Source organism: Serratia sp. 201, from assembly GCF_037027545.1.
GTDB classification, from domain to species: Bacteria; Pseudomonadota; Gammaproteobacteria; order Enterobacterales; family Enterobacteriaceae; genus Serratia; species Serratia bockelmannii.
The window spans coordinates 1-48758 of record NZ_JAXCHC010000008.1 but is presented as its reverse complement, the minus strand read 5'-3'; the positions used below and the strand labels follow the sequence as shown (position 1 = coordinate 48758).

Genomic DNA, 48758 nt, shown 5'->3' with positions numbered 1-48758 from the left:
CTGGGGTACGGACTCTCCATCGAACTGCGTTCGATTATTCGGTCTAAAGACCTCACCCTGCGGGCCAGCGCTGAAGCGCTGTTCAACGCGGCGCCAGCGCCGGTTGTCCGAGTCCGGTCGCCCTATTTAGAAGAACCCGCCTATGGCGGGTTTTTCGCTTTCTGGGGTACGGACTCTCCATCGAACTACGTTCGATTATTCGGCCAAAGGCCTCACCCTGCGGGCCAGCGCTGAAGCGCTGTTCAACACGGCGCCAGCGCCGGTTGTCCGAGTCCGGTCGCCCTATTCGGAAGAACCCGCCTATGGCGGGTTTTTGCTTTTCAGGGACTGGACTCGTCATCGAACTGCGTTCGATTATTCAGCCAAAGGCCTCCCCCTGCGGGCCAGCGCTGAAGCGCTGTTCAACGCGGCGCCAGCGCCGGTTGTCCGAGTCCGGGCACCCTCTTTCGTTGAGGCGGATACTACTCTCTGGTAAAAAACGCTACGTCATACAATGCGTAGCAGCGTCAATGATGACGTCGCAATGCCAACCAACGGGAAGAATGGCCGAGTTCTTGAATAGATAGCTGCCTTTTCTTCATCCGCTGCGCATGTTTGTAGAATGAATAGATGCTTAAACACAACAAGAATATCGCGAAATAAAACAAATCCACTTAACCTTTCCCTTGGTGTAGATAATACCCCACGTAAATTACGTACAGCTACCATCACTGCCAACGATAATAATTCACCGAACTTATATTTTTAGTCGGAACAACAGGATATTTAATCAACAGTCACAAAAAAAGCAGGGAGGATAACCCTGCTTGTCATTTAAAAATCAATATTACTGGCATAGCGGCGAGTATTTTTTCATAAACGGCGATTCACAGATCGCATTCATGACTTCGCCTTTATCTTTTTCTTTAGGCTTGACGCCTGTGTTGGTGTTGCCCGCACATTGCCCACCATTTTTCCCTTGACCATTGATGCATTGACCAAAATCGCTATTGCCGGCGCCGCTGGCGTTGCCATTATTGCCCTGCACGTTATGATTGCCGTTAAAACCGGCATGTGCATAAGATGCCATCATGATGCAAGCGCCAATAAGTAAAGCCGCTGTCTTTTTCATAACTTTCCCTTTTGCTATCTAACAAATGAATAAAACAAGAATTAACATTCTCCCGGTAAATGTTAATCAAAATAAACTATCCTTTAGCGATATAAAGATAACAGATGGGAATAATTAAAATCATTCCCCATCACGGTTAGGAATACTCTGCCTCTGGTGATAGTAACCAATACATAAAATCATGGCTGCGATTTAACATCAGCTTACCCATTACCGAACGTTTATGGCTGTGCACCGTTTTAACGCTCACCCCCATTATTCTGGCGGTTTGCGATTGATCCAACCCACGCCGCATATAGCCGATAACCTGCCGCTCACGAGGGGTCAGCACTAGACCGGAAAAATGGCATACCGGGCCGGGATTGGCCAGGGCATCGGTCAACAGCGTAAACAGCCGTTGTTGATCGTCGGTTCGGTAAAGCACTCGCTTCGCTCGCCTGGCTGCAACGGTCTGCCTTTCTTTAATGGTGACGACGTGTGCCCTTGAATAGGCAGTCCAACGCCGGGCACGCCGGATCTGTGAGGTCAACACGATGTCAGGCCGCTCATCGCTGCCTGGCAGCAGGAAATGCGCGACTTTATTATACTGCTGCGCATATTTCGCAATACTTAACCGCAAGCCGGTAGCGAAATAGCGATTTTCGTCATCAATCACAATATTGATCGATTTCATTCCCTGAGTCTCCTGTAGGCATAGTATTAATTCGCGCCAGCGATAACCGTTCGATGGATTTTTACTCCAGCTCTCACGATATATGTTTAAACAATAGCGAATCTTTCAGACCCAACCCGTTACATCGCCAGGAAAACATCACATGCGTTCTTCCTAAAAAATAAGCGGTTATGCTGCGATAAACTTACTGATAACGACTTAGTTAATACGCTCGATAGCAGATTATTTTATGCAACCTCCACAATGGCCACTACCGAAGTAGAAAAGGGTCCCGTGTGTGAGGTGTTCGCATTTTTGAGATCGCCGTCGATAAATATCTCTTGCGTACCAGCAACCACCGTAACAAAGCTCTCCAGAGCGTTAACGCCGGGCTTCGCGTTTCGCACTTTCAAGCTGACACTAAGCCTGCCATCTTGACTTAACTTCATATCCGTTACACTGGAGGCAAACTTAACTCGTATATCCGTATCATTCGAGCAATTAACTTTAAATGAACCGCTGGCCTGCCGGCTGGCAACATCGCTTCTGATTGGACCAAAATCGACTACGGCATCGGTGTCAAGAATATCGCAGCTTGCCGTCAGAGGAATAAGCTCGCTGCAGTCAAACAGGCCACCATCGACATTCCCAATAGCTGAAGCTCGCCAACTATAGATACAGGTTTTAAACCCCGGCCTTTTCCCCTCGGCCCCTGGACGGTACAGTGCCGACTTGGTTACTCCGAATCCGCCACGGAGCTTCATCAGCGGCACCAATTCCCCAATGGTTTGGGCAGTCGCTAAACTGGTATTACAGTTACTCGTATTACACTGGTTAGGGGGGGTTCGATCAACCAAAGGTATAGAGATCATGGCTCCACCGGGGTAGACATTACCATCCCAATGAGCAGAGTAGAGCCCAAAGACGTAGCCACATGAATATCCGGTATTAGATGTGGTGTAGTGGCATGCATTCCAACTGGGTATCGGTGCTATATCGTTCAGCGTAGTGGTGATCAGATAAGTTCCCGGTTCCTCTCCTTTTCTGACGCTGGTGGGCGCATCGTGGTATGCCGCATTAGCCCAGCTGGCCCATCCCAGCAATATGCCCAGAAATAATAAAAACCCTTTCATCGTGTGCCCTTGACGTAGAAACATTATCCCTCCTTAGACATCGTAAAAATTTCATACCGATTGCCACAATAAAAAAACAATCTGCATGCCAGCCCCTAGTTAAATAGGTAAAACCGCCCTCAATCTTCTTCTGCCTTATAAAAATGACGCAATCGCATGCACTATAACCCATAGCGTATTAAGCTAGATTCACCCTTCATATCACTTCTAACACGCGATCTTTTACATTAATTCAATAATGGCCACCACAGGAACAGAAAACGGGCCGGTGTGTGAGGTGTTATTATTCCTAAGCTCACCGTCTATAAATATTTCTCTGTTGCCACCAGGTACTTTTACATAATTCTCGCCCACGCCAGCGATCAGATCTCTAAACTTCAGGCTGGCGGTCATTCGCCCGTCCTGGCTTAACGGCATATTGGTGACATTGGAATTAAACTTAACGCGCAAGTAAGCCTCGCTGGCACAATTTATCTTGATGGTTCCCGTGGCCTGCCGGGCCGTGACATCGCTGCTGAATGTGCCAAAGTCAACGATGGCGTTAGTGTCAAGAATATCGCAACTGTTCGTCTTGGGTATTTCGGGGCCACAGCCGAAAGCGCCACTCCATCTACCGTTAATTGCCACACCGAAGCAGAGTCGAAGAGGCCAGCTGCCAACCTGGTTTATATCTCTCGTCGAGTTCGTCCCATTGCGCCCTAAATACCTGACTAACGGCGCGAGCTCCCCCATGGTTTTGGCCGTGCTCGTGCTGGTCTTGCAATCCGCCGTGTTACAGCTGCTGTTGGCCTCAGCCAACGCCACAGAGGCACGTGGGGAGCTCGATAAGGTCATCACCACAGATAACATGCAGTCTCTTTGTCCATAACATGGGTTGGGTTCCTGCGACTCCGGTAAAATACGGAGAAACGTAAAAGAGAGAAAAGCATAGGATCCACTTGTAGGCTCTATACGAGGAATGGCCTCAAAATTAGCGGCGTGGGCCGCATTCATGCCGCCGAAAAATACGATTAGCAATAATAAAAAAATCTTTTTCATCTGGTTACCCTGCCGGAAAAATAGCTTATCCGACCATCGCCAATGGCGAAAATATTCCGCCGGTTAAGTGCCGTCGGTGCGCCTCTTTCCACCGCGTTTATAACGCGGCGGCTTTAATTGCTGCCGCAGCCCGGCACCGGAGCAGTGCAGCTTCGGTGCCGGTCTAACGTTTTACTCATATATGGCGGTCATGGTTGCCGACGCATTGAAACTCGCCGTAGGTAAACCCGAGTTCGGCTTGCCGATCGGCACGGCGTAAAACTTAGGCGGGTTATTCACATCGGTAACCGCCACCTTGCTCTTAGGCACATAGGTTTTATCCCCGTCCCCCTCGATGATACGCAACCCGAGATTATTAAATGCCGGGAGGGGTAGGGCCTGGATCGCGTTGTAATCGCCCCATGGGACGGTCGTATATTCCAACATCACCTTAAGCTGGCCGCTGCCTGGTGAACCGCCCTCACATTTGATGCCGTAGGGGATCGGCATTTTCTTATAGTCTTTACCATTAATCTTGTTGATCACCACTTCCGCAAAATTAACGCTGACATCGTTACCCTCGTTGAGGGTGCAGTCTGGCGCCGCCACCAGCGTACCGGTAAAGTTCACCTTTATCGCCTGCGCCGCGCCGCTGGCCAGCAATCCCATACAGGCCAAGGCGGCCAGCCCTGGAATATATTTCATCTTCATCTCCTTATTGAACCTCGACTAATAATGTGGCGGAACTTGAAAAGTTCCCGCCACTCAACTTGGCGCCGCCGCGCTTGACCGGTACGGCATAGAGCAGTGGATAATTGGGATAAAAAAAGTTATGCCACTCGTTCAGCTTTAGCTGCTGGCCATTTTCGAACAGCAGCTTGATCGCCAAATCGTCCTTCTCGCGGGTGCGCAGCAAACCGACGCCAAAATTCGGGCTATCGCCCTGCAATGACACTTTCATATTTCCGTTCGAGCCGGAGGTATCGCCGCTGCAGCTCACGCTATAGGGGATCTTTTTCTTGCCGTAGTTGACGCCGTCAATGTCTGCGATATTCAGTTCGCTGAAGGGCACATCGATGTCATTGCCGCCGTTGATTTCACACTTTGGTTTCGCGAGCACTTCACCTTTCACCGTGACATTCACCGTGGCGGCCTGCGCCAGCTGGCCAAAACTCAGCACCGCCAGCAGGGTGAGCGCCGAAGCGGCAGCGGTGCTGGCCGCCAGCGCACAGCCCAGAAGGAGATATTCGCCGCCGATGGCCAGCGTGCGTCGCCCTGTATCGCCCATACCGTCCACCTCAGTCATAGTTCAGCCGGAAATCGATCGCCGCGCGGTAGGCGCCCGCCAACAGCGGCGCACGCGTGCGCTCCGCCATCACATAAAACTGCAGCCCGTTATCGCCCAGCGCCAGCAGCTGCGGCCGGCTGCGGCTGCCCAGCCGCACATCGCGGTTATCCGCATCCAACAGCCGCAGCCCCAGGCCTTCGGCGCCCTGCACCTGCACCAGCTGCGGGTTATCCGCATCGGCCGGGGCGGTGAAGCTCACCGTTACTGCCGGCTGGTAGGCATCCCACAGCCGGTAACCCAGGCGAGTGTCTCTGATGGCCGCCCCCATGCGCGTGCAGTCACGCAAGCGCAGTTGGAAGGCCACCGGCTGCGTGCGGTTGCCGGGCACTGCCAGGCTGCTCGTGGTGGTTTCACCCAGCCAGATATCCTGGTAGGCCGAAGACATCTCCAGCCGGCAGGCGCCTTCGGTCAGCGCGCCATGCACAAACAGCATGCCGTGGTTACCTGACTCTGCCCGATTCGTCAGCAAAACCAGCGCCAATAACGCCGCCTGGCCTGCCCGTCGCGTTAAAGCGCCTCTCTCCTGGCTGTTGCAGCCGCTATCGATTATTTGCATTAGTTTCCCTGCCGCTTCAACTGATGGAGCGCCGCTGCCGGCGCCGATTATCCTTGCTTCTCAGGCACCACCTGACAATCACCGGTGCCACACTTGAAGGTCAGATCCGGGCGGCCGCCATAGTCATTGACATAAGTCAGCACCGGTGCATTGCCCAGGCCAGTGGCGCCTAACGCCACGCTGCCTTTCGGCGGCACCATCAGCGGTTCAAAACCGGCGGCGGTTTTACCGCTCTTGCTGCTGCGGGCATCGACCAGCGTGATGTAATACGGGGTCGGGTTATTGGCCCTAAAGCCCGCGCCCTGGCGGGTCAGCGTCAACTGCTCTTGCCACGGGCTGTACGCGGCATTTTTGTTCGGCACGATCGCCGCCGGGCGGTAGAACAGCTTGATGCGGGTCTGCAGCGCGATCTGCAGCGTGTTGGCCTTGTTGCTCTTCGGCGGGATCTCGCGCAGGTTGAAGTAGAACAGGCTCTCGCGATCCTGCGGCAGCGCCTTGGCGGCCGGCAGCGCCTGTACCTTGACCTGGCTTTGCGCGCCCGGCTCCACCCGCTGCACCGGCGGCAACACGATCAGCGGGCTGTTGATTTTTTCACCCTGCTCATTCTCCAGCCAGCCCTGAGCCAGATAAGGCAGTTGGGTGTTTTTATTGGTGATGCTCATGCTGGCCGAGTTATCGCCGCCGTTTAAAATCACGCGGGTGCGATCCAGCGCGATAGCGGCCTGCGCCTGGCCGCTCAGCAAGGTGGTGGTTAGCAGGCCGGCTACCGACAGCGTTTTTACAGTGTTGTTTCGCATAATAAGCTTCCATTTGGTCAAAAATTGCATTTACGGGTTTTCCGGCGCATCTGCCTGGCCTTCACTGCCTGCGGCCACGCGCCGGCACGGCAGCAGCAGATCGCTCAGAGCAACATCCGTGCGCAACGCCGGCAGATCGATTTCGCATTGCGCCTTCCCTTCCCAATGCACCGTCATTTGTTCACCGGCGCGGATACCGCTGAGGTAAACGCTGCCGCCGTCATTCACAATCCCGGTCTGCTGCCTGCGGCGGTTGAACACCTCGGCGCCAAACGGCGGCGTGCTGCCGTCCGCCAGGCGGATCACCGCCATCGCTTTCTGGCCGGAAATCACGTTGAAGCGCCGGTAGCCAATGGCCCCTTCGGTGAGCGTCGCCTGCACCACCGACTGCGTCGCTTCAGCCTCGTCCGATAAGTTGGTCAGATCGATGCTCGCCCGGCTGCGGTAAAAGTTGCCGACGTCCGTCACCACCGCTTTGCCAAACATGTTGGTGCGGCTCGTGGCGCCATAGCCACGTACCGGCACCCCGGCCACGCCATCGGTGTCCAGCATCAGGCGGGTACCACCGAAGCTTCCGCTACGGTGCAGCGCCGCCCCCTGGGCGGTAAGCGTGGCCCCGCCCAGCAGGCTCATGCCGAACGCGGAGTACTGGCCCCCCTGATAACTCGCGTTGGCGTCGATACGCGCCGCGTCGCCGTCGTGGCTGTAAAACGCGCTGGCGGAGCCGCCGTTGCGCGAGCTGCCGGCGGTCAGCTGATAGTTGTTGTGTTCATCCAACCGTTGGTAGTAGCCCACCCGCTGGTTGTTATTGTTACGGTTCCACGAACTGCTGTAGCTGAGGTTGGTATCTTCTCCCCACGGCACCGTCAGGCTCAGATACATGCCGTCGTCGTTGGTCCCTCTGGACTTGTTGCGATAAGCCGAGAGTGAGGCGCTCAGGTTTTTCCACGATCCCAGGTTGAAATAGCGCGACAGCGCCAGGCTGTAGCGTTCGTCGGTCGGCTTATCCCAGTAAGTCTGGTGGTCGTAGTTGAGATAGGTACTGACCCCCAGATCGCGGAACTGCTTGTTAAAGGTGATGGTGTACATTTCTCGGCTTTTGCCGTTCCGCAAGCCGTGATAACGCGCGTCCAGGTATTCGCTCATGGTCATAAAATTTTCTTCCGAGAAGCGATAACCGGCGAAGGTGATCTGACTGTCGTATTCATCAAAGCTTTTCGAATAGCTCAAACGGTACGAGCCGCCTTTTTTGGTGCCGTCGTCAATCGGCAATCTTGCCCGCGAATATGTGGTATCAAACGACAGCGCGCCGAGCACCAGCAGATCGCGCCCCAGCCCCAGCGACAGCGCGTTATAATCGCCACCGGCGATAGCCCCGCCGTACAGCGACCAACCGTTGCTGACCCCCCAGGAGAATTCACCGGTGGCAAAGGTTGGCCCCTGCACCTGGTGCTCCCAGTTCGACGGCCGACCACCGGCGAACTTGAAGCGCACCATGCCAGGGCGCGTCAGATAAGGAATGCTGGCTGTGTCCACCTGAAACTGCTGCACGCTGCCGTCTTGTTCCTCAACCTTGACGTCCAGCTTGCCCATCACCGAATCGCTCAGATCCTGGATGCGGAACGGCCCGGCGGCGACCTGCGCCTCATACAGCACGCGCCCCTGCTGGCTGATGGTGACTTTGGCGTTGGTTTTGGCGATGCCGGTCACCTCCGGCGCATAGCCGCGCAGGTTGGGCGGCAGCATGTTGTCGTCCGACATCAGGCTGAAGCCGGTAAAGCGGAAGCTGTCGAAGAGGTTGCTCTGCAGCGAATCCTCTCCCAACGCCAGGCGCGCGCCCCACTGCGGCAACGCGCGGAAAGCGTAATAGCGGCTCCAGTCAAACGTTCTCTGGCTCGATTCCCCCGAGCCGGTCTGGTGATTGAGACTGGTCTGCCAATCGGCCCGCAGCCGCCAGGCGCCCAGGTTGGCGCCCACCGCACCATTACCGCCCAGGCGCTGCGTCTGGCCGCCGCCGTTGCTATTCTGCTGCACCTGGCCGTTCAGGTTGTAGTCCAGCAGCAGGCCGGGAATGCCGTTATCCCAGCGCGCCGGCGGATCCCAATCCGGCGAGGAGTACTCTAAATAGGCCTGGGGAATGTTCAGATACAGCGCCGACACCGCCAGATCGCCCCTGGCCTCGATGCCCTTGAGGCTGCTCAGATCTAGGCACTGCTCGTTATGCCACCAGCGCAGCAGCTTGAGAAACTCGGTTTTAAGGCCCAGTTTTTCAACCAGCTCCGGCGAGACGCAGGCCGCACTGCCATCGGGATCGTTTTCCGGCGGATAGAAAACCACCGGCTGCTCATCCAATGGCTGCTTGTTCACCACTACCGTCATGCTGTACTTGCCCGGCATAATAAAGGCGCCTTTGGCAAAGCGGCCGAGATCGATATTTTTACGATCGTTGATATCCAGGATGTCAGTGTTGAACTGAATTGCATCATCCGCCCGTCCCGGCAACGCCAGGCCGCAGAGAGCCAGAGAAATACATATCCCTAATAAACTTAACGGGAGCGCCCCCGATTTAAATTTTCTCGCATCCATGATCCCGCCAACCTTTAACTTATTTATAATCAGTAGTAATCCAATTTAAAACGAATGGCGGAGCGGTAATCCCCTGCGCGCAATACCTGGCTGTTAGCCACCAGCTGCATTGAATAATTCAATCGATAATCTTTTGTTAGGGTATTTTCTATTGACATCGGCACCCCAGGGTAAATATCTGTGCCGATGCTATCGACAATGCGTAACGCCACGCCACGGGCATCGCCGATGACGCCGAAGTTTTTTCCTTCCGCATTACCGTCAAATATCATGCGGAAATGCTGGCGCCCGGTATTGGTACTGTTTTCCCCTGCCAGCCCGCAGTTCACCAGCTTCAGCGTAAAGGGGCGGGTCAGCCCGTGCCCATCACGGGTAATTTGTTCCACCGGCAAAATTTTCATATCGATGGTTTGATCACGGCTGGCCGCTTCAAGGGCGCAGGCCGCGTTGACAATAGCGCCTTCCATATTGACTCTTCCCCAGCCAATAACCGAAGCCGTTGCCGGCATCGTCTGGGCCGTAAAAATCGCGACCAATAGGGAAGGCGCCACTACATTTTTGCCAATAAGGGCCATAGAGATTATCCCTTGCAAACAGGAATCCATTCGGGGAAAAAGCATACGGGCTAGTCCCGCATGCTATAATTATTCAACCTGTCGTAAATCGATTAGTTATAATTTACAATGAAGTTAGCAGTACTGAAGAAAGTACCGGCTTGAATTGGTTTATTTTTATCGTCTCCATTACCACGCAGGTGAGAGGTGAAATTCAGAGTATATTCAGTATCTGCGCCCGCTTTCAGTACACCAATGTTAATTGGCGTACCCAGCTTAACAGTGTCCGCGCCATGAGAGATAACGACACCGGCGTTTTTAGCGGTGCTCATTGGACCGAATTGCAGCATATCGTCTTTAACACCTTTAAGACCGTTGAAAGTGATCGTCATCGCCGTCTCAGTAGGAGCGTCAGGCAAAATACAGTCTCTCAGCACAATATCGAACGGAGTCTTAACAGCGGAATCACGGCCATTCAGCAGGCTGGAGTCGCCGATTTGGCCCATTTTTACAGTTTGCTCAACGCTCTTCTGATCCATTGAACATGCAGCTTTCGCAATAGAACCTTCAAAGTGAACCTTACCGGTGTTAGCTGCCTGGGCCATCATAGAAGAAGCGCCGAAGGCCAATACCGCTGCAATCATAATTTTGTTCAGTTTCATAGAGATTCCTTACATTCCTTAGTAAGTAGTGGAGAAGAATTAAATCCTTAAAGTCACGCATGCAATGCAGCAGCTTTATTCCTGAGATTCCTGCGCATTGTCTCCGTGGCTAATACGCTGCGTTTCCGCGCCCCGTATCAGTGGAGACAAATTTACACTTAGCGCCTTCCATTTGAAACGTTATGTCGCAAAAATACAAAAACACAGGATTATTATCGATAAAATAATAATTAAATAGATTAAAATCACGATAAATAGGATTTAATTATCAGTATTTATATTAAAAAACTTGTAAGCAGATAAACATTTCATTTCAATTACACGAATAAAGAGAAAAATCCTATTGCCCTGCAACTCAAGGGATTGAAAAAAGTACACAGAGGTCTCAGAATAATCTCTCGACAGGAAAGTTGACGGGTAAATAAAATGATTTTCATTATAAATGAGAGCATCCTCTATAACGAGGAGGAAGGCACATTGATGCATGTCGATAATGCCAGCAATAAAATAGCTTTACTGAAGCCGACCAGCAGACTGCTTTCGTTGTTCATCAAGAATAATAACAAGCTGTTGTTGCGAGAGAGGTTGCTTAATGATGTTTGGGTCGATTATGGGCTGAAAGCCTCCAACAATAACTTAAACAATTACGTTTCCGGGTTACGTAAATCACTGGCGCAGTTTGGCGCCGAGGAGATTATCGTCACCTATCCACGTCAGGGGTTTAAATTTATTGCTCGAAACATTCATGAAGCGAATGAAAATAAGGTGGAAATATATAGAGAAGAAAAGCACCGTGAAACGGAAATAGCGTCTACGCCGCCCCCCGGGACTTCTCCCCCCGGCATCCGACGAGCATTACAACGCTTAATAATGATTGCCGCTGCCTGTCTGGTGCCTTTTGCCATCATTGTGCTGTATCAAAACAGCACGCGTATCAGCGTTTATCCACTTGGGAATTACCAAAGCTGCCAGGTGTACAGTATGACTTTAGGTGGAGGAAGCCTGGAGAACATCAAGCAGGTGATACAACAGGCGGGCTTCAATTGCCGTACGCGGGCCGACGTCTATTATTACGCTAACATTCTTAATGAGAGCACTAACCAGGATGAACAGCAGGTCACCTACTGCCCGCGTACCGGTAACAGCCCTTGCATCAATAATTATATAGCCGGCAATCAACCTTAATCTTTTCGCTCTTGATACCCAGGGTCAGAGACAACATCGGCCCCCCGGTAATTCTGGGGGGGACCGTTATGCGCCAGTCACGCAGACAAAAAGCGGCGAATGGTTATCAGTAAACAGATAGTGATGCCGATCGATACGCTCGATGCGCAAATGCAGCTGCTGCCCGGCGATAGGTAACCGGCGATTCATATCCTCGCGAATAACAGAGTCCTGCGGCTTGCGGGTATTTTTCGTTACCCACATGGTGTAGTTGCTGCCGCGACGCTGGTAACTCATTTCCACGGAGCGATCGACCACATAACGTGTATCACCATCAAAAAAACTGCCGCTCATCAACATAGTGAGCTGTCGCGCGCCCTCAGGCACGATGCTCACCAGCAGCACACGCTCCATCGCCGCATCTTTATCCTGATTATGCACCCGCATCGACGCCCGGCATTCCGGCACCTGCGGCATAGCGAACAGCACATAAGCGGCGGCGCAACAGCAGGCCAGCGCCGCAAAGACTAACAGCGCGTAACGGTAATGCCATATCCGGTTATTTTTCCAGACTTTCATAGTAGTTCTCGCATTGCGCTTTGCCCGCCGCCATCGCCGTCTGCGGACAATAAAAGAAGTAAGAAGATCGCACGCGTTCTGCGCTGCCTGGTACCACCGACTGGCTGTCGTAATAAAGCAGCGTCGCCGGTTCACTACAGTGAATATGATTTCGTTTATCCAGCAACGTTTGCAAGTGCGCCAAATCCGCCTTGCCGGAACCGGTCTTATGATAAGAAGCGATGAACTTCACCTCACAGCTGCCGATGTTGCCTACGCTTACCGTGCTGATCGGCGCATAGCCGGCGTCCTGCCAGGCCCACAGACCGCTCCCCGCCGCCAACAGCAGCAACGCGGCCAACCCGAGGCGCTTAAATCGCTGCGCTCGCAGCGGCTTGGTCGGCAAGGCGCTTTCTGCAGCCGCCGGGATCGGCATCTCCGACGAACTCTCCGACAGGCTGTCCGTCGTCTTCAACGAAGTGGCGGTAAACATAAATCCCTGGCGCGGCAGCGTGACGATAATCTCGTCCTCGCCCAGGGCGGCGAACATCTTGCGCAGGATGGAAATGGTGTTATTGAGGTTATTGCCGGAGGCCACCTGGCCGTGCGCTTCCCATACCTGCGTCAGCAGGGTATCGCGGGAGAGCACCAGGTTATTGTTTCTGACCAATGTGGACAGCAGGCGGTTCAGGGTGGCGGTGAGCGGTTGAGGCGGTAGCTCAGCATTGATATCCACCAACTCTGATCTATCTTCATGATATTTAATCTTATTATTAATTATGTATCTCATTATTCCCCGCTCAAAAAACTAATTAATAATAATTAGCCCTTGTTAAACATGAGAATAGTAGCACACGGCGTGAGTTAAGAAAATTCCTAGAAAAACGCATAAAAAGCTAAATAATCATAAATATAAGAAATAACATTGTGCTGTATCACAGGGTGCCAAACATTTAACTGATGATTATCTATTTCTTATCATGTCGACATTAAAATGCCGCCCGGAAAATACTGGGCGGCACGAGAAGTCGCTATTTTCACTAGGCTTAACGCAACAAGGCTTACTCTTTTAAACGCCGCAGTTGCCTACCCTGCCAGCCACCGAACAGCCACTGGCCGGCTATCGCGCCGAGCAACGCGCAGAACATATCGGACTGCGTGTCCCACGGGTCGCCCTGGGTGCCGAGAAACTCGTCGGCGCCCTGGCCCAGCGCCAGTGCCGCCCACCACTCGATCAACTCATACACCGCGCTGATCGCCAGCGCGATGCAGCACACCACGAAGCCCAGCATCTTGCGGCCCTGCACATAACCGCCGCGCAGCAGGATCTCGCGCGCCGCCAGCGCCGGCACCAATCCCTGGAAGAAATGCCCCAGTTTGTCGTACGGGTTGCGGCCAAGATCCAGCCACTGCTGCACCTCAAAGCCCAGCGGCACGCGAGCATAGCTGTACATGCCGCCGAAAATCAGGATCAGCGCATGGAAGAAAATCAGCGTGTAGAGCAGCGGCGTCAGCGGATAACGGCGATGGGTCAGCCACAGCAACGGCAAAACAATCAATACCGGCGCCACCTCCATCAACCAGGTGGTGCGATCGTAGGGGCTGATGCCGCTATGGATCAGCGCGGCCAGCAGCAGCAGGGTGATAACGGACAACAACAGCGGTGTGCGTGAAGCAGGCATAACCCACGTTCCTTCGGATCAATAAGGCAATCCACACTTTATACCGCAGATCGCACGGCGAAAAAAAACAGGCGGAGCGTCGCCGCTTCGCCTGTCCGAGGGGGTTTACCCTGCGCGGGATTATTTCAGCGCTACGCGGATCACGTCGTCCGGCGCGGTCGCTTCTTTCTCGCGGCTGGAAGCCTGCTTGACGCTAACGTACAGCGTCAGGCCGTCCGGCGACAGCGCCAGGCTGTTCGGGTGGGTCGGCGTCTTGATGGTGTTCAGCACCTTGTAGCTCTTGGCGTCGATCACGCTCACTTCACCCGCCTGGCGATGGGTCACGTAAACTTCATTGCGCGCCGGGTTGAACAGCACCGCCAGCGATTCCGGCACGTCGATCTTGCTCAGGATGTTGCCGCTGCGGGTATCCACCACCAGCACCTGTGGCTGCTTGGAATCGGTGATGAACGCGCGATGGGTGGCGGTATCCAGGCTGATGTTCAGGAAGAAGTGCTCTTTAGCCTCATCCAGCTTCTTGCGCGACAGCACCTTGTTGCTCTGGGTATCGATGGTCACCAGCTCGCCGTCGGCGTTGGTGACGTACAGGCGCTTGGCGGCGGCGTCCAGCGCCAGGCCGGTGCCGTATTTGCCGGTGTCGGTCACGGTGGCACGCAGGGTCAGATCCTTGCCGTCCACCACCCACACCACGCTGGATTCACCCAGCCCGGTAATGTACAGGGTATCGCTGTCGGCATCCGCCACCAGCTCGCGCGGCGCCAGCGGCTTGACGGTCTCAGAGCGCTGGCGCGCGTCCAGCACCAGGCGGCCTTTCACTTCGCCGGTCTTGGCGTCGATGGCGGTCACCGAGTTATTGACGGTATTACCGAAGAACAGCGTGCCGGTTTTAGCGTTGACGGCGGCGCCAAACGGCTTGATGTCGTTATGAATAATCTGGGTCACGTCCAGCGTGGTCGGATCCAGACGGTAGACGATACCGCCCTTGTCCAGCTTGCGGCTCTGCGACGTCGCCAGGTAGAGCGCGTTCTCGCTCGGGCTGTAGGCCATTTCATAGGCGCCCTTGCCAACCGGCTTGCGCAGCACTTCCGGCGCAGTCTGCGCCAGCAACGAGTTGGAGAACAGCAGCGTGGACAGCAGCATCAGCGGGAATGCCGCGCGTTTTCCCTTGGTGATCAAAGCATTCATCGAAATCTCCTTATAGAGCCAACGGGGCAGCCGAGCGGCCGCCCTCTCATCGTTATTAAAATCAGGCTTTCTCTTCGGAAAGCAGCGCCCACCAGCTGTCGATGGTCGGGTTGCGCGCCAGCGCGATAAAGTCGATGTCGCCGCGGATCTTGCGCCAGCGGGTCGCCAGCTCCATGATGCGCACCGAATCCAGGCCATAATCGATCAGGTTTTCATCGTTGCCCATGTCTTCGCTGTCTTCGTCCAGCAGCGGCAGGATCTGCTGACGCAGCGCATCGATGCTGGCAATGCCTGCCGCCGGCAACAGCGACGCGGTGGTCACCACCCGGCCGCAGCGGCCGGCGGTATAGCGCAGCGCCATCAGGTGTTCGTCGCGCGAGAAGTCCGCCAGGCCGTCGGCCACCATGAACGGCTGGATGTTGCGCATGAAGGCGTCAATGGCGGTGGTCAGGCAGCCGATGTGCGCATACACGCCGCAGATGATCAGCTGATCGCGGCCGGACTCCTGCAGGATCTCCTGCAGCGGCGAGCGGTGGAAGGCGCTGTAGCGCCATTTCACCAGCACCGTGTCGTCTTCGTCCGGCGCCAGCGCGGCGGTCACCGCCTGCTGCTCGGGGTGCTTGTTCAGGCCCGGCCCCCACATGTCGTTCAACAGCGCGCGGTCTTCATCGCTCTGCTGGTTCGGCTGTGCGGTATAGAACACCGGAATGCCCTGCTGTTTGCAGTAGCGGCGCAGGTTGGCGATGTTCTCCACCACCTGTTTGATCAGCGCGCTGTCTTCGCCCCAGAAATTGAGGAAATACTGCTGCATATCGTGGATCAGCAGCGCGGCGCGCTGCGGTTCTACCTGCCAGGTGACTTTATTTTGCGGCAGTTCGTCCGCCGTCGGCAGCGCGTAGTCATTAAGTTTTGGAATGGCCATCGATTAATCTCCCTGAGCCTGAGTCTGTAGTTGCGCGTCGAGCTGCTGGCGCAGCCGTTTTTTGTCCACTTTGCCGACCGGGGTCAGCGGCAGGCTGTCCACCTGAATAAAGCGATCCGGCAGTTTGAAGTCCGCCACGCCCTGTTCGCGCAGGTGGCGGCGCAGCACCACCGGCTTCAGCGGCGCGTTGGCGATGATATAGGCACAGCTCTTCTCCCCCATCAGCGCGTCCGGCATCGACACCAACGCGGCGTTGATCACGTCCGGATGACGCAGCAGCAGGTTCTCGATCTCCTCGGCGGCGATCTTCTCCCCGCCGCGGTTGATCTGGTCTTTTTGCCGCCCCTGCACGGTGATGTAACCGTCTTCGCTGATGCTGATCAGATCGCCGGAGCAGTAGAAACCGTCAGCGTCGAAGGCGTCGGCGTTGTGCGCCGGGCTCTGGTAGTAACCGCGGAAGGTATAAGGCCCGCGCGTCATCAACCGGCCGACCTCGCCCGCCGGCAACGGATTGCCGTCGTCATCCGCCACCCATACTTCGTCGTCCGGCGACATCGGCCGCCCTTGCGTCGTCAGAATGTGGCGTTCGTCGTCGTCCAGCCGGGTGTAGTTCACCAGCCCTTCCGCCATGCCGAACACCTGCTGCAGTTGGCAGCCGATTTCGTTCTGAATGCGCGCCGCCAGCGTTTCGCCTAGCTTGGCGCCGCCCACCTGCAGCAGTTTCAGGCTGGCGAGCTGGGCATTGCCGCCCCACTCTTCGATCGCCTGCAGCCACAGCGTGACCGCCGGCGGCACCAGCGCCGTCACGTTGATTTGGTGCTGTTCGATCAGGCGGAAGCACTGCGCGGCGTCCGGATCGGCGGCGAACACCACCAGCCCAGCGCCATAAAACACACCCAACACGCCCGGCGAGCTCATCGGGTAGTTGTGCGCCACCGGCAGCGCGCACAGATAGCGGGTCTGCGCGTCGAAACGGCAGATCTCCACGCTGCGGCGAATGCTGTAGTAGTAGTCATTGTGGGTACGCGGGATCAGCTTCGGCGTACCGGTGCTGCCGCCGGAAAGCTGGAAGAACGCCACCTGATCGGCCGCAGAAGGCTGCGCGACGAAACCGTCGCTGGCTTCGTCCAGCCAGGCGGCCAGCGCCAGCTCACCCTCAGGCTGGCTGCGCAGCGCCACAACCCGCAGCGAAGGATGCACATCGCGGAAGGTATTCAGGAATTGATCGTCGGCATACAGCCCGTGCTGGCGGTCGGCGATCAGCAGCGCCGGTTTGATCTGCTCGGCATAGGCATTCAGTTCGCTGCGCTGATGGCTGAACAGCGCGTTGACCGGCGCCACGCCAATCTTCAGCAGCGCGAAGAACACGATATAGAACTCCGCCACGTTGCCCAGTTGGACCAACGCGGTATCGCCGGATTTCACGCCGCGGCGCAGCAAAGCGGCCGCCAGGCGATCGGAGCGCTGCTGCAGCTCGCGGTAGGTCAGGCTGCCCTGGGCATCGATAATCGCCGGGGCGTCGTTGTTGGCCTGGCGGTCGAGGATCTCGGTCAGCGGCTTGTCAGTCCAGTAGCCGCGCTCGCGATAGCGGCTGGCGAACTCCGCCGGCCAGGGGGTAAAGGCAATGCTCATCTTGTCGTTATCCTTGATTCATACCAAAGGCACGCAGAATGGTGCTGAGTTTGGTGCCTGTTTCATGCCATTCAGATTCGGGTGAAGAGTCTTCCACGATGCCGGCGCCGGCGAACAGCCGTACCCGGTTGCCGTCAACGGTGCCGCAGCGGATAGTCACAACCCACTCGCCGTTGCCTTCGTCGTCGCACCAGCCGACGATGCCGCCGAACAGGCCGCGATCGAACGGCTCCAGCTTGTCGATCAAGGCGTGCGCCTCGGCCGTCGGCATGCCGCACAGCGCCGGCGTCGGGTGCAGCAGGCAGGCCAGCGACAGGGCATTTTCGTCTGGAGACGCCGCCTCGCCGTCGATCGGCGTGGAGAGATGCCACAGCGTCGTGGTGGTCAGCAGTTCAGGGGTTTGCGGCACGTTCAGGTAGCGGCAGCGGCCGGCCAGCACGTCACGCATGCTTTCGGTGACGATGCGATGCTCATGGCGATCTTTCGCCGAGGCCATCAGCCGCTCCCCCACTTCGCGATCGCGCTGCGGATCGGCCTCGCGCCGGGCGGAACCGGCCAGCGGGTTAGAATAGAAACGGCCGCTGTCCTGGCGCAGCAGCAGCTCCGGGCTGGCGCCCAACAGCGCGCCCTGCTCCAGCGGCACATGGAAATGGAAACCGTGCGGGTTCTGGGCGATCACGCGCGCCATTAGCGCATGGCGATCCACCGGCTGGCGCGTTTCGATCTCCAGCAGGCGCGACAAGACCACTTTATCCAGCTCACCGGCCTTCATCGCGTCGACGGCATCGCTGACCATGTTCATAAACGGCTGCTGCGGCGGCAGCTCCGTCACGCCGGCCAGTTCAGGACCGTTCGCCGGCGGCCGAACGCCAGCCATAAAAGCGGCGCGATCGAACCAGCGGCTCTGCTGCGGAATAAACAGCGCCGAAGGCTGCCGGGTATCGAACGGGATGGCGCCGCACAGCAGCGGTTTTTTGATGCCGGCCTGACGGGCTTCGGCAAACGCCTGCCGTACGCTGCGCTGGAACTCGCCGTTCAGATCGGCGCCGTCCGCGGCCGGCAGGCGAATGCGGCTGAAACAACCGGTGGTGGTCAAGCTGCGGAAAGGAGAGGTAAAGAAGAAGCCCGACGCCGGAGAAAAATCAGCGGCGAATCGGTGTTCTTCGCGCTCCTGCATTTCCTTTCGATTGATGTCGTTCACGGCAGTATCCATCGCTTCGCCCTCATCATTTGAAGTGATAACCAATATAATAATGATTATCATTTGAGTTAATTCCGCGCTAAATTACTCGCCGATATTTGCTATGTCAATAAACGTAAGCACTTCTTTCATTTCGAAATCATGACATAAACGCTGTGGGTTTTACGCATGCCGATGATAAGCATTGCCATTATGTCCCCACAGCGTCGCATTAACGCATCGAGTTACTTTTCACTGGTCGGCTGAGGCTCGTTCTGCGGCTCCGGTTTGTGCAGCGTCACCTGGCGCAAACCGGTCATGGCGAACAGCAACAGGATGCCGAGCACCGCCGCGCCGAAGCCGAAACCGCTGGCGCTCATCGCCGGCAGCATGAAGGCGCCCATCGCCCCCAGCAGCAGTGCGCCCAGCGCATCGCCCACCACGTTCTGCGCCGTCCACAGGCCGTTGATGCGGCCGAGGAAGTTGTCCGGCGTCAGGCTCTGGATCAGGCCGTATTGCAGCAGCGAGTTCAGCGCGCTCAGGTAGCCGAACGCCACCAGGCACAGCAACGCCAGGCTGTACCACGGTATCAGGCCGAACAGGCCAATGGCGGCGAATGCCGCGATCGCCGTCAGCAGCATCACCCAGCCGGGGCGCGCCACGTGCGCCACGCGCCCGCTGGTAAACGCGCCGATGGCCGCGCCGAGCGGCACGGCGGCGTACATATAACCGAGGTGGGCAGCGTCGATGTGCCAGCTTTCCGCCATCGCCGGGTACAGTACGCGCACCGCGCTGGCCATGGTCAGCAGCGCGCCGATCAGCGCCACCATGCCGATCACCTTGTTCTGGAACAGGAAGGCGAAGCCGCCCGCCAGCGCGCGCAGCGGGTGTTCACGCGGCTGCGGTGGCGGCATCAGCTGCGGCAGGCTCAGCAACGGCAGCAGCGTCAGCAGGGTGCCGAACGCCGCCAGGCCGTAGTTCCAGGCAATGCCCATATGGGCGATCACCAGGCCGCCAATCGCCGGGGAAAGAATCGAGCCGAAGCGCACCGTCAGCATGCTGATGGCGCCCGCCTGCACGATGTTTTCGCGGCCCACCAGCGCCGGCGTGGCCGCCAGCAGCGCCGTCACCCCCACCGCGCCGAAGAAACCGTCCCACACCGCCAACAGATAAATGGCCGCCAGCGAAGGCGACGGCAACAGGGCATTGAGGCACAGGCCGACGAAGCCGATGCCGCAGGTGGATCGCGCGAACAGGATCAACCGGCGCCGCTCATAGCGATCGGCCAATACGCCCCCCATCAGCAGCCCGGCGAACATGCCGCCGCCGGCCAGCGTCACCGCCAACCCGACCTGCAGGGTGGAACCGGTCAGCGCCTGGATCTGCACCGGGATGGCGATCGCCATCAACCCCAGCGCCACAATGGAGATAAAGCGCGCGCAGAACACCGCGCGGAAAGCCCGGTTAGTTTTCAACAGGCTGAAATCAAGCAGGATGGAGGGTTTGCTACTCATCGGTTGTTCACCACATCTTTAAACGGGGATTCTGCAATTGCGGAGCGCTATGCTAGCACAGATGACGAAATCAATAATGATAATAAAAATCATTGATATTCAATTGTGAGCAACCGCAAGAAACGCCGCCACACGCGGGGTAATCCCCGTGCCTGGCGGCGAGATGACGGGCGCGATCACAGCGTGCGCAAGATCCGGTTCAGCAGCGGCCCCAGCACTTTGAACGACGCCGGCGAAACGATATCGACATGCGCGCAGTCCAGCTCGTGCGCCTGCAGCGCATCGACGTATTGCGACCAGGTCTGCTGCACGTCCATCCCTTCCTGCAGCGTGCGTTTAGCGACGAACAGCGTCGCCTGGCCGTGGAAGCGAGCGGTACGCGTGTGCGACAGCAACCGCACCGAATCGGCGTAGTTGGCTTCGATGTTGTCGAACATCGCCGTGCGCGTCTCGCCCAGCGCCGGATCGAGCGTATCCTGCGACACCGCCAGAAACTGCTCGCGCTCGCGCTGCACTTCCTTCAACACGTTGTCGTCCAGCATCACGTCCCAGTTTTGGGTCTCCGGCGGATAAGTATCCAGCAGGCCGAGGAACGCCACCTCTTCGCCGCGCGCCTGCAGCCGGGCGGCGATGCCCTGGGCCAGCGTGCCGCCCAGCGAGTAGCCGATGAAGTGGTACGGCCCGTGCGGCTGGACCTGCAACACCGTCTGCAGGTGGGCATCCACCACCTGATCCATATCTTCGCTCAGCGCCAGCGGGCCATCCGGCCGCGGTGACTGGATACCGACCAGCGACCAGTGCTGATCGAGATAGCGCGGCAATACGCTGAACTGCCAGGAGAAGCCGGACGCCGGGTGCAGACAGAACAGCGTCGGCCCCTCGGTGACGCGCAGCGGCAATACGCTGTCGAAGCCGCTGCGATCGGCCTCTTCCTGCGTGCGATCTTCCGCCAGCAAGACAGCCAGTTGCTCGACGCGCGACGCCACCATCACCTGGCCGACAGACACCGCCTTGCCCAGATCGCGGCGCAGCTCCGCCGCCAGCCGCATCGCCAGCAGCGAATGGCCGCCGAGCGCGAAGAAATCGTCGTCGGCGAACACCTGCTCGCGCTGCAGCAAACGGGCGAACACCGCCGCGATCTCGCTTTCCAGCCCGGCCTGCGGCGGCCGTCCTGCCTTGCGCTCACCGCCCTGCGGCTGCGGCAAGGCCTTGCGATCCAGCTTGCCGTTGGCACTCAGCGGCAAATCACTCATTTCCACCAGCGCCACCGGTACCATGTGCGGCGGCAGACGGTCGGCCAGGGCCGCGCGCAGGGCTTGCGCATCCCAGCTCGCGCCAGGCTGCATCACCAGATAGCCCACCAGCTGGCGCGCATCGCCGCCGGCATCCACCGGCGTGCCCTGCAGCACCAGCGCGTGCGTCACCGCCTGGCGCACGCCCGGCAGCGACAGCAAGGCGTGGTCGATTTCACTCAGCTCGATACGCTGCCCGCGGATCTTCAGCTGATCGTCGCTGCGGCCCAAATATTCCACCGTGCCGTCCGGCAGCCAGCGCGCCACGTCGCCGGTGCGGTACATGCGCCCGCCCTCGCCGAACGGATCGGCGACAAAGCGGCTGGCGGTCAGATCCGGCCGGCCCAGGTAGCCGTGCGCCAGCTGCACGCCGGTCAGATACATATCGCCCGCCACGCCCGGCGGCACCGGCCGCAGGCGCGCGTCCAGAATGCGCAGCCCGGTGTTCCATACCGGCAGGCCGATCGGCACGTTGGCGCCGGTCACTTTCGCCAGTGCGTCGCCGTAAGCCGGATGCCAGGTCACGTCCACCGCCGCTTCGGTCGGGCCGTAGAGGTTGTGCAACGGCACCGCCGTGCGGCTTTGCCACAGGCGGCACAGCTCCGCCGGCAGCGCTTCGCCGCTGCAGAACACCTGGCGCAGCGCGGCGCAGTTCGCCACCGCCGCGTCGTCGTCCAGTGCGGCCACGAAAGCCGCCAGCATCGACGGCACGAAGTGCATCGTGGTAATGCGGTGTTGTGCGATCAGCTGTTGCAGCTGCTGCGGATCGCGATGCGCCTCCGGCGGCGCCATCACCAGCCGGGCGCCGACCATCAGCGGCCAGAAGAATTCCCACACCGAGACGTCGAAACTGCACGGCGTTTTCTGCAGCACCGCGTCGTCCGCCCCCAGCGGATACTGGTGTTGCATCCACAGTAGGCGGTTGACGATCGCCTGATGGCCGACCAGCACGCCTTTCGGGCGCCCGGTGGAGCCGGAGGTAAAGATGATATAGGCCGCATGGTCCGGCGTCGGGCCCGCGATCGCCACCCCGGCGGCGTGATCGGCCGCCAGCGGCGCGTCATACAGCAAGATTTCGCCCTTGTCGGCGAAACGCGCCTGCTGCGCCGGGTTAGTGATGACCAGCCGGGGCGCGGCGTCTTCCAGCATCATCGCCAGCCGCTCGTCCGGATAACCGGTGTCCAGCGGCAGATAGGCGGCGCCCGCTTCCACGATCGCCATCAACGCCAGCGACAGGAACACCGAACGCGGCAGCGCCACCGCCACGATGTCGCCCGGCCGCACGCCCTGCGCCACCAGCTCGCGCGCCAGCGCCGTAACCTGCTCGCGCGTTTCGCGGTAGGTGAAATTGAAATGCGCATCCGCCAGCGCCGGTGCGTCCGGCGTGGTTTGCGCCTGCTGCGCCAGCAACTGGCTCAGCGTGGTCGCCGGCACCGGGTGCGCCGTGTCGTTGACCCGCGCCAGCAGCGCGTGATCGTCGGCGGTCAGCATATCGGCTTCGCCGATCGGCAACGTTGCCTGCGCGGCGAACTGCGCCAGCAGCAGCGGCAACCGCTGCAGGTGCGCCTGCAGTTCCTGGCGGCTGTAACGCTCGGCGTTGGCCAGCAGCTCCACCTTCAGCTGATGGTGTTCGTCGATAAACAGCGCAATCTCCAGATCGCGCACCGGCCCGGAGGCCAGATCGTGGGTAATGCCTTCGATACCGGCGAAATCCAGCTGGTAATCGAACATTTTGAAGTTGAAGACCGTGCCGTACAGCGGTTCGCCGTCGCCGATGCGGCCCAGATCGCGCTGCACCTGTTCGGCGTCGTAGCGCTGATGGCGGCGCACCGTTTTCAGCTCGCGGCTGATGCGGGCGGCGGCCTCATACAGCGTGGCCTGCGGCTCGAGGTGCATCTCCATCGGCAACACGTTGATCACCGGGCCAGCGGCGCACAGGGCGGCCGATCCGGTGCGGCGCATGAAGATAAAACCGGCGCTGAAGCTCGGTTGGCCGCTCAGACGCGATACCCACAACGCCACCAGCGCCACCGCCATATCGGCGGCGTTCAGCTTCTGCTGCGCGCCACGCTGCACCAGTTCGGCGAAGGCCTGCGGATCGCAGCGCTGTTCCAATCGATGGATGCGCGGCGTGGGCGTTTGCCCGGCCAGCGGCTGCGGGCAGAGCGTGGCCGGCGGCGGCAGTTGCCGCGCTTTTTCGCGCCAGAAATCGGCGTCGCGTTGCCAGGCCGGCGCCTCCCGGTAAGCCTGGTATTCCGCCACCACGTCGCTGAACGCCGTGAAAGGCGTCGGTTCCAGCGCGTCGCCGCGGCAAAGGTGGGTATAAATCGCCGCCACGCGGCGAGCGATGGCGGTGAAGCTGAAGCCGTCCACCAGCAAATGGTGATAGCGCTGATACCAGAACCAACGGTCATCCGCCAAACGCATCACCACATGGCGATACAGCGGTGCGCCGCTGCCGGCGCGCAGATCGCTCGCCAGATCGATGTCCATCAGGGCACGCGCGGCGGCTTCAGGATCCGGCGACGTCGTCAGATCGACAAGTTCCGGCGCGTGCACCGCCAGCGCGTCGTCCAGCCATTGCACCGGCACGCCGTCGCGTTCCGCAAAACGCAGGCGCAGCATGTCCACCTCGCCCAGGCCCTGGATGATGGCCTGCAGCAGAGGCTCCACGGCAACAGGGCCGTTGAGTTCGATGGCATGTGCGACCGCGTAGGCATTGCGATGCGGGGAGATTTGATCGGCGACCCAAATGCCGGGTTGCGCCGCGACCAACGGCCATTCGCCCGCAAGCGCCGGGCCGCTGAGAGAGTTAGGGGTGTGTGACACTGCTTATTGCTCCCGTGATTACCTGGCGCCGGTCACGCCTCGCGTGCTGCGACCGGCAGAATGTCTTGCCAATGCTGTTCCAGCCATTCGGCGCACGCGGTGTGCGCCGCCGGGCCAAAGACGATCGTCCACTCGGACGGAATGGCGCGGAAATCCGGCCACAAACTGTATTGTTGTTGTACGTTGCGCAGCACCAGGCTGCGCTGCTGTTGATCATCGAACGGATTCAGGCTTTCCATCATGTGTTCCTCGTGCCGTCGCCGATGCCGGGTAAGCGGTGGCGAAAGCGGAAGCCCAGACCGCCTGCAGCCCATCGGTCAGGCCACTGCGCCAACACAGCGCGTCGTGCCCGCCTTCCACCACCCGGTAGTGCACCCGATGGCCGGCGTCACTCAGGCGCACCGCCATTTCGCCGCTGACCCGGTGCACCAGCTTTTCCTGCGAACCGGCTTCCATAAATACCTTCAGCGCGCCGTGGTTGCCCAAACCGTGCCGTTCCACCTGCTGCATCAGCCAGCAGGCATCGTCGGGAATGCTCGGCAGCTGCAGCATGTCGCGCCGCGGCCACCAGTAGGAACCGGACTGGGTGATCACCGCGCCGAAGCGCTGCGGCCAGCGCAGCCCGGCATACAGGGAAGCCAGGCCGCCAAAGCTTTGCCCCGCCACCACCGTGTCGGCCGGTTTGTCGCTGTGCGGCGCCCAGTCGGCCAGCTGCGGCATCAATTCTTCCTGCACCGCCAGCCAGAAATCGTCCTTGCAGGTTAATTCTCGCGCCCGGTGCGGCAGATCAATGATGTCGATCAGCACATACACCGCTTCCGGCAACGCCCCCTCGCGGGTCAGCTGCATCAGCGGCTCCCAAACCGGCATCTGCTTCGCCCAGAACTGGCCGTCGAGCAGGATCGCGAGCGGGCGCTCGGCCGGCTTACTGTCGCCGGTCGTGTAGATCCAGACATCGCGGCTGTTGCCCAGGCGCTCACTGCACCAGGTATGGCGCTGCAAACGCGCCGGCAGCGGCGGCGTGCAGCGCCCGCTGGCGATCTCATACTCGTCGAACGAGCGCCATACCGGCTGCGGCGGCGCATCCGGCATGTGCAGGCCGGAGACGCTGTGGCCGCTGGCGCTTTGCCAGGAGCGATAAGGGTTGAGCAGATCGGGGGTGGCGCTGGCGAACACCTGATGCCACCAGTGGCGCAGGTTGTGCATGTTGGCGTGCGCATCGTCGCCGCTGAACGCCGGCGGCCGCTCGTCAAAACAGGGGATAAAGCAGTAGCTGCCGCGCCAGGCGCCGCTCAGCTCGGTCTGCCAGTACCACACGTCGGTACCGGCCAAACGCTGCAGGCTTTGCGGCGGATTCGGCTGGTGATGGTCGGTCAGGCAGTTAATGTTAATCCACACGCGACGGTAGGCGGAGGTCAATTCGCATCCCTGAGGATCGCGCCAGAAAAAGGTGGTTCGCCAGCGGCCGTTACCCGCCGGTTCTACCCATGGCGTACCGCGCCGTGCCACCGTCAACCACCACCCTGGACTGCCCGCATTGCTGCTGGCCAATAATCTGCTGCTTTCTGACTGTAGTTCTGTATTCACAACGCCTACCCATTTTGTAGTTGGCGGCACCGGGAACGTCGACTTTTCCCTATCGCCGGCCACCGCCCGAACGCACTGTACGCCAAATACTATTGATAATAATTTGCATTTGCAATAGTGTGTAAGGCTTGGAGATCGTGCTGGTATTGCGCGCAACGGACAGGGATCGGAGATACATCAATGGCATCCCTTGCCGCAGCCGATTTTCTATTTCCGACTACACAAAAACTACAACCGCCCTTCCCCCCGTTCGGCGAGGGATGGCAGCAAGGTAGGACACTCAAATGAAAAGCAAGCTATCACGTTATTCTTTAGCCACTCTTATCGGCTTGGGATTGGGCGCGTCCGCGTTCGCCAACGCCGCGCAGCAGACCGACACCCCCACCACGGAAGAAAACAGCGGCACAGCGGATAAAAAGCCGCGCGGCGAAGACACCATCGTCGTGACCGCCGCCCGGCAGAACCTGCAGGCGCCGGGGGTGTCCACCATCACCGCCGAAGAGATCAAAAAACGCCCGCCGGCGCGCGACATCAGCGAACTGATCCGCACCATGCCCGGGGTTAACCTGACCGGCAACTCCACCAGCGGCCAGCGCGGCAACAATCGCCAGATCGATATCCGCGGCATGGGCCCGGAAAACACCCTGATTCTGATCGACGGCAAACCGGCCTCCAGCCGCAACTCGGTGCGTCAGGGCTGGCGCGGCGAGCGCGACTCGCGCGGCGATACCGCCTGGGTGCCGCCAGAAATGATCGAGCGCATCGAAGTACTGCGCGGCCCTGCCGCAGCGCGCTACGGCAACGGCGCCGCGGGCGGCGTGGTCAACATCATCACCAAGAAGGCCGGTGATGCGCTGCACGGCTCGCTGAACGGTTATTTCAACGTGCCGCAGCACAAGCAGGAAGGCGCCACCAAGCGCACCGACTTCAGCCTGTCCGGCCCGCTGAGCGATTCCCTGAGCTTCCGCCTGTTCGGCGGCTACAGCAAAACGCAGGCCGACGCCTGGGACATTAACGAATCACACAAGTCCGAACGCGTAGGCGCCTACGCCAACAGCCTGCCCGCCGGGCGTGAAGGGGTGGTCGATAAAAACATCGACGCCTTGCTGCACTGGGACTTCGCCCATCTGCAGTCATTGGAGTTCGAGTATGCCTACGGCCGCCAGGGCAACCTGTATTCTGGCGATACCCAGAACACCAACACCAATGCCCTGGTGCAGAGCAACTACGGCAAAGAGACCAACCGCATCTACCGTGAAACCTTCGGCCTGACCCACCGCGGCGCCTGGGACAACGGCGTGAGCACCAACAACTACGTGCAGTTCGAGCGCACCCGCAATACCCGCCTGAACGAAGGGCTGGCCGGCGGCACCGAAGGCATCTTCGACACCAAAAATACCGGTTTCGGCACCACCAAGCTGGACGACTTCCTGGCGCACAGCGAAGTCAGCGTGCCGTTTGAGCTGGGCGTTTCACAGACCGCCACGCTGGGTACCGAGTGGACCCAACAGCGGATGAAAGACGGCACGTCCACCAGCCAAACGCTGATGGGCGGCACTATTCCCGGCATGGGCAACGGCACGCGCAGCCCTTACGCTTCCGCGCATATCTTCTCGCTGTTCGCCGAAGACAACATCGAGCTGACCGACACCACCATGCTGACGCCGGGTCTGCGTTACGATCTGCATTCAGAATCCGGCAACAACTGGAGCCCGGCGCTGAACCTGTCGCAGGAACTGGGCGACTACTTCACGCTGAAAATGGGCATCGCCCGTTCTTACAAGGCGCCGACCCTGTACCAGACCAACGGCAACTACCTGCTGTACAGCAAAGGCCAAGGGTGTGCGGGCAGCGATGTCAGAAACGGCTGCTACCTGCTCGGTAACGACGATCTGAAGGCGGAAACCAGCGTCAACAAAGAGATCGGGCTGGAGTTCCATAACGAAGGCTGGCTGGCCGGCGTCACCTACTTCCGCAACGATTACCACAACAAGATTGAAGCGGGTAACTCGCGCATCGCCACCAGCAGCACCGGTACGGCGGTCTATCAGTGGGAGAACGTACCGAAGGCGGTGGTGCAGGGGCTGGAAGGCTCGTTGAACGTGCCGGTCAGTGAGACCGTCACCTGGAGCAACAACGCCACCTACATGATCGAGAACAAGAACAAGACCACCGGCGATTACCTATCGGTGATCCCGAAGTTCACCGTCAACTCGACCCTCAGCTGGCAGGCTACGCAGGATCTGTCGATGCAGTCCACCCTGACCTGGTACGGCCGTCAGAAGCCGAAGAAGTACAACTACCAGGGTAAACCGGCCACCGGCGGCGAAACCCGCGAGGTCAGCCCTTACGCCGTCGTCGGCGCCAGTGCGACCTATGACCTGACCAAAAACGTCAGCGTCACTGCCGGCATCGACAACCTGTTCGACAAACGCCAGTTCCGCGCCGGTAACGCGCAGAACGTGGGCGACCCGATTACCGGCGCGATCAACATCGCCGGCGCAGGCGCGGCCACCTACAACGAACCGGGCCGTACCTACTACATGAGCATCAACACCCACTTCTGATGACATGACCCAACGACAAAGGGGGGCTCAGCCCCCCTTGAGGTAAATGACAAAGCGGATGACGTTGCCGGGCTTTCATTAGGCGACAGATAGAAAACAAGGAAAATCAATTCATTGATTTTCGGCTGATAACCACAAAGGAGGAAAAACCACGCTTTTTCCTCCTTTGTCAGCCACTAGAAAGGGCGCCTCGGCGCCCTTTTTTTATATTTATATTCAGTTACCTGGTGTGCAGTTGAATGCGCACCACGCTTTCCGGCTTGCCGGCCTTGGTGGAGGCACCGTCGTTTTTCACCGTCACGAACAGCGCGTCGCCTTTCGGATCCAACGCCAGGCTGTTAGGGTGCGGCGGCAGGTCTACGGTTTGCAGGCGCTTGAGCGTTTTGGCGTCGAACACCGTCAGCGTCCCGGCGCCGTGATCCACGCGTACCCCTTTGCGGTTGGCGACATACAGCCGCTGGCTGCGCTCGTCGAGTAGCAGGCCGATCGGCACCTCATCCGTCAGCTCGCTGGCCAGCACTTTGCCGCTGTCCGCATCCAGCGCAAACACCCGGTGGCCACTGCTGCGCTTCACGTAGTCGTGCCCCAGATGATGGTTGCGGTAGTCGTCGCGATCGATACCCTGATCGACGCCCAACAGGCGATTGCTCGCCGGGTCATACACCAGGTTCAGCAGCTGATCGGCCTGTACTTCGTGGGTGGCGGTGATCGCCAGCGTGTCGGCGTTAAGGGTGATCACCTGCCCCTGCATGTTGGAAACGAATACCCGACGGCCCTTCTCATCCAGCGTGATGCCCACCGCGTTGTAGCCGAAGCCCGGGATCACTTTCTCCAGCTTGCCGGCTTTGGTATCGACCACGTACAGCACGCTGTCGACGCCGAAACCCAGACCCGGCAGGAACAGACGGCCGCTTTGCGCGTCATACTTGAGCTCTCGGAGGCGGTACAGGTAGTCCTCGGTGATTTTGAATTTCTTCAGCTCCGCCAACAGGAAATCCAGACGCTTGCCGCTGATGCCCGCCTGCTTGTAAGCCTGCTCCAGCACCGCTTTGTCCAGCAGCTTGATGCTGCCCAGCGCGTGGTTGGTAGTGGTGTCCACCACCCCGACTTCGCCGTTGAAGGCCTGCGTCAGGTACAGGCGATTGCCCGCGTCGTTCAGCGCCACGCCGAAGCCTTTCACCTGCAGTGGGATCTCTGCCTTGATCGCCAGGGTGTTGGGATCCAGCCGCAGCACGCGGGAGCGCGCCTCTTCCTTCCAGTCCGGCGCGCTGACGAACAGCGCCTGTTGCGAGGTGCTGTAGGCCATCTCCACCACCGTCGACGATAGCGCCTCGCGCTTGATGTCCTGCGGTTTGATGCCGACATCGTCCGCCTGCGCGGCGCCGGCGACCACCAGAGAGGCCGCCACCAGCAGCGACAGTAGCGCGCGCGGGGTTGCTAGGGTTCCAGACATCCTTTTATCTCCTTGAAAATCATGCTTTCGGTTAGAGTGAAACAACGTCATGCCTGCGGCCCGGGCGGCAGCGCCGCCAGAGCGATATCGCCAGCGATGTGCTGCGCAAACTGGGTAAAGACGTGCTGAACGCCATCGGCGATCAGATTGGCCTGCTCCTGGCTGTAGTGATCCTGACGGTAGGTCATCATCACCCGCAGGGATTTCTTCCCGGCCAGATCGTCTTCCATCACCTCAAACTGCAGGCCGAGCAACGATTCGGCTTTCTCCGGCTCCACCTGACGGTAGGCGATCGTGCTGCCGTCCTGCAGCCGGAACTCGCCGTTCAGCTTGATGCGGCTGTGGATCTGGATGAACACTTCGAACATGTGGTTCTTGCGGTCGGCGTCCACGCCGAACAGCCCTTCTTCCACCAGATCGATCGGAATGTCGGTGTACGGCAGCGAGCCATTGATGGTGTTTTTCACCTGGCTGACCAACCCGGCCACCGTCAGCCCCTCGTCGAAGCGCACGCGGTGCACCACCACGGTGGTGAAATAGCCGACGGTATCGAAGAACTCGGCGTCGTTACGGCCGGAAGTCGAGGTGCCCACCAGCAGATCCGCCGGGCCGCCCAGCAGACGCAGCGCCGAGGTAATCCCGGCATACACCACGTTGAACAGCGACGCGTTGTTGCGGCGGGCAAGCTGATACAGGCCTTCCGCCACGGCAGGATCGACCTCGAACTCCAGCCAGCCGCCGTTGACGTCCGCCGGTGCCGGCACCGCCGGATGGGTGGATGCTTCTTGCCGGAAGATCGGCTGGCCGACCGGCGCGCCGCGCAGCGCATCAAGCCAGTAGTCCAGATGTTGCTGCTGCACCCCGGAGGCCCGCTGCTGCCGGGCGAAAGTGTGGAACTGCGGCGGCTGCCCGCTCCACTGCGGCGCCTGGCCGACGACGCGATGGCGATAGGCGATGCCCAATTCGTCCATCATCAGGTTGAGCGACCATTCATCCAGCACCACATGGTGGAACAGCAACGACAGCAGCTGTTGGCCGTTGTCCGCATCGCGCAGCAGCGTGGCGCGCAGCGGCAGCTCGGCGGCCAGATCGAACCGGTGCTGGCCGGCGTCGGCCAACAGGGCGGCGGCATTACCCGCTGGCGTCTCGTGAGAGAAGCGGAACCACTGATAATCCGGCAGTTCTGCGGCCGGCACCACCACCTGCACCACCTCCCCCTGCTGCTCGACAAAGCGTGAACGCAGCACGGTATGGCGAGTCATGACGTCGATAAACGCCTGGTGCAGCGCCGTTTCGTCCACCGCATCGAAGAAGCGCAGAGAGAACGGCAGGTTGAAAATCTCGTCATGGCCGAAGGCTTCATACACCTTCCACAGCGATTCCTGCGCCAGCGACAGTGGCGCCTGCGCCCCCTCATGATCGTCGGCGATGGCTAGCGCGGCATTCGGCTGCGCAACGTTCAGGCGTTTGGCGTAGCCCGCCAACCCACGCGCCGTCGGATGGCTGAACAGATCGTTAATGTTGATTTCGATCTGATGCAGGCTCAGCAAACGGCCGATCACCCGGGTAGCGACCAGCGAATGGCCGCCGCGATCGAAGAAGTCTTCATCCAGGGTCATTTCCGGCGCCACCAGCGCCTCACGGAACTCCTGCAAAATCAGCGGCGCAACGCTTTCGTTGGCGTCGCCGTTCGCCGCCGGCGCGGCCATCGCCGGGGAAACGGCCTCAGCCACCGGCAATGCGACGGCAATTCGCTGCCCGGCCAGGAACGCGCTGAACTGCTCCAGCAGGAAAGGCGCCGCGTGCGGAGACAGGCGCGGGTCGGTGACCAGCTCCAGCGTTAACGCTTCCGCTTCGGGCAAGCCCAATAGCAGCGCCAGTTCAAACGGCGTATGCAGCGGCGGCAGCAACAGGCGTTCGGCGTGAACGCCTTCCAGCCGCCACTCTGCGGCCAGATCGTCACGCCAGGCCACCAGCAACTGCGCCCGCTGCGGATCCGGCTGTTCAGCCACGGCCTGCGCCAGCAGCCGCTGCCCGACGTCGCCCTCGCCATGCTGCACGGTCAGGCGCATCAGCGGCGCCGCCGTCAGGCCCAGCTCCAGACCGACGCACTCTGCCGTTTCTGCGACCGGCACGCACAGCTGCACCGCTTGGCCGCCGGCCTGCGCGGCGACGAACTCGGCAAACCGTGCCGCCACCGCCGCCAGCAAGGCCCGCGGCGTGTCGTTGGCGGGCAACAGCGAGCGATCAATGCGTGTGACCACGCGCGCGCCCACCGGCGGCAAGGCTTCAGTACGCTGCGCCGGGCTGCGGTAATCCTGCAGCGAGACCGCCTGGCGCGCCCAGGGCAGCTGTGGCGCAGGGATTTCCGGCAGCTCGACCGGCGCCGCCGCGAAAGGCAGAGGCATCGCATCTCCGTTATAGCGGGCGGACAGCATCGCCGGCAGATGGCGCCACGGCAGCGCTTCCGCCAGGATGTCATGCAATACCACGCCCAAAATCACGTCATCGGCAGGCGTGAGCAACAGCAGGCAGCGCAGCGGCGCTTCGCTTTCCAGTTCAAATGGCGCCGCCTGCACTTGCAGCAGACGACAAATGGCGTGTTGTTCATCCGCCACCTGACGCAGGCTCACCGGCAACGGCGCCGAATCGGCAGCGCGTTTAACCAAACCGTTTTCGTCATCAAAAACGTAACGCACGTTCACGCCCGGCGTTTCCCGCACCAGCGCTTGCAGCGCCGCCGTCAGTTGGGCGATATCCACCTCTCCCGTCAGGCGCCAGGCCATCGCCCGCTGCCCGCGTGCGTCACCCTGCTGCAGATGGGCAAACCATGCCCGCTCTTCGGCTTCGCTCACCGGCCGATCGCCGTTCGCCGACGCCGCGCCCAGCGCCTGAAACGCGCTCTCCAGCCGCTGGGCCTCTTCATCGCTCAGAATGCTGTCAAAATCACCGATCACTGCGTTATCTCCTTTGCCCGGCCGTGCCGGGATAGCGCATAAAACGGGGGACATTCGTCCCCCATCATCGCGATAGCGTTAGAAATTCAGCTCAACCGCTGCGCCGACCAGGCGGCCTCGCTGGAGAGTCGCCGTGTAAATGTCATTGCTTCTGACCATCTCACGACGGTCGGAATCAAACAGGTTTTTCGCATACAGCGTGGCGCGACCGTAGTCGAAGGTGTAAGCCAGCTGGGCGTTAGCCGTCCAATAGGAGCCGATGCGCCCGCGCGAGTCGTTGTCGTATTGCGAATAGTAGGAGTCGGTAAACGCCACGTTGCTGCTCAGCTCCCATCCTTTCAGGAACTGATATTTGGCCCCCATGTTGGCGGTGTAAGCCGGTGCGCGCGCCAGCTCATGCCCTTCCACGCCGCTGCCCGAGAACTTCTTGATGTCGGTTTTCAGCAGGCCGAGGTTGCCGAACAGCTCGAAATCCCAGCGCGGCTGCCAGGTGGCGCCGATTTCCGCACCGTAGGTTTCCACCTTGTCGGCGTTGCGGATCACGCTGGAGTTCTCACCCAGCGAGTACGGCAGCTGCATGTCTTTGTAATCGTTGTAGAAGATGTTACCTGTCAGCACCACGTTGGCGTCTTTCAGGTGATGGCGGGTGTACAACTCGTAGTTCCAGACATACTCGGAACCGTAGGTGTAGCTGACCACCGGCGTGCCGATCGTGATGCCGCCGCCGCCGGCGTTATAGCCGCGGGCGATCTTGGCACCGTAGGTTTGGGTATCCGTCGGTTTCCAGGCCACGTCCAGCTTCGGCAGGAACACGGTGTAGGTTTCGTCGAAATCGATGCGCACCGCCTGGCTGCCGCCGTCGCGGCGACGGTGTTCGCGTTCCAGGCGGCTGGCGGCAGTCACGTCCACCTGCGGCGTCAGCGCATAGGTCAGCTCGGCGAACGCCGAATGGGTATCGGTTTTATCTTTGAAGGTCGATCCGCCGAAGATGTTGACGAACTCATCCTGCGTGCCGTGGAAGTAACGCAGCCCCGCTAGCCCGTGCAGGCGGCTGTCCGCACCGCCGAAGCGCACCACCGGCTCCACGTGAACTTCCTGGCCGTCGATCTCGGCGTATTGGATGTTGTAAGCGGTCGGACGGTTGATGTTGAAATCGGTATAGATAACGCGGTTTTCAAACGTCAGCGCATCAGAGGCCTCCCAGGCCAGATCCCAGATGGTGCTGTTCATGTTGCTTTTGAACACGGCGCGGCGCGGATCGTGGCGCGGGTTGGTCGGATGCGGCTGCGGGTTGAGGCTTTCGTTCTGTGGCGCGGTGCTGCCGAAGTGGTTAAAGGTCAGCTTGGTGGTCAGATCGCGCAGGCCGGCCGGATTGAACAACAGCTTGGCACGGGCGGTGGTGGCTTCCACTTCGCGTGGATCGCCCACCGGCGCATAGGCCGGCAGATCGGCTTCGCTGCGGCGGCGCTGGCGATCGACGCTGACGCGGAACGCCAGCTGATCTTCCACCAGCGGGCCGGACGCCATGGCGGCCAGCTGTGAAGAGTGCTGGTTGCCGGCCCCGCCCTTGAAGGCGCTTTCCCATTCGAAGGTCGGATCTTTACTGGCCATGACGATGGCGCCGGCGATGGCGTTGCGCCCCTGAATGTAGCTTTGCGGGCCGAGGAACACTTCGACGCGATCCAGATCCCACAGCGACTGTGGGCCGAAAGCCTGTTCGTTATAGGTCAGCGAACGGCCATCCAACGACAGATTGAGGCGCGGACGGGTGCCGCTGAGGAAGGCATTGGCGCCAACGTTCGGGCCGGAACCGTCGATGCCGCGCACGGTCGGCAGTTCGTTGCCGATGCCTAGATCCACCACGTTGGGGGTCATGCGCAGCAGATCGGGGATCTGCACTGCGTCAGGCATCGAGGCGATGCGGTTGCTGTCGAACACCTGCACGCTGGAGCCGGTGTCGAAAATGGAACGTTTGATCTTCTCACCGGTGACCAGCAGCGTTTCCGCGTCCTGGTAGGTTTCGTTGCTCTTGGTTTCCGCCGCGTTGACGTTACCGATCGCCAGTGAACAAACCCCTAAAAATACGGAGGAAAACGCCCCAATGGCTTTCAACCCCGCCTTTTCCCCGTTTCCTACGCTTTCATGCCGTTGAGCCGCAAAATGCTTGCCCATAGATGTCTTCTCCTTTCATCCCAGAGGTGCACAAAATTTGATTTTTTTTTACACAACCTACATCGACACTCACACAGACCATGACGCTGCGGCCTTCCCGGCCTTGCTGTTGCTTATCCCTGCGGCAAACCCATGCCTTTCGCGGCCGGACGGGCGCGGCCCCGTCCACGGCTAAGCCGCCGGCGGAGCGGCCGGCAGCTTGTATAAAAACGTAAAATAATGTTAAGAATGATAATATTTTGCATTTTCTAATGCAAATCATTATCAACAAAGGTGTGAGGCCTGACAAGATAACTGCCAGAAACCCTTATACTTTCGCAGGAAAAACGAGCGCTGCAATAACAAGCAATCATTTCAATGCTAAGAATAATATAGATAAATTATTCACACCCAATGCCCTCACTGCCCGGCGTCGCTAAAACGCCTTATAGATAGCACCCGATCGCCAAATGGATCAAATAATAATAATTTTCATTCCTATTAACATTTGGATATATTCTTGCAGTCTCGTTGGCTGAATCAAAATGGATACCCGATGAAAGCTTTGACCACGATGCAGGCCGCCTATTGGGTAGGCCGACAGTCCGCTCCTCCCCTCGGCGGCATGGCCGCCCACCTGTATGCGGAATTCGACGGCGGCGAGCTGGATACCGCTCGGCTGCGCCAGGCCGTCGAGGCGCTGTACCTGCACCATCCGCTGTTACGCCTGCGCATTACCGACGATGGCCGGCAGACGATCGCGCCTCCCGGCCCTCGGCACGCCTTGCATCTCGACGATTGGCAGCACGCCGATGAAGCAACGCTGGCAGCCGCGCTCGCCGCCAAACGCCAGGCAAAAAGCACCCAGCTGCTGCCGCTGGAACAGGGCGTGCCCTGCGATATCAGCCTGAGCCTGTTGCCGGAAGGGCGCAGCCGCCTGCATGTCGATCTCGACATGATCGCCGGCGATGCCATGAGCTTTCGCCTGTTGATGGAGGATCTGACGGCGTTTTATCACCGGTGTCCGCCGCCCCCCTCCGATGACGCACCAGCGGCCTACTTTGATCACCTCGAACGACGCGACGCCGACGAGGCGCTACGCCAGCGGCGCGAACGCGGCCAGCGTTGGTGGCGTGAACGCCTGGCGCAGGTGCCCCCGGCGCCGCGCCTGCTGCGCACGCCGGACCGCTGCCGCAGCGATCGCCTGGCCGTACAGCTGAATGCAGAAGAAAGCCGCGCGCTGGAGAATGTCGCCAAGCGGCACCACACCTCCCTCTCTACGCTGTTTTTAGCGCTGTTCGCACTGGCCGTCGGCCAGGGTTGGAATATGACGCGCTTCCGGCTCAACGTGCCGCTGTTCCACCGCGAAAGCGAACGGGAGGACGCGCATCGTCTTATCGGCGATTTCTCTAACCTGGTGCTGCTCGGCGTGGAGCTGAACCCGACGGAAAACCTGAGCGCTTTCTGCCGGCGCCTGATGGCACAGCTGGCAGAGCTTATCGAACATGCGGATTACCCCGGCGTGAGCGTGATGCGCGATCTGTCGCGCCTGCACGGCAGCCTGCAGCCTTCTCCGGTGGTGTTTACCGCCGGTTTCGGCATCCGCGGCAAGACGCTGTTTTCCGAACGGGTCACCGACACCTTCGGCCGTCTCGGCTGGGTCATCTCTCAAGGACCGCAGGTTGCGCTGGATGCGCAGGTCGCCCACGTCGACGACGGCATTCTGATTAACTGGGACGTGCGGCTGGACGCATTCCCCGAGCACGCGCTGCCGCGCCTGCTGGCCTGTTATCGTGCGCTGCTGCACCTGGCCGCACGGCAAACGGAGGCGTTCGATCGCCCGCTGTCACAGCTGTTGGCGCAATGCACACCCGACGCGCTGGCGCAGCAGGCACCGGTGCGCCAGGTGCTGCACCGGCTGCTGGCGCGGGTGGCTCCCGAGGCCAGCTTGCACGACCACGACGATATCCACCGCTTGGCCCTGCCGGATGCTGGGGTGAACGCGCTGCTGACGGTGCTCAACAAATATCTGGCGGCGGCGCTGACGGCGCAGGATCTGGCGGCGCATCCCTCTCCGGCGGCGCTGGCGGCATTGATCTGCCAACGCTCGCCCGAGGCAGGACGGAATGCGAAAACGCTGCTCGCCGCGCTGGCGCCGCAGCACTGAGATTTAATCGGTTAGCGACTATAGGGAAGTACCATGGAGACACCATTAACCGCACTGCAGCAGGCCTATCTTCTGGGCCGCAGCGATCGATGGCCGCTGGGCGGCGTGGCGATGCACGACTTTCGCGAATACCGTGCCCGGCAGCTGGACGTACCGCGCCTTGAAGCGCGCCTGACCGAGCTGGTTCAACACTACCCGGCACTGCGCACCTGCATCGATGTGCCGCGCGGCACGCAGCACGTACGCCCGGAGGTGACGCTGCATCTGGATAGACACGATCTGCGTGCCCTTGATGGTGAAGCGGCGCAGCGCCAGGTCGAACAACTGCGCGCGCGTTACTCCCACCAGCGCCACGATCCGAGCCAACCGCTGTGGCGCATCGCCGTGATCCAACTTGCCGAACAGCAGGATCCGACGGGATCGCCGTACGATACGCTGATCTTTACCAGCTTCGATGCCTTGATCTTAGACGGCCAGGGGATCTCCACCGTGATCGCGCGCCTGTTCGACGATCGCCCTCTGGCGCCGACCGCCGCCGCCTTGCCGCCCCCCGCCGCATCGGCGGCGCAACGCCAGGCCGATGCCGCCTACTGGCGCGAAAAGCTGCAGGATGTCACCACCCCGTCGGCGTTGCCGTGGCGCGCCCCGCTCGCCAATCTCACCTCATCACGCTATCGCCGCGCCAGCCTGACGTTGCCGCACGACACGGTTAAACAGCTTGGCCGTCTGGGATCGCCGCATGCGCTGCTGCGCAACAGCCTGCTGTCGGCGCTGATCCTCGATACGCTGGCCCACTGGACCACCGACGGCGAGCTGTGCGTCGGGGTGCCGGTGGCGTTCCCAGCCGCCGACGGCGCCCTGGGCAACGCCTCCAGCTTCGTGGCGGTGCGCTATTCGCGCTACGGCGAAGACTTTATCCAGCGCGCGCAAGCCTTGCAGGACGACGTGCTCGGCGCGCTCGATCACCTGGCGTTTTCCGGCGTCGATCTGGCGCGGCAGTTGCTCGGCCAAAGCCAGGGCGGCCCGGCGCTGCCGGTGATCCTGACCAATTGCCTGGGTTGGGAAACGCTGCCAGCCGAGGCGCCGGTGCGTTTTCACGACGGCCTGACCCAAACGCCGCAGGTCGCCATCGATATCCGCCTGACGTTGGACAGCGAAAAAAATCTGCAGCTGTGCGTGGACTACGCCGAGCAGGCGCTGCATGGCGAACAGGTAGAAGCGATGCTGGCGGCGTTGCAGCGACGCATCCTGCACAGTTGCCAACGGGCCGACCTGGCGATCGCGCCGCGCGACTTCATCGATCTGGCGCATTACCGCCACAACGACAGCGAAGCGAATTACGCGCCTTATCCTTATCTGGCGCAGCTGGCCGAGCGGCTGTTCGGCGCGCAAGACGGCGGCAATGCGCTGATCTGCGGCGAGCAGACGCTAACCTACCGCGAGCTGGGCCAGCGGATCGCCACGGCGATCGCCAACCTGCAGAGCCGCGGCGTGCAGCCGGGCAACGTGGTGGCACTGTATCTGCCGCGCAGCCCGGAACAGATCATCTTCAGCCTCGCCTGCGCCCTGCAGGGCGTGATCTGGGTGCCTATCGATATCAACTCGCCGCCGGAACGCACCGCCTACCTGCTGGAGAATTGCCGGCCGACGCTGGTAGTGCACGGCGGCGATCTCGAAACGCCGATCGGCGTGACGCCGGCGACCCTGCTGGCGCAGGCGGATCGCGCACCCGCGCTGCCGGATGAACGGACGCTGGTTGAACGCAGCGCCAGCCAGGCCGCGAGCTACTACCTGTATACCTCCGGCACCACCGGTAAGCCTAAATGCGTGGTGCTTAACAACCGCGCCACCGCCAACGTCGTGCACCAAACCCAACAGCGCTGGAGAGTCACCGCCGACGATGTCTTCATTTCCGTTACGCCGCCGCACCATGACATGTCGATGTTCGATCTGTTCGGTTCGCTGTGCGCCGGCGCCACGCTGGTGCTGCCGGCGCCACATCAGGAAAAGGATGCCATCAGCTGGAACCAACTGGTGAAAAAACATCGGGTCACCCTGTGGTGTTCGGTACCCGCCATTCTAGAGATGCTGCTCACCTGCAAAACGGCCGACAGCCTGCGCTCGCTGCGCCTGGTGGCGCAAGGCGGCGACTATATCAAGCCGGCGACGGTACAAACCCTGCGTACCCTGCGCCAGGATCTCGCGCTGTTCTCACTCGGCGGGCCGACCGAAACCACCATCTGGAGCATCTGGCACCCGATCGCCCCACAGGAGAGCGGCACCGTGCCTTACGGCCGCCCGCTGCCGGCTAACCGCTACTTCATCTGCCATGACGACGGCAGCCACTGCCCGGCCGGCGTGGTCGGCCGCATTCACACCGCCGGGGTGAACCTGGCGTTAGGCTATCTGGAGCAGGGGGAACTGAAGCAGCACGATTTCGTTACCCTCGAAGGACCGGACGGGCAACCGCTGCGCGCTTTCCGCACCGGCGATCAGGGCTATTACCGTGCGGACGGCAACATCATGTTCGCCACCCGGGTGAACGGCTATGTGAAGATCCGCGGCGTGCGCGTCTCGCTGCCGGAAATCGAAGACGTGCTGCGCCGCCATCCGGCGATCCTGGATATGGTAGTGGTGGATTATCCCAGCGGAGAGAACAACGAGGCAGCGCTCGGCGCCCTGTATCTGACCCGCGACGGCAAGCCGCTGCCGCTGTCCGAGATCCGCGCCTTCGCCACCGGCTATCTGCCCTGTACCCATATCCCCACGCGCTTTATCCATGCCGAGGCGCTGCCGCTGTCCGCCAACGGTAAAACCGATCGCCATCGCATCCGCGCCGACCTGAGCCACCAGCAAACCGCGCCGGCGTTGAACGCCTGCGCGGCCCCGCCGCCGAACGCACCGGTGGCGCGCAGCGCCGAGATCCTGACCATTTACTGGCAGGCGATTGGCGTAACGCCGCGCCCGGACTGGGGGGAAGAGACGGCGTTTATCGCCATGGGACTGAAGCTGCCGCATATCAAACAGGTGACGGCACGCCTCAATGACGCTTTCGGCACCCGTCTGGTAAGCAGTGCGCTCTTGCCATGCAAGAACGCACGCGAAGTGGCGGCGTTGCTGGCCAGCTGAAACCATACCACTCGGGCGGGGACATCCCCCGCCCGCATTTTCTCAGGCGGGTAACGCCGTCAGGGCCGCCAGCGGTTGCTCCCAGGCTTCCTGCTGCAGCGCACGCAACAGAAATTCTTGCAGCGCCTCGCCATAGTCCAACGCATCCTCCGTCGGGAACTGTTCCAGATAAATATCGATATCCACCTGCAGATCGCGGGCGTCGGTGCGGCCGCGATACGTCAGGTTAAAACCGTCGCCCGAGCCGCCGGCCAATACGCTGCGGGTACCGCGACAGCCAGTAAAACGAGGCGCATCGAAGGGTTGCACGTTGATGAAGGGGGAAATAAAGAAGCGCGAGCCCGGATCCACACCGCGATCGGCGGCCAATTGGCGCAGACGGTAGCCGGCGTGGCTGCGCAGCTCCCGCAGCTGCTGCGTCAGCGTGGTGAGAAAGCTCCCCAGCGTCTCCGCTTGCGGCGGTGACACCAGCAGCGGCAGCGTGTTGACCGCCAGCGAAGGCACGTTAGTGGCTGCCTGCCCACGGCGATTCATCGCCGGCATCCACATCGGCAGCGTATCGCCTTGCCGGGCACAGCGCGGCATCACCTGAAACAGCCAGGCCGCCGACAGCGCCACCAGCAAGTCGGGCCAATTGATGCCGCTACGCTCCGCCAACTGCGCCAGAGAGTGCGACACCGCCGCCGGCAGCCGGTGGTGGGTGCTCAGACGCCGTACGCCATAGGCCTCACCGCCCTTGCGCACCGTCGGCAGCCCCTGCGACGGCGGCAGATAGGTCTGCCAAAAGCGCCGATCGCGCTCGCATCGCTCAGAATCAGCGTAGGCCAGCTCGGCCTGTTGAAAGAGGTCGAAGGCGCCCAGAGGCATACCTGCGCTGCCCTCACCCAGATAGTGCGCATATAACGCGGCGCAGCGGTGTTCGATCAGGGCCATGCCGAAGCCATCAACCAGAATATGGTGCGCACGCACGTACCAGAGGTAGCGCTCCGGCCCCAGCTTGAGCAGCCAGGCTGCGGCTAACGGTTCGCTGTGCAGCGCCCGGCGCTGCGCGATATCTTCGCGCATCAGGTTTTGCGCCGCCTGCCAGGGATCGTCGTGCGTTTGCAGATCGATGCGTTGCAATGGCGGTGTGCGCTGTGGATCGTAACGTAACAGCGGGGGAGAGTCGCCATGCCGCTCACCAAAGCGCAAGGCAAACGCCTGCGTCTCGGCGAGAGTGGTGGCGATCGCCCGGCAGAGCGTCTCTTCCTCTACCGCGCCGCACAGTTCGGTGCAATGTGCGACGGTGGACAGAGTCTGCCCAGGGTGCAAGGTGTGTTCTTCCCAGAAATCAAGCTGCGCTGGCGCCAGCGGCAACCATTCAGAGGCCAAAGCGGTGTCCGACATGTTACCTACCTTTGATAAGCCCGAATAAAGACGCCGAACGGGCGTACCCCCGCCGTTCAACGGCTTTTGCGTGTCTCCATACATCATCAAATGAAAATGATAATAACATCTATTATCATTTCTATTAATTTGGTAACACTTTAGATTTTGTTAAGCGGGGATGCAAGTCGCGCAGTTGGGCAGAGAAAAGAAAGTGGCAGGTTGAAGGGCCATAAAAACAAAACGCCCCGGCACAACTGCCTGGGGCGTTTTTAACGTCGGCGATACTCGTGATTAGGCCTGGTTGGCCGGCTTCACCTTCTGCGCCAGAAACTCCGTTTCGTAAGCCAGCGCCTTCTTGCGATCGAACTGGTGCTCCCACTTGGCGATCACCAGTACCGCCAGCGCGTTGCCCACCACGTTCAGCGCGGTACGCGCCATATCCAGGATACGGTCCACGCCGGCGATGAACGCCAGGCCTTCCAGCGGGATGCCGACGCTGCCCAACGTCGCCAGCAGCACCACGAACGAGACCCCGGGCACGCCGGCGATCCCTTTCGAGGTTACCATCAGCGTCAGCACCAGCACGATCTCCTGCCCCAACGACAGTTCGATGCCGTACAGCTGGGCGATAAAGATAGCGGCGATGCTCTGGTACAGCGTCGAGCCATCCAGGTTAAAGGAGTAGCCAGTCGGCACCACGAAGCTAGTGATCGACTTGGGCGCGCCGTAAGCCTCCATCTTTTCGATGATGCGCGGCAGCACCGTTTCCGAGCTGGCGGTGGAATAAGCCAGGATCAGTTCGTCTTTCAGGATGCGGATCAGCGTCCAGATGCGCAGATTGCACAGCCGGGCGACCGCCCCCAGCACCACCAGGGCGAAGAACGCGATGGCGAAGTATACCAGCAGCACCAGCTTGGCCAGCGGCAGCAGCGAAGCGAAACCGAAGTTGGCTACCGTGACCGAAATCAGACCGAATACCCCGATCGGCGCATAGCGCATGATCATGTGGGTGACTTTGAACATGCTCTCGGACACCGCCTTGAACACCTTCAGCAACGGCTCTTTGGTCTCTTTCGGCAACGACGACAGCCCCAGACCGAACAGCACCGAGAAGAAGATAATCGGCAGCATGTCGCCCTTGGCCATCGACGAGAAGACGTTCGATGGGATCAGCGACAGAATGGTCGCCACCAGACTGTGCGAACCGCTTTGCACCTGTTCGGTAGTTTTCTCATACTGCGAAATGTCCACCGTGGTCAACGTCGACATGTCGATGCCGTGGCCGGGTTGGAATACGTTGGCCAGCGTCAACCCCACCACGATGGCGATGGTGGTGATCACTTCGAAGTAAATAATGGTTTTCAATCCGATGCGGCCCAGCTTTTTCGCATCGCCTACGCCGGCAATACCGACGATCAGCGTGGAAATAACAATCGGCACCACAATCATCTTGATCAGACGAATAAAGATATCACCCGCCGGGCTGAGAATATTGCTGACCAGCCACTCACGAGATTCTGTCTGGTTGTGCAATACCGCGCCAACAATAATACCCAGTACCAACGCGATCAGGATTTGCCAAGCCAGGCTAATTTTTACACTTTTCATACCCAAAAAGTCCTCAAAGACTCTTTGCGCCGTACAAAGTCGCAACACGGCGAAAAGAATACTTAATCATTTATTACAGGCTTATGTTAATTCAGTGGAAGCGTTCACCTGCCCTGGGTGCGACGCAGTATAAATCTGTATCATCCGGGCGGCATGCTCTGCAAGCCTTGATTTGTCAGGGTTGAGCGCTGAATCGAATCACAAAAATTTCGCGTAACTATTTCAAATGGCATAATTGCTTGTTATTAAAAACATAATTTTTCAGATAATGAAGCACATAACCGCGCCGGTGACGTTTTTTTGAACGCGATTAAAATGCGTTATTTTTCGTCCATTCTGCATATTTAGTCCGCACCGAATGTTTATATTTTGTTACTCAAAAGTCAAATAAATGGGAATTGGCCGAGTGACATTTTCACCCATAAATGCAGCGCCATTTTATATTTAGATTAAAAATCGAACGATACCGCAGGATGAATGCCACAGGGTATTTCCCGAGTTTTCATCAGGTATGAAGCATTAATAGAACGTTATTTCACGATGTGCCGTCCATCGTTATATCGCGTTAATACCAACTTCGAATATTAATAGCGAAAAATAATCAAAAAAGATTTATAGCGCGAAATAATGCTGGTCTCTCCCATCCTTATTAAGCGCGAGGCAAATACCCTCGCCTTTTTTTATTCTTTTTTGTTCTTTAGATAAGTGTTTTTGGTTAAAAACGTGGGTTTATGAGGATTTAAGCGCCAAATAGATAGATATGCCCTGCAAATGCGACAGAACGATTACAAATCAATATCTTTGTTGCGTGATCTGCCGCGCAAAAAAGAAACAAAGAATCGTAGCAAACTATACTTAACCTTCAGTTGACATATCATTAACAACTTCAAGGAGAAAAGCTATGAGCCAACTGCATAAACACGCTATTCCTTCTGCAATTGCAGAACGCGCCCTGATTAATCCGGCACAATACCAACAGTATTATCAACAGTCGGTTCAAGACCCAGAGGCTTTCTGGGGTGAGCATGGCAAAATCCTGGACTGGATCAAACCCTATACCAAAGTCAAAAACACCTCGTTCGATCCGGGCCACGTCAGCATCCGTTGGTTTGAAGACGGCACGTTGAACCTGGCGGCCAACTGTCTGGATCGTCATTTGGCCGAGCGCGGCGACCAGACCGCCATTATCTGGGAAGGCGACGACCCGACCCAATCCAAAAAGGTGACTTACAAACAGCTGCACCATGACGTCTGCCAGTTCGCCAACGTGCTGAAAAAGCTCGGCGTGAAAAAAGGTGACGTGGTGGCTATCTATATGCCGATGGTGCCGGAAGCGGCGGTCGCGATGCTGGCCTGCGCGCGTATCGGCGCCGTACATTCGGTGATCTTCGGCGGCTTCTCGCCGGAAGCGGTCGCCGGACGCATTATCGACTCCAACGCCAGGCTGGTGATCACCGCCGATGAAGGTCTGCGCGCCGGCCGTGCCGTGCCGCTGAAAAAGAACGTCGACGATGCGCTGAAAAATCCCGGCGTAGTCAGCGTGGCCAACGTCGTGGTGTTCCAACGCACCGGGAAACCGGGCTACTGGCAGGAAGGGCGCGATCTGTGGTGGCATGAGCTGACCCAGGGCGTCTCCGCCGACTGCCCGCCGGCAGAAGTGAACGCCGAAGATCCGCTGTTTATCCTGTATACCTCCGGTTCGACCGGCAAGCCGAAAGGCGTGCTGCACACCACCGGCGGCTACCTGGTCTACGCCGCGATGACCTTTAAGTATGTGTTCGACTACCACGACGGCGACATCTATTGGTGCACCGCCGACGTGGGCTGGGTCACAGGCCACAGTTATCTGCTGTACGGCCCGCTGGCCTGCGGCGCCACCACGCTGATGTTCGAAGGCGTGCCTAACTATCCGGGCGTTAATCGCCTGTCGCAAGTGATCGACAAGCACCAGGTCAACATTCTGTATACCGCACCGACCGCCATTCGCGCCCTGATGGCCGAAGGCGACAAGGCGATCGAGGGCACACGACGCGATTCGCTGCGTATCATGGGCTCGGTCGGCGAGCCGATCAACCCGGAAGCCTGGGAGTGGTACTACAACAAGATAGGCAATGCAAAGTGCCCGATCGTCGACACCTGGTGGCAAACCGAAACCGGCGGCTTCATGATTACCCCGCTGCCTGGCGCCACCGAGCTGAAAGCCGGTTCTGCTACGCGGCCTTTCTTCGGCGTACAGCCGGCATTGGTCGATAACGTCGGCACACCGCAGGAAGGCGCCTGCGAAGGCAACCTGGTGATCGTCGATTCCTGGCCGGGCCAGGCGCGTACCCTGTTCGGCGATCATGACCGCTTCGAGCAAACCTACTTCTCGACTTTCAAAGGCATGTACTTCAGCGGCGACGGCGCACGCCGCGACGAAGACGGTTACTACTGGATCACCGGCCGCGTCGATGACGTGCTGAACGTCTCCGGCCACCGTCTGGGCACCGCCGAGATTGAGTCCGCGCTGGTATCGCACCCGAAAATCGCCGAAGCGGCGGTGGTCGGCATTCCTCATAACATCAAAGGCCAGGCGATCTACGCCTACATCACGCTGAACCACGGCGAAGAACCGACGCCGGAGCTCTATACCGAAGTGCGCAACTGGGTGCGCAAAGAGATAGGGCCGATCGCCACGCCGGACGTACTGCACTGGACAGATTCGCTGCCCAAAACGCGCTCCGGCAAGATCATGCGGCGTATCCTGCGCAAAATTGCCGCCGGCGACACCAGCAACCTGGGGGATACCTCTACGCTGGCGGATCCGGCCGTCGTCGACAAGCTGTTGGAAGAAAAACAATCAATGAAAGTGCCGTCATAATTTATGCCGCTTCAGGCCGCTCAATCCGGATCACGCACCGTTGAGCGGCCCTGGCGCGGCGTACTCTCTCAATACCGACTGGAGACACTCTGATGAATGACACCATTTATCAAGGGATTGAAGAAAACCCGCGCTTTAAAGAGCTGGTGAGAAAACGCGGCCGGTTCGCCTGGCTGCTTTCACTGATTACGCTGGCGCTGTACGTCGGCTTTATTCTGTTGATCGCCTTCGATCCGCAATGGCTCGGCACGCCGATCGCCGCCGGATCGACCATCACCCGCGGGATCCCGGTCGGCGTCGGGCTGATCGTGATCTCTTTCGTCTTGACCGGGATCTACGTGTTTCGCGCCAACGGCGAATTCGATCGCCTCACCGCAGAGATTCTGCGTGAGGTGAAACAATGAAGCGCTTATTGTCCGCCGCCGCGCTGCTGTTGCTGCCCGGTCTGGCCTGCGCCGACGCCATTGGCGGCGAGGTGCATCGCCAGCCGCTGAACATCCAGGCGATCGTGATGTTTATCCTGTTTGTCGGCGCCACGCTCTACATCACCTATTGGGCCTCCAAACGCACCCGTTCCCGTCAGGACTACTACACCGCGGGCGGGCGCATCACCGGCCTGCAAAACGGGCTGGCGATCGCCGGTGACTTCATGTCCGCCGCCTCGTTCCTCGGTATCTCCGCCCTGGTCTACACCTCGGGCTATGACGGACTGATTTACTCCATCGGCTTCCTCATCGGCTGGCCGATCATTCTGTTCCTGATCGCGGAGCGTTTGCGCAACCTCGGCCGTTATACCTTTGCCGATGTCGCCTCTTACCGTCTGCAGCAGAAACCGATCCGCACCCTCTCGGCCTGCGGCTCGTTGGTGGTGGTGGCGCTGTATCTGATCGCGCAGATGGTCGGCGCCGGCAAGCTGATCCAGCTGCTGTTCGGGCTCAACTACCATGTGGCGGTGATCCTGGTCGGCATCCTGATGGTGCTGTACGTGCTGTTCGGCGGCATGCTGGCCACCACCTGGGTGCAGATCATCAAGGCGGTGCTGCTGCTGGCCGGCGCCAGTTTTATGGCGCTGATGGTGATGAAGTCGGTTAACTTCGACTTCAATACCCTGTTCGCCGAAGCGGTGAAGGTGCATCCGAAAGGCATCGCCATCATGAGCCCCGGTGGTCTGGTCTCCGATCCGATTTCTGCGCTCTCGCTTGGCCTGGCGCTGATGTTCGGCACCGCCGGTCTGCCGCACATCCTGATGCGTTTCTTCACCGTCAGTGACGCCAAGGAAGCGCGCAAGAGCGTGTTCTACGCCACCGGCTTTATCGGTTACTTCTATATTCTGACCTTTATCATCGGCTTCGGCGCCATCTTGCTGGTCAGCGCCAATCCGGCGTTCAAAGACGCCACCGGCGCGCTGCTGGGCGGCACCAATATGGCGGCGGTGCACCTGGCCAATGCCGTTGGCGGCAACTTCTTCCTCGGCTTTATCTCGGCGGTGGCCTTCGCCACCATTCTGGCGGTCGTTGCAGGCCTGACGCTGGCCGGTGCCTCGGCGGTTTCCCACGATCTGTACGCCAGCGTGATGAAAAACGGCAAGGCGACCGAGCGTGACGAGCTGAAGGTCTCAAAGATCACCGTCGTGGTATTGGGCCTGGTTGCTATTGCCCTGGGGATTTTGTTCGAGAAGCAGAATATCGCCTTTATGGTCGGGCTGGCGTTCTCTATCGCTGCCAGCTGTAACTTCCCTATCATCATCCTGTCGATGTACTGGTCGCGTTTGACGACCCGCGGCGCGATGATTGGCGGCTGGCTGGGTCTGTTAACGGCGGTGATTCTGATGATCCTCGGCCCGACGATCTGGGTGCAGATCCTCGGCCATGAAAAACCGATTTACCCGTATGAATACCCAGCGCTGTTCTCGATGATCGTGGCCTTTGTCGGCACCTGGCTGTTCTCGATCACCGACAGCTCGCTGGCCGGGCAGCAGGAGCGGGAACGCTTCCGGGCGCAGTTTGTCCGTTCGCAAACCGGGCTGGGTATCTCTCAGGGCAGCTCGCATTAATCGAATAATAAGTGAAAAAAAGCAAACACACCCTAATCAAAGGCCCTTCGGGGCCTTTTCTCTGGCTGTCTGTCGGAGATAAGCTGGGGAGAGCAGCGCAGCGTAGCTGCGCTTTTTTACGTTTTACGCACAGCAGAAAGCCCTGAACGTCAGTTCAGGGCTTTCTGCTTGGTTTGATGCCTGGCAGTTTATGGCGGGCGTCCTGCCCGCCCCCCTTCGGGCCGTTGCTTCGCAACGTTCAAATCCGCTCCCGGCGGATTTGTCCTACACAATTCGTCTCAGGATGCCCATGCTCGTGCAGAACGCCAGATAACAGACAAAACAAAAAGCCCCATGCTTTCGCATGAGGCTTGTTGTTTTATTTGATGCCTGGCAGTGTCCTACTCTCGCATGGGGAGACCCCACACTACCATCGGCGCTACGGCGTTTCACTTCTGAGTTCGGCATGGGGTCAGGTGGGACCACCGCGCTATTGCCGCCAGGC

Annotated in this window: 35 protein-coding genes and 1 rRNA gene; 8 read left to right on the top strand and 28 right to left on the bottom strand. The window is 59.5% G+C overall.

The genetic code is table 11. From position 1 onward, the window contains the following. A partial coding sequence (locus WA302_RS24940; RefSeq protein ID WP_336064773.1) for a hypothetical protein occupies positions 1-234 on the top strand: 234 nt, incomplete at its 5' end. A 592-nt stretch (positions 235-826) separates the two neighbouring features. Here the strand turns inward: WA302_RS24940 and WA302_RS24935 are convergent. The 11 genes from WA302_RS24935 to WA302_RS24885 form a co-directional block, all read right to left on the bottom strand. Beyond that, on the bottom strand, positions 827-1111 hold the full coding sequence (locus WA302_RS24935) for a hypothetical protein (protein WP_043143788.1): 285 nt from the start codon (positions 1109-1111) through the stop codon (positions 827-829). Positions 1112-1247: 136 nt separating this feature from the next. Beyond that, a complete protein-coding gene (locus tag WA302_RS24930; RefSeq protein WP_060448260.1) occupies positions 1248-1784 on the bottom strand; it encodes a helix-turn-helix transcriptional regulator in 537 nt (178 codons plus the stop codon). A 227-nt stretch (positions 1785-2011) separates the two neighbouring features. After that, entirely contained in the window at positions 2012-2920 is a 909-nt protein-coding gene (locus WA302_RS24925) for a hypothetical protein (RefSeq protein WP_099817071.1), read from the bottom strand. 198 nt (positions 2921-3118) lie between these two features. Beyond that, the gene (locus WA302_RS24920) at positions 3119-3934 is read right to left on the bottom strand and encodes a hypothetical protein (RefSeq protein WP_261456583.1); all 816 of its coding nucleotides are present in this window, start codon (positions 3932-3934) and stop codon (positions 3119-3121) included. Between the two features lie 171 nt (positions 3935-4105). Next, on the bottom strand, positions 4106-4618 hold the full coding sequence (locus WA302_RS24915; protein WP_197771030.1) for a fimbrial protein: 513 nt from the start codon (positions 4616-4618) through the stop codon (positions 4106-4108). Positions 4619-4628: 10 nt separating this feature from the next. Continuing rightward, entirely contained in the window at positions 4629-5219 is a 591-nt protein-coding gene (locus WA302_RS24910) for a fimbrial protein (RefSeq protein WP_240275338.1), read from the bottom strand. Next, positions 5212-5817: a fimbrial protein gene (locus WA302_RS24905; RefSeq protein ID WP_127146728.1), complete on the bottom strand. Its 606-nt coding sequence runs from the start codon at positions 5815-5817 to the stop codon at positions 5212-5214. Before WA302_RS24905 ends, WA302_RS24910 begins: the two co-directional genes overlap by 8 nt. Before the next feature lie 47 nt (positions 5818-5864). After that, a complete protein-coding gene (locus tag WA302_RS24900) occupies positions 5865-6614 on the bottom strand; it encodes a fimbria/pilus periplasmic chaperone (protein ID WP_025304979.1) in 750 nt (249 codons plus the stop codon). 30 nt (positions 6615-6644) lie between these two features. Next, positions 6645-9200, bottom strand: coding sequence for an outer membrane usher protein (locus WA302_RS24895; protein ID WP_261456585.1), 2556 nt, complete (start codon positions 9198-9200; stop codon positions 6645-6647). 29 nt (positions 9201-9229) lie between these two features. Beyond that, complete coding sequence (locus WA302_RS24890; RefSeq protein ID WP_025304977.1) at positions 9230-9775, bottom strand: fimbrial protein; 546 nt, start codon at positions 9773-9775, stop codon at positions 9230-9232. A gap of 92 nt (positions 9776-9867) precedes the next feature. Further along, entirely contained in the window at positions 9868-10416 is a 549-nt protein-coding gene (locus tag WA302_RS24885; RefSeq protein ID WP_025304976.1) for a fimbrial protein, read from the bottom strand. 426 nt (positions 10417-10842) lie between these two features. On the opposite strand from WA302_RS24885, the gene WA302_RS24880 reads away from it, so the two are divergent. Continuing rightward, a complete protein-coding gene (locus tag WA302_RS24880; protein WP_060433939.1) occupies positions 10843-11601 on the top strand; it encodes a winged helix-turn-helix domain-containing protein in 759 nt (252 codons plus the stop codon). Positions 11602-11667: 66 nt separating this feature from the next. Here WA302_RS24880 and WA302_RS24875 read toward each other — a convergent pair whose 3' ends face one another. The 11 genes from WA302_RS24875 to fes form a co-directional block, all read right to left on the bottom strand. Further along, the gene (locus tag WA302_RS24875) at positions 11668-12159 is read right to left on the bottom strand and encodes a hypothetical protein (protein WP_164068737.1); all 492 of its coding nucleotides are present in this window, start codon (positions 12157-12159) and stop codon (positions 11668-11670) included. Beyond that, positions 12140-12874 carry a winged helix-turn-helix domain-containing protein gene (locus WA302_RS24870; RefSeq protein ID WP_230201419.1) on the bottom strand — a complete coding sequence of 245 codons (735 nt, stop codon included), beginning with the start codon at positions 12872-12874 and terminating at the stop codon, positions 12140-12142. The genes WA302_RS24875 and WA302_RS24870 overlap by 20 nt, the downstream gene beginning before the upstream one ends. Before the next feature lie 325 nt (positions 12875-13199). Continuing rightward, positions 13200-13820 (bottom strand): DUF2238 domain-containing protein, encoded by a 621-nt coding sequence (locus WA302_RS24865; protein WP_049204134.1) that lies wholly within the window; start codon positions 13818-13820, stop codon positions 13200-13202. Positions 13821-13940: 120 nt separating this feature from the next. Continuing rightward, positions 13941-15005, bottom strand: coding sequence for a 7-bladed beta-propeller protein YncE (yncE, locus tag WA302_RS24860; protein ID WP_261456586.1), 1065 nt, complete (start codon positions 15003-15005; stop codon positions 13941-13943). 61 nt (positions 15006-15066) lie between these two features. Then, positions 15067-15927: an isochorismatase gene (locus WA302_RS24855; protein ID WP_004930014.1), complete on the bottom strand. Its 861-nt coding sequence runs from the start codon at positions 15925-15927 to the stop codon at positions 15067-15069. A 3-nt stretch (positions 15928-15930) separates the two neighbouring features. Then, on the bottom strand, positions 15931-17559 hold the full coding sequence (locus WA302_RS24850; RefSeq protein WP_313246214.1) for a (2,3-dihydroxybenzoyl)adenylate synthase: 1629 nt from the start codon (positions 17557-17559) through the stop codon (positions 15931-15933). 7 nt (positions 17560-17566) lie between these two features. Continuing rightward, positions 17567-18772 carry an isochorismate synthase gene (locus tag WA302_RS24845; protein WP_240275337.1) on the bottom strand — a complete coding sequence of 402 codons (1206 nt, stop codon included), beginning with the start codon at positions 18770-18772 and terminating at the stop codon, positions 17567-17569. Positions 18773-18984: 212 nt separating this feature from the next. Continuing rightward, positions 18985-20253 (bottom strand): enterobactin transporter EntS, encoded by a 1269-nt coding sequence (gene entS / locus WA302_RS24840; RefSeq protein WP_261456588.1) that lies wholly within the window; start codon positions 20251-20253, stop codon positions 18985-18987. Positions 20254-20429: 176 nt separating this feature from the next. Further along, a complete protein-coding gene (locus tag WA302_RS24835; RefSeq protein WP_261456589.1) occupies positions 20430-24374 on the bottom strand; it encodes an enterobactin synthase subunit F in 3945 nt (1314 codons plus the stop codon). Between the two features lie 32 nt (positions 24375-24406). After that, entirely contained in the window at positions 24407-24613 is a 207-nt protein-coding gene (locus tag WA302_RS24830) for an MbtH family protein (protein WP_025304965.1), read from the bottom strand. Further along, positions 24588-25961, bottom strand: coding sequence for an enterochelin esterase (gene fes, locus WA302_RS24825; protein ID WP_075201420.1), 1374 nt, complete (start codon positions 25959-25961; stop codon positions 24588-24590). Before fes ends, WA302_RS24830 begins: the two co-directional genes overlap by 26 nt. 284 nt (positions 25962-26245) lie before the next feature. Between fes and WA302_RS24820 the strand changes: the two genes are divergently transcribed. Next, a complete protein-coding gene (locus tag WA302_RS24820) occupies positions 26246-28528 on the top strand; it encodes a TonB-dependent siderophore receptor (RefSeq protein WP_141971570.1) in 2283 nt (760 codons plus the stop codon). 220 nt (positions 28529-28748) lie between these two features. On the opposite strand, the gene WA302_RS24815 is transcribed toward WA302_RS24820, so the two are convergent. The 3 genes from WA302_RS24815 to WA302_RS24805 all read right to left on the bottom strand — a co-directional run bounded on the left by WA302_RS24815 (position 28749) and on the right by WA302_RS24805 (position 35110). Beyond that, positions 28749-29981 carry a YncE family protein gene (locus tag WA302_RS24815; RefSeq protein WP_025304962.1) on the bottom strand — a complete coding sequence of 411 codons (1233 nt, stop codon included), beginning with the start codon at positions 29979-29981 and terminating at the stop codon, positions 28749-28751. Positions 29982-30028: 47 nt separating this feature from the next. Beyond that, positions 30029-32938: a condensation domain-containing protein gene (locus WA302_RS24810; RefSeq protein WP_336064772.1), complete on the bottom strand. Its 2910-nt coding sequence runs from the start codon at positions 32936-32938 to the stop codon at positions 30029-30031. A gap of 78 nt (positions 32939-33016) precedes the next feature. Next, positions 33017-35110: a TonB-dependent receptor gene (locus WA302_RS24805; RefSeq protein WP_025304960.1), complete on the bottom strand. Its 2094-nt coding sequence runs from the start codon at positions 35108-35110 to the stop codon at positions 33017-33019. Positions 35111-35645: 535 nt separating this feature from the next. On the opposite strand from WA302_RS24805, the gene WA302_RS24800 reads away from it, so the two are divergent. Both WA302_RS24800 and WA302_RS24795 read left to right on the top strand, forming a co-directional pair. Next, positions 35646-37256, top strand: coding sequence for a condensation domain-containing protein (locus tag WA302_RS24800; RefSeq protein WP_049207227.1), 1611 nt, complete (start codon positions 35646-35648; stop codon positions 37254-37256). Between the two features lie 33 nt (positions 37257-37289). Then, positions 37290-40385: an amino acid adenylation domain-containing protein gene (locus WA302_RS24795; protein WP_261456591.1), complete on the top strand. Its 3096-nt coding sequence runs from the start codon at positions 37290-37292 to the stop codon at positions 40383-40385. Positions 40386-40427: 42 nt separating this feature from the next. Here the strand turns inward: WA302_RS24795 and WA302_RS24790 are convergent, their stop codons facing one another. Together WA302_RS24790 and gltP are read right to left on the bottom strand one after the other, a co-directional pair. Next, on the bottom strand, positions 40428-41771 hold the full coding sequence (locus tag WA302_RS24790) for a condensation domain-containing protein (RefSeq protein ID WP_197819488.1): 1344 nt from the start codon (positions 41769-41771) through the stop codon (positions 40428-40430). 273 nt (positions 41772-42044) lie between these two features. Continuing rightward, entirely contained in the window at positions 42045-43361 is a 1317-nt protein-coding gene (gltP, locus tag WA302_RS24785) for a glutamate/aspartate:proton symporter GltP (protein ID WP_043142347.1), read from the bottom strand. A 901-nt stretch (positions 43362-44262) separates the two neighbouring features. Between gltP and acs the strand changes: the two genes are divergently transcribed. The 3 genes from acs (at position 44263) to actP (ending at position 48274) form a co-directional block, all read left to right on the top strand. Then, on the top strand, positions 44263-46221 hold the full coding sequence (gene acs, locus WA302_RS24780; protein ID WP_025304955.1) for an acetate--CoA ligase: 1959 nt from the start codon (positions 44263-44265) through the stop codon (positions 46219-46221). A 92-nt stretch (positions 46222-46313) separates the two neighbouring features. Next, positions 46314-46625: a DUF485 domain-containing protein gene (locus WA302_RS24775; RefSeq protein WP_004930047.1), complete on the top strand. Its 312-nt coding sequence runs from the start codon at positions 46314-46316 to the stop codon at positions 46623-46625. Further along, positions 46622-48274, top strand: a complete 1653-nt coding sequence (gene actP / locus WA302_RS24770; protein WP_025304954.1) for a cation/acetate symporter ActP — start codon at positions 46622-46624, stop codon at positions 48272-48274. The genes WA302_RS24775 and actP overlap by 4 nt, the downstream gene beginning before the upstream one ends. 367 nt (positions 48275-48641) lie before the next feature. Here the strand turns inward: actP and rrf are convergent. Further along, positions 48642-48757: ribosomal RNA gene (gene rrf / locus WA302_RS24765) — 5S ribosomal RNA — on the bottom strand. Position 48758: the final 1 nt, after the last annotated feature.

Coding starts and splice junctions, on each gene's coding strand:
- WA302_RS24935 (WP_043143788.1), bottom strand. CDS start 1,111: ATGAAAAAGACAGCGGCTTTACTTATTGGCGCTTGCATCATGATGGCA.
- WA302_RS24930 (WP_060448260.1), bottom strand. CDS start 1,784: ATGAAATCGATCAATATTGTGATTGATGACGAAAATCGCTATTTCGCT.
- WA302_RS24925 (WP_099817071.1), bottom strand. CDS start 2,920: ATGTTTCTACGTCAAGGGCACACGATGAAAGGGTTTTTATTATTTCTG.
- WA302_RS24920 (WP_261456583.1), bottom strand. CDS start 3,934: ATGAAAAAGATTTTTTTATTATTGCTAATCGTATTTTTCGGCGGCATG.
- WA302_RS24915 (WP_197771030.1), bottom strand. CDS start 4,618: ATGAAATATATTCCAGGGCTGGCCGCCTTGGCCTGTATGGGATTGCTG.
- WA302_RS24910 (WP_240275338.1), bottom strand. CDS start 5,219: ATGACTGAGGTGGACGGTATGGGCGATACAGGGCGACGCACGCTGGCC.
- WA302_RS24905 (WP_127146728.1), bottom strand. CDS start 5,817: ATGCAAATAATCGATAGCGGCTGCAACAGCCAGGAGAGAGGCGCTTTA.
- WA302_RS24900 (WP_025304979.1), bottom strand. CDS start 6,614: ATGCGAAACAACACTGTAAAAACGCTGTCGGTAGCCGGCCTGCTAACC.
- WA302_RS24895 (WP_261456585.1), bottom strand. CDS start 9,200: ATGGATGCGAGAAAATTTAAATCGGGGGCGCTCCCGTTAAGTTTATTA.
- WA302_RS24890 (WP_025304977.1), bottom strand. CDS start 9,775: ATGGCCCTTATTGGCAAAAATGTAGTGGCGCCTTCCCTATTGGTCGCG.
- WA302_RS24885 (WP_025304976.1), bottom strand. CDS start 10,416: ATGAAACTGAACAAAATTATGATTGCAGCGGTATTGGCCTTCGGCGCT.
- WA302_RS24880 (WP_060433939.1), top strand. CDS start 10,843: ATGATTTTCATTATAAATGAGAGCATCCTCTATAACGAGGAGGAAGGC.
- WA302_RS24875 (WP_164068737.1), bottom strand. CDS start 12,159: ATGAAAGTCTGGAAAAATAACCGGATATGGCATTACCGTTACGCGCTG.
- WA302_RS24865 (WP_049204134.1), bottom strand. CDS start 13,820: ATGCCTGCTTCACGCACACCGCTGTTGTTGTCCGTTATCACCCTGCTG.
- yncE (WP_261456586.1), bottom strand. CDS start 15,005: ATGAATGCTTTGATCACCAAGGGAAAACGCGCGGCATTCCCGCTGATG.
- WA302_RS24855 (WP_004930014.1), bottom strand. CDS start 15,927: ATGGCCATTCCAAAACTTAATGACTACGCGCTGCCGACGGCGGACGAA.
- WA302_RS24850 (WP_313246214.1), bottom strand. CDS start 17,559: ATGAGCATTGCCTTTACCCCCTGGCCGGCGGAGTTCGCCAGCCGCTAT.
- WA302_RS24845 (WP_240275337.1), bottom strand. CDS start 18,772: ATGGATACTGCCGTGAACGACATCAATCGAAAGGAAATGCAGGAGCGC.
- entS (WP_261456588.1), bottom strand. CDS start 20,253: ATGAGTAGCAAACCCTCCATCCTGCTTGATTTCAGCCTGTTGAAAACT.
- WA302_RS24830 (WP_025304965.1), bottom strand. CDS start 24,613: ATGGAAAGCCTGAATCCGTTCGATGATCAACAGCAGCGCAGCCTGGTG.
- WA302_RS24820 (WP_141971570.1), top strand. CDS start 26,246: ATGAAAAGCAAGCTATCACGTTATTCTTTAGCCACTCTTATCGGCTTG.
- WA302_RS24815 (WP_025304962.1), bottom strand. CDS start 29,981: ATGTCTGGAACCCTAGCAACCCCGCGCGCGCTACTGTCGCTGCTGGTG.
- WA302_RS24805 (WP_025304960.1), bottom strand. CDS start 35,110: ATGGGCAAGCATTTTGCGGCTCAACGGCATGAAAGCGTAGGAAACGGG.
- WA302_RS24800 (WP_049207227.1), top strand. CDS start 35,646: ATGAAAGCTTTGACCACGATGCAGGCCGCCTATTGGGTAGGCCGACAG.
- WA302_RS24795 (WP_261456591.1), top strand. CDS start 37,290: ATGGAGACACCATTAACCGCACTGCAGCAGGCCTATCTTCTGGGCCGC.
- WA302_RS24790 (WP_197819488.1), bottom strand. CDS start 41,771: ATGTCGGACACCGCTTTGGCCTCTGAATGGTTGCCGCTGGCGCCAGCG.
- gltP (WP_043142347.1), bottom strand. CDS start 43,361: ATGAAAAGTGTAAAAATTAGCCTGGCTTGGCAAATCCTGATCGCGTTG.
- acs (WP_025304955.1), top strand. CDS start 44,263: ATGAGCCAACTGCATAAACACGCTATTCCTTCTGCAATTGCAGAACGC.
- WA302_RS24775 (WP_004930047.1), top strand. CDS start 46,314: ATGAATGACACCATTTATCAAGGGATTGAAGAAAACCCGCGCTTTAAA.
- actP (WP_025304954.1), top strand. CDS start 46,622: ATGAAGCGCTTATTGTCCGCCGCCGCGCTGCTGTTGCTGCCCGGTCTG.